Origin of the sequence: Enterobacter cloacae complex sp. P1B (genome assembly GCF_014982345.1) — a bacterium.
Taxonomy (GTDB): Bacteria; Pseudomonadota; Gammaproteobacteria; order Enterobacterales; family Enterobacteriaceae; genus Enterobacter; species Enterobacter bugandensis.
In genome coordinates, this window is record NZ_JADCLF010000007.1 from 1 (window position 1) to 57,671 (window position 57,671).

Consider the following 57,671-nt stretch of genomic DNA (forward strand, 5'->3'; position numbering starts at 1 on the left):
TTCAGAGTCAAGCGTTTATTTCGCTTTTCTCTGATGACCCGGCGGCGTGTGTGCCGTTATTCCGTGTCAGTGGAGGCGCATTATAGGGAGTTATTCTGAAGTGACAAGAGGAAATTCAAAAAAACTTTCTGACCGTGTTTTTTTTCACCAACAGAGGTGATATCAAGCTACAAATTGTTCTATTTGATGTATCTGCAACCACAATCACATTCGAGGTGGCATAATTAACAGCATGAAACATTAAGGAATAAAAGCGATGCCATTAAGCGCACAACAGCTGGCCGCCCAAAAAAATCTGTCCTATGTGCTGGCAGAAAAGCTGGCGCAGCGCATTTTAGCGGGTAAATATGCCCCGGGGAGCATCCTGCCGGGCGAATTGGAGCTGGGTGAGCAGTTTGGAGTAAGCCGTACCGCGGTTCGCGAGGCGGTGAAAACCCTGACGGCAAAAGGTATGGTGCTTCCACGCCCTCGTATTGGCACGCGCGTGATGCCACAGAATAACTGGAATTTTCTCGATCAGGAGCTGCTCTCCTGGTGGATGACCGAAGACAACTTTCATCAGGTCGTCGATCACTTTCTTGTAATGCGCAGCAGCCTTGAACCTCAGGCATGCCTGCTTGCCGCCACGCTCGGGACAGCAGAGCAGAAAGCGCAGCTTAACGCACTCATGGAAGAGATGGTGTTCCTGAAAAAACACTTCAACCGGGAACGATGGATTGAGGTCGATATGGCCTGGCATGAACATATCTATATGATGAGCGCCAATCCGTTCCTCACTTCCTTTGCTTCGTTATTCCATTCGGTGTACCACACCTACTTTACCTCTATTACACAAGACGAAGTGGTAAAGCTGGATTTGCATCAGGCGATAGTAGATGCCATTCAGGAGAGCGACGGGCAGCGAGCCCTGACTGCATGTCAGGCATTGCTGACCGCACCAACCCACCAGCAGGTAAATAAATGACAGAGAAAAAAGCGCGCAGCATGGCCGGATTGCCGTGGATTGCAGCCATGGCGTTCTTTATGCAGGCACTGGATGCCACCATCCTCAATACGGCGCTTCCCGCCATTGCGCAAAGCCTTAACCGCTCCCCGCTGGCAATGCAGTCCGCCATCATCAGCTACACCCTCACGGTGGCGATGTTGATCCCGGTAAGTGGCTGGCTGGCCGATCGCTTCGGTACCCGCAGAGTTTTCATGCTGGCCGTAACGCTCTTTACGCTCGGTTCACTGGCCTGCGCGCTCTCCACTTCATTAACGGAGCTGGTTATCTTTCGCGTACTGCAGGGAATAGGCGGCGCGATGATGATGCCGGTGGCGCGCCTCGCTTTGCTGCGTGCCTACCCACGCAGCGAACTGCTCCCCGTACTCAACTTTGTCACCATGCCGGGGCTGGTCGGCCCAATACTTGGCCCGGTCCTCGGGGGTGTGCTGGTTACCTGGGCAAGCTGGCACTGGATTTTCCTGATTAATATTCCGATTGGCGTGGCAGGGCTGATCTATGCCCGCAAATATATGCCGAACTTCACCACGCCAAGGCGCAGCTTCGATATGGGCGGCTTTTTCCTGTTTGGACTGAGCCTGGTGCTGTTCTCCAGTGGCATGGAGCTCATTGGCGAGAAGCTCGTTGAAACGTGGCTGGCGCTCGCCGTCATCCTCAGTGGTATTCTGCTGTTCCTTCTTTATATACGCCATGCGCGTCGTCACCCGACACCGCTTATCTCTTTATCTCTCTTTAACACCCGAACCTTTTCCGTCGGGATCGCGGGCAATATTGCCTCACGTCTGGGCACAGGCTGCGTACCGTTCCTGATGCCATTGATGCTGCAGGTGGGGTTCGGCTACCCGGCGCTGATTGCCGGCTGCATGATGGCGCCCACGGCAATGGGTTCCATTCTGGCGAAATCGACGGTCACACAGGTACTGCGCTGGTTTGGCTATCGTAAAACGCTGGTTGGCGTGACGGTCTTTATCGGTCTGATGATTGCGCAGTTCTCGCTGCAATCCGCGGCGTTACCGGTCTGGATGTTGATCCTGCCGCTGTTTGTGCTGGGAATGGCGATGTCAACGCAGTTCACGTCGATGAACACCATCACCCTTGCGGACCTGACCGACGAGAACGCGAGCAGCGGCAACAGCGTACTGGCGGTGACCCAACAGCTGTCGATCAGCCTCGGGGTAGCCGTGAGCGCGGCGGTGCTGCGGTTTTATGAAGGGTTTGACGGCACGAATACCGTTGAGCAGTTCCACTATACCTTTATCACCATGGGCGTGCTTACCGTGGTGTCGGCGCTGGTCTTTATGTTGTTAAAACCGAAAGATGGCCGGAACCTGATTAAAGAGCGTCACAAAGAGAAAGCTAAACCGAACCGCGTTCCATCAGAACAGGAGTAAGCTGCAAACGTTGCTGTTGCAGCGTGGGCTGCGCCATACGGTGGATCAACACGTCGATGGCCAGCTCACCCAGTTCATCCTTCGGCTGATGGATCGTGGTCAGCGGCGGCGTCATGTAGCGCGCCAGTTCGATATCATCGTAACCGACGATCGCCATATCGTCCGGAACGCGCAATCCCGCCTGATACAGCGCCTGATAGGCACCAAACGCCATCGCATCGTTGCCGATAAACACCGCCTGCGGGCGAGGCTCTTGCGCCAGCAGCGTCTGCATTGCCTCGAAACCGCCGTTAAACTCGAAATCGCCGGTGATGCGATAGCCATCAGGAATGGCAAGCCCTGCCCGCTCCATTGCCGAAAGATAGCCTTCCAGACGCAAGCGCGCCGGGGTTTTATCCAGCGGGCCGGTAATGCAGGCAATGCGGGTATAGCCTTTATCAATCAGGTGCTGCGTCGCCATATCGCCGCCCAGCAGCGAGTTATCCTGAATCAGATCGCTGGTCCCGTCGAACGGCGCCCAGTCCATCATTACCGTGGGAATAGAAGGATAGCGCTGAATGATCTCTTTTGAAGGTTGATGCGTTTCGGTACAGAGCAGCAGCAGCCCGTCGACGCGTTTTTGCATCAGCGTTTCCAGGTTGCGGTTCATGCGCTGCTCGTCGCCTTCGGTATTGCACAGCACCAGACTGTAGCCACGCTCGAAGCAGCTGCGCTCTACGCCACGAACAAGTTCAGAATAGAAAGGATTGGTACTGGCCGTGATCAGCATGCCGATGGTGCGCGTCTGGTTAAGCTTCAGACTGCGCGCCAGCGCCGACGGCGCATAGTTGAGGTCTTTTACTGCGGCTTCGACTTTCTCCCGAATCGCCTCGCTGACGAAGCGGTCGTTATTAATAACGTGAGAGACGGTCGAAGTAGAAACGCCCGCCATGCGGGCGACATCTTTCATCGTAGCCAAGCGTTACCCCTGCTGACTTAAGAATTCATCGATCTCTTTACGCCACGGAACGGAAGGCTGTGCGCCTTTGCGCGTCACCGCAATCGCGGCGGCGGCATGCGCAAAGCGGATCGCGTCATCCATCGCTTTTCCTTCCAGCAATGCCGTCACCAGCGCACCATTGAAGGTGTCTCCAGCGGCGATGGTATCAATGGCTTTGACCTTAAAGCCCGGCACGCGACGGCCTTCGCCATTGACGCTAGCCCACACCCCGCGGCTACCAAGAGTAATGATAACGGTCCCGATGCCTTTTGCATGCAGCACTTTCGCCGCACGCGCGGCATCATTGTCATTTTCAACGCGAATGCCCGTCAGCTTTTCCGCTTCGGTTTCGTTCGGCGTAATGATGTCCACCAGCGCCAGCAGTTCATCTGATAATACACGGGCAGGCGCAGGGTTAAGTACGACAGTGGTATGATTTTCATGCGCAATTTTCGCGGCGGTCAGCACGCTTTCAACCGGGGACTCCAGCTGCATCAGCAGGGCCTCGGCCCCGCCAATGATTGCACGTTGCGCTTCTACGCGCTCCGTTGTTAGCGCTGCGTTAGCGCCAGCATGAATACCGATGACATTCTCACCTTCAGCGTTAACGAAAATCAGCGCCACGCCGGTAGACTCTCCCGCGACAACGCTGACCGGTGCGATATCGATGTTGTCGCTCGCCAGCTGCTTGCGTACGCGCTCGCCGGTATCGTCATCACCCGTACAGGCGATAAACGCGATATTCGCCCCGCTGCGCCCGGCGGCAACTGCCTGGTTTGCGCCCTTACCGCCGAACGCGACCTGATACTGATTACCGGTGACGGTTTCGCCCGGAGTGGGGAACGTTTCAAGGTTAAGAATGTGATCGGCATTGATACTGCCAAGGACGACGAGGTTGCCTGCGGTTTTCATGTATTGAGGTGTCCATCTGAGAGCGCCACCGGTATTACCCGGTGGCGTATGCCACACTTTTCTTTTATTTGGTGTCCCTCAGGCAGCCAGCGACTGCCTGAATCGCCTTTACTGCTTAATGACCAGCTTCAGGTCAACAGGGTATTTGGCCTGAACTTTTTCGCCCTTCAGCACTTTGTCGGCAGTTTCAACGCCAGTCGCGCCAATCTGCTCAGGTAGCTGAGCGATGGTCGCAGCCAGTTTGCCATCATTTACTGCTTTTTCACCATCCGGCGTGCCGTCAAATCCGACAACCATCACATCTGATTTACCTGCGGTCTGCAGGGCACGCAGCGCGCCCAGCGCCATTTCATCGTTCTGTGCAAATACCGCCTGCACATCTGGATGCGCGGTCAGCAGGTTCTGCATGACGTTCAGACCCTTAGTACGGTCGAAGTCTGCCGGCTGGCTGGCCAGCACGTTGAATTTGTGTGCAGCCACGGCCTGCTGGAAGCCTTCACCACGCTCGCGGGCTGCAGAAGTCCCGGCAATGCCCTGCAGTTCGATAACTTTCGCGCCTTCACCGGCTTTCTTCGCGATGTAGTCACCAGCAATTTTACCGCCCAGCACGTTATCAGACGCAATGTGGCTCACAACTTCGCCTTTCGTTGCCTGACGGTCCAGAGTGATCACCGGAATTTTCGCCTGGTTTGCCATCTTCACGGCGTTGCCTACGGCATCAGAATCGGTTGGGTTGATCAGCAGAATTTTGGTGCCACGAACGGTTAAGTCCTGAACGTTAGCCAGCTCTTTCGCCGGGTTGTTCTGTGAATCCAGCACCACCAGGTTGTAGCCCAGTTTGTCCGCTTCTTTCTGCGCACCGTCCTTCAGGGAGACGAAGAACGGGTTGTTCAGGGTAGAGACAACCAGCGCGATGGTATCTTTCGCCATGGCGTTAGCACTTACGGTTGCGCTCAGCGCGACAGCGGAAACCAGGGTAGCCAGTTTTTTCATGTTCATATCTAAGATGTCCTGTAGTGTCGTCAGTTACTGTTTTTTGTTGTCTACCAGTACCGCCAGCAAAATCACCACTGCCTTAACGATCATCTGGTAATAGGAGGAAACACCTAACAAATTCAAACCATTATTCAGGAAACCGAGGATCAGTGCGCCGATCAATGTCCCAACAATGCGACCTTTACCGCCCGCAAGGCTCGTACCGCCCAGAACCACCGCCGCGATGGCATCCAGCTCGTACCCCGTCCCCGCCGTCGGCTGCGCGGAAGAGAGGCGCGCCACTTCGATGATGCCCGCCAGTGACGCCAGCAGGCCGCACAGGGAGTACACGATAATTTTGACTTTATTAACGCTGATACCGGACAGGCGCGTGGCCGCTTCGTTACCGCCCAGGGCATAGATATAACGTCCCAGACGGGTATGGTGCAGCATGTACCACGCCGCCAGGAAGACGATAGCCATGATCCAGACCGGGGTCGGGACACCCAGCGGGCGACCGATACCGAACCAGCCAAACAAATCCGCGTTATCCGTAAACCCGGTATTCACCGGGCTACCGTTGGTGTAAACCATGGTCACACCGCGCAGCAGCAGCATCATCACCAGCGTGGCGATAAACGCCTGAACGCGGCCTTTTGCCACAATCACGCCGGTAACGGCACCAATCGCCGCGCCAGCCGCCAGTGCAGCCGCAACGGCCACCAGCGCGTTGACCTCAATTCCCACAATTGAAGCGGCGATCGCACCGGTGAGCGCCAACAGGGAACCGACGGACAGATCGATACCCGAGGTCAAAATCACCAGCGTCATGCCGACCGCCATAATGGCGTTCACCGACGTCTGCTGCAGAATGTTGAACAGATTATTGACGGTAAAAAAGTTCGGGCTCATGGTCGAGACAATCGCGATCAGCACCAGCAGGGCAATCAGCGATTTTTGTTCCATCAGCCATGCCTTTGTGAAATAGCGGCGACCAGAAACAGCCTGGGTAGTCATCTTCTTACTCCTGATTCACGCGATTAAGCTTGCCCACAGCGGCAGCCATCAGAACTTCCTGGGTGGCCTGCTCGCGAGTGAATTCACCGCCGAGATGCCCTTCATGCATGACGATAATGCGATCGCTCATGCCTAATACCTCTGGCATCTCGGAAGAGACCAGAATGATGCTCAGACCGTCGGCCTTGAACTGGTTAATCAGCTGATAGATCTCTTTTTTCGCGCCCACGTCCACGCCGCGGGTTGGCTCGTCGAGGATCAACACCTTCGGGCGCGTCATCAGCCCGCGGGCAATCGCCACTTTCTGCTGATTCCCGCCGGACAGCAGGCCAATAGCCTGCTCCATCGACGGGGTTTTAACGTTGAAGAGACGGATAAAATCGCTGACCGCCTGCTGCTCATCTTTATGCTTCAGGCTGCCGCCGCTATGGCTGAAATAGCGCAGCGCGGTGAGGGACATATTCTCTTTCACCGACATGCCCAGCACTAAGCCGTCGCGCTTGCGGTCTTCGGAGATATAGACGATGCCGTTCGCCAGCCCGTCCTGAGGCGAGCGGGTCACCACTTCATGGCCGTCAAGGGTAACGTAACCGCTGGTGCGCGGCAGTGCGCCGTACAGCACTTTCATCAGCTCGGTACGGCCCGCGCCCATCAGGCCCGCCACGCCCAGGATCTCGCCCTGACGCAGGGTAAAGGTCACATCGTTTACGCCTGGGCCGCAGAGGTTATCTACCTTCAGGCGGATCTCGCCCGGCGCTTTGTCCAGATGCGGATATTGGTCTTCGAGCTTACGTCCCACCATCATTTCGATCAGCGTATCTTCGGTCAGCGTCGCCACTTCGCGCTCGGCGATAAACTGGCCGTCGCGGAAGACGGTAACGTCGTCGCAAATTTCGAAGATCTCTTTCATGCGGTGAGAGATATAGACAATGCCGCGCCCCTGCGCTTTCAGCTCGCGGATCACGCGGAACAGGGATTCGGTTTCGGTATCGGTCAGGGCATCGGTCGGTTCATCCATAATGATGACCTTCGACTCGAAGCTCAGCACCTTCGCGATTTCCACCATCTGCTGATCGCCGATGGAAAGGTCGCCCACCAGGCGGTCGCTCTTAAAGCGCAGGTTCAGCTTCGCCAGCAGCTTGTCCGCTTCGGCGTACATGGTTTTCCAGTCGATTTTGCCGAACCGGTTCACGAACTCGCGGCCCAGGAAGATGTTTTCCGCAATGGTCAGCTGCGGGATCAGGTTCAGCTCCTGGTGAATAATGCCGATGCCCGCTTCCTGAGAGGATTTCGGGCCGTTAAAGGTGGTTTCTTTACCCAGCCAAACGAGTGAACCGGCATCGCGCTGGTAGATCCCGGTCAGCACTTTCATCATGGTGGATTTGCCGGCACCGTTTTCGCCCACCAGCGCCATCACGCGTCCTGGGTAGACGTTAAGCGCCGCACCGGAGAGGGCTTTTACGCCCGGGAACGACTTATCGATCCCTTTGAGTTGCAGTAATGCGTCCATGATGGCCTCAGAAGGTGACGCCAGCACAGAGAATGATATTCGCATACGGGGAACACTCCCCGCTGCGAATCACCGCCTGACTGTCTGCGGTTTGTTGTTTGAACTGTTCGTGCGTTGTGTAACGAATTTCTATGGTGTTTCCCTGGTGTTGTTGCAGTTGCTCAATGTGGCTGAGCAACGTTTCGTGGAGTTGCGGATTATGTTGTTTGATTTCCGCCGCGAGAATGGCCGCCTCAACCTGCATCTCCGCCGTCACCACCTCCAGTACCTGCATAAACGAGGGCACGCCCTGCGTTAACGCCATATCGATACGGGTTGTGCTGCGCGGAACCGGTAAGCCTGCATCGCAAACCACCAGCGTATCGGTATGCCCAAGACGGGAAATAACCGATGAGATTTCTGAGTTGAGAACCGTGCCTTTCTTCATTTTCTTGCTCCACTAGCGAAACGTTTCGCTAAAAATAGTGTAGCCGCATAAATGTTCAGAAAACCATCATGACGTAACGGATTTGTGATCAACGTCGAAACGTTTCGCTAAGTGAAATGGAGGGGGAGGTAAATGCAAAACGGTAACCGTCAGGTTACCGTTTTAGATGTTTGCGCCCTCTCCCTGTGGGAGAGGGACGGGGTGAGGGCATCAGGCCGCACGGAGACTTAAATCTCAACCTGCGTCCCCAGCTCAATGACGCGGTTAGGCGGGATCTCAAACTGGTCAGGCGCGCGCAGGGCGTTACGCTGCAGGATCAGATACAGCTTGCCGCGCAGACGCAGGTACCATGGGCGCTTGCCGATGATCAGCGACTCGTGGGACATAAAGAACGACGTCTCCATCATCCGGCAGCTTAACCCTTCCAGACCGCAGCGGTGGAACACCTCTTCCACGTTCGGCGTTTCGCGCCAGCCGTAGCTCGCCACCACGCGCCAGAAGGTCGGGGACAGCTGCTCAATCTGTACGCGGCGCACGTTGTGAACGTACGGCGCATCTTCGGTGCGCAGCGTCAGCAGGATCACGCGCTCGTGCAGCACTTTGTTGTGCTTAAGGTTATGCATCAGCGCAAACGGGATCACATTCAGGGCACGAGACATGTAAACCGCGGTACCCGGCACGCGCACCGGCGGGGATTTCTCAAGCGACGCGATCATCGCCTCCAGAGAATTACCGTGCTCATGCATGCGGCGCAGCAGGCGGAAGCGCTCGCTTTTCCATGTGGTCATGACAATGAACATCAACAGGCCCAGCGTCAGCGGCAGCCAGCCACCGGAGACAATTTTGTCGAGGTTCGCAGAGAACAGCGGCACGTCAATGCACAGGAAGCCCACCAGAATCATCCCCACGAGGAACTTATTCCAGTGCCAGTTGCGGTACGCCACCGTAGTGGAGAGAAGCGACGTCAGCACCATCGTACCGGTCACGGCAATACCGTAGGCCGCCGCCAGATTACTGGAGTGTTCGAAGCTAACAATCACGATCACAACAGCAAAGTAGAGCAGCCAGTTAACGAACGGGATGTAGATCTGGCCCGACTCCATCTCTGAGGTATGGATGATGCGCATTGGCGAGAGATATCCCAGACGAACGGCCTGACGGGTCAGAGAGAACACCCCGGAAATCACCGCCTGAGAGGCTATCACGGTCGCCAGCGTTGCGAGGATCAGCATAGGCACCAGCGCCCAGTCAGGCGCCAGCAGGAAGAATGGGTTCTTAATCGCTTCCGGGTTCTTGAGCAACAGCGCGCCCTGACCGAAGTAGTTCAGCACCAGCGACGGGAGCACCACAATAAACCATGCCACGCGGATAGGCAGCTTCCCGAAATGCCCCATGTCAGCATAGAGCGCCTCCACACCGGTGATGGAGAGCACGACCGCACCCAGAGCCACGAAGGAAACCACTTTGTATTCAAGGAAGAAATGCACCGCCCAGTAAGGGTTCAGCGCATGCAGCACTTCCGGGTTCGCAATAATGCTGCGCAAACCGAGCGCCGCCAGGATTAGGAACCAGGCCAGCATAATCGGCGCAAACAGTTTGCCCACCAGCCCGGTACCGTGTTTCTGGATCATGAACAGCAGCGTCAACACGATGATTGCCAGCGGGACAACCCAGGCATCAAGCTGCGGGGCAATAATCTCCAGCCCTTCAATCGCCGAGAGCACCGAGATAGCCGGTGTTATCACCACTTCCCCGTAGAAGAAGCTGCCACCTATCAGGCCGATAATCACCAGCACAGACGTCATTCTGGCCGAGGTATTGCGACCGGCAAGGGACATCAGGGTCAGGATCCCGCCTTCGCCCGCATTATCTGCACGCATAACGAAGGAGAGATATTTAACGGAAACGACCAGAATCAGCAGCCAGAAGATGAGGGACAGGAAGCCAAACACGGCATCGCGCTCAACACCAAAGCCAAACTGGCCGGACAAACATTCACGAAGCGTATAAAGTGGGCTGGTGCCGATATCACCGTAGACAACCCCGATCGCCGCAAGCGTTATTGCGGGTAATGATTGCTTATTATCAGTGCTCATAGACTAGTCTTTTCGTTTAAATAACAAATGTGTTCCTGTCCCTTGGTCCACAAAAAGCGCACAGTATGCACGATTCATTGCAAAATCGTACCCCTAAATGCAACCGCATTAATGTAGCGCAAAGAAAATTGCGCCGCACTTCAGCCTATTACCAGCCCTGACTGAAACGTCTATACTCGCTTCAATTGGCCGCCACAACGGCGAAAGGATGCAAAACTATTATGGCTCACTCACATTTATTAGCAGAAAGAATTTCCCGCCTCAGCAGCGCGCTGGAGAAAGGCCTTTACGAGCGTAGCCACGCCATTCGCCTTTGCCTGCTGGCGGCATTGAGCGGTGAAAGCGTATTTCTGCTGGGACCGCCGGGCATTGCCAAAAGTTTGATTGCACGCCGCCTAAAGTTCGCTTTCCAGAACGCTCGCGCATTCGAGTATTTGATGACGCGCTTCTCCACGCCAGAAGAAGTTTTCGGCCCGCTTTCTATTCAGGCGCTAAAAGATGAAGGGCGCTATGAGCGTCTGACGGCGGGCTATCTCCCGGAAGCGGAAATCGTCTTTCTTGATGAGATCTGGAAAGCCGGCCCGGCCATTCTGAATACCCTGCTGACGGCAATCAACGAACGCCGCTTCCGCAACGGCGCGAGCGAAGAGAAGATCCCCATGCGCCTGCTGGTGGCCGCGTCAAACGAACTGCCCGAAGCCGACAGCAGCCTGGAAGCGCTGTATGACCGCATGCTGATCCGCCTGTGGCTGGATAAAGTCCAGGATAAATCAAACTTCCGTTCAATGCTGGTGAGCCAGCAGGACGAAAACGAAAACCCGGTCGCGCCTTCACTGCAGGTGACGGACGAGGAGTACCATCAGTGGCAGGACGAGATCGGTAAAATTAAGCTGCCCGACGCCGTCTTTGAGCTGATCTTCATGCTGCGCCAGCAGCTTGATTCCCTGCCTTCCGCCCCGTACGTCTCGGATCGTCGCTGGAAAAAAGCGATCCGTCTGCTCCAGGCCAGCGCGCTGTTCAGCGGTCGCGACGCGGTCGCCCCTATCGATCTGATCCTGCTAAAAGACTGCCTCTGGCACGACGCAGAAGGCATGAACCTGATGCAGCAGCAGCTGGACGTTTTGATGACCGGGCACGCCTGGGGGCAGCAGGCGATGCTCAACCAGCTGGGGGCGATTGCCCAACGGCGCATTCAGCTCCAGCAGCAGCAAAGCGATAAAACCGCGCTAAAAGTGAACCGACTGGGCGGCATGTTCGCCCGCAAACCGCATTACGAGCTACCCGCCGATCTGACCGGCACGACGCTGACACTGCTGCTCCAGCAGCCCCTCAAGCTGCATGATATGCAGGTGGTGCACATTACGATTGAACGCGAGCCGCTGGCGCAGTGGCTGGATAAGGGCGGGGAGATCCGCGGAAAGCTCAACGGCATCGGTTTCGCGCAGCCGCTGAATATGGAAGTGGACAGCAGTCAGCACCTGGTGATCCGCGACGTGAGCCTTCAGGGATCGCGTCTTGCGCTTCCCGGCACCGCCTCGGACAGCGTGCCGGAAGAGATTAAACAGCAGCTGGAAGCGCTGGATACCGAATGGCATCAGCAGCACACCCGCTTCAGCGAGCAGCAAAAATGCCTCTTTATTCATAGCGACTGGCTAGGTCGCATTGAAGCCAGCCTGCAGGACGTCAGCGCGCAGATCAAACAGGCGCGTCAATGCTAACGCTGGACACGCTCAATATGATGCTGGCCGTCAGCGAGGAAGGGTTGATCGAGGAGGTGGTGATTACCCTTCTGGCATCGCCGCAGCTGGCGGCCTTCTTTGAAAAATTCCCGAAGCTCAAAAAAGCGATGACGGACGATCTCCCGCGCTGGCGCGACAATCTGCGGCAGCGGTTTAAGGAGACAGAAGTCCCGCCCGAACTGACGGAGGAAGTCGCGGCCTATCAGCAGTGTCAGCGGCTATCGACGCCACAGTTTATCGTCCAGATCCCGCAAACCCTTACCCTGCTCGATAAAGTCCACTCTCCGTTTGCCGGCCAGGCCAGAACGCTGGTCACAGAAAACGTCACCTTTACCCCGGCGCTGCACACCCTCTTTTTACAGCGCTGGCGCCTGAGCCTGGTCGTCCAGGCTACCACGCTGAACCAACAGCTTCTGGATGAAGAGCGGGAACAGCTGCTCAGCGAAGTCCAGGAACGCATGACGCTGAGTGGCCAGCTCGAAGAGGTGCTGGTAGAAAATGAAAACGCCGCTGGTCGCCTCTGGGATATGAGCGCCGGGCAGCTGCGGCGCGGGGATTATCAACTGATCGTGAAGTACGGCGACTTTCTTACCCAGCAGCCGGAGCTGATGAAGCTCGCGGAACAGCTCGGCCGCTCGCGAGAGGCCAAATCGGTCCCAAAGAAGGATGCCCCGATGGAAACCTTCCGCACCCTTGTACGCGAACCGGCTACCGTGCCGGAGCAGGTCGACGGACTCCAGCAAAGCGATGACATCCTGCGCCTGCTGCCGACCGAGCTAAGCACGCTGGGGATGACCGAACTGGAGTATGAGTTTTACCGGCGGCTGGTGGAAAAACAGCTTCTCACCTATCGGCTGCACGGCGAAGCCTGGCGAGAGAAGCTCAGCCAGCGCCCGGTCGTGCATCAGGACTTTGATGAGCAGCCGCGCGGGCCGTTTATTGTCTGCGTGGATACGTCCGGCTCAATGGGCGGCTTTAACGAGCAGTGTGCGAAGGCGTTCTGTCTGGCGCTGATGCGCGTGGCGCTCGCTGACCGCCGTCGCTGCTTTATCATGCTCTTCTCCAGCGAAGTCGTGGGCTATGAGCTGACGAACCAGCAGGGCATTGAGCAGGCCATCCGCTTTTTAAGCCAGCGTTTTCGCGGCGGCACCGATCTGGCCAGCTGTTTTCGCAGCATTGTAGAACGGATGCAGGGCGGCGACTGGTACGACGCTGACGCGGTGGTGATTTCCGATTTCATTGCCCAGCGGCTGCCGGAAGATGTGGTAAATAAAGTGAAGGAGCTGCAACGCGTGCACCAGCACCGTTTTCATGCCGTGGCGATGTCCGCACATGGAAAACCCGGCATCATGCGCATCTTCGATCATATCTGGCGCTTTGATACCGGGTTGCGTAGCCGTCTGCTCAGACGCTGGCGGCGTTAATTAAAGAAGAGAATCGACGCTTTCACGTACCTGCTGCGGCCAGACCCCACACTGCACCTGGCCAATGTGAGACAGTTGCAGCAGCAGCATGGTCAGACGGGACTGCCCGATACCGCCGCCGATGGTCTGCGGCATTTCACCACGCAACAGCGCCTGATGCCACTCTAATTTAAGGCGATCTTCATCACCAGTCACCGCCAGCTGGCGCTTCAGCGCCTCTGCATCCACGCGGATCCCCATCGAAGAGAGCTCAAACGCATCTTCCAGAACCGGGTTCCAGACCAGAATATCGCCGTTCAGACCGGCATATTCGCTTTCGCCCGCGGTGCTCCAGTCATCATAATCCGGCGCACGAACGTCGTGACGTTTGCCATCAGACAGTTTGCCGCCGATGCCAATCAGAAATACCGCGCCCAGTTCTTTGGCGATCGCCCGCTCGCGGCCTTTGGCATCAAGATCCGGGAAGCGGCTCAGCAGTTCCTGGCTGTGGACAAAGTGGATCGTATCCGGCAGGAACGGTACCAGACCAAACTCTTTGCTCACGGCTGCTTCGGTCGCTTTGATCCCCGCGTAGATCGCCTCAACGGTGGATTTCAGCGTGCCGACGTGGCGTTCACCATCTCCCATTACTCGCTCCCAGTCCCACTGGTCAACGTAGACAGAGTGAATCGGGGAGAGGCGGTCTTCATCGGGGCGAAGGGCTTTCATGTGCGTGTAGAGCCCTTCGCCCGCGCTGAAGTCGTGTTGTCCCAGGGTTTGACGCTTCCACTTCGCCAGGGAATGCACCACTTCGAACTGGGCGTCTGGCAGTGTTTTCACTTTTACCTGTACCGCTTTTTCGCATCCAGACAGGTTATCCTGCGTCCCGTCACCCACGCGGCTCAGAATCGGCGCCTGAACTTCAATAAGACCAAGCTTCTCTTCCAGTTGGCGGGAAAAATGGGATTTTACGAAACTGATCTGGCGTTGTTTTGCGATGTAAGCGGTTTTCATTATTTATACTCCTGCGTCCTGTTGATAATGATTAAGCAACAGAATCGACACTTAATTCAATAACCCATCAACAAAAAGCCACCTTCACTTTTGATTCGTTAAAATAAGACGCTAGAATAGACGTATTCATTAATCTTCATAAGAAAAAGCTATGGAAAATTATCAGATCGACAATCTGGACCGCGGCATCCTTGAGGCCTTAATGGCCAATGCCCGTACAGCCTACGCCGAACTGGCGAAACAGTTTGGCGTCAGCCCGGGAACCATTCACGTTCGCGTAGAGAAGATGAAGCAGGCAGGGATCATTACCGGTGCGCGCATCGACGTCAGCCCGAAACAGCTGGGTTACGACGTCTGCTGCTTCATCGGCATTATTCTTAAAAGCGCAAAAGACTACCCCTCCGCGCTGGCAAAGCTGAACGCGCTCGATGAAGTCACCGAGGCGTACTACACCACCGGGCACTACAGCATCTTTATTAAGGTGATGTGCCGATCCATCGATGCCCTCCAGCAGGTACTTATCAACAAGATCCAAACAATCGATGAAATTCAGTCCACCGAGACACTGATCTCCCTGCAAAACCCGATCATGCGTACCATCCGCCCGTGATCGGGCAAATTCATTCCCACATTTTCCACAGGTAGATCCCAGCTCGTTCACAGCGTACAATGATCCCCTCTTTATCTGAGCGAGCGATCAATGGCGGACATTACCCTTATCAGCGGCAGCACTCTTGGCGGTGCGGAATACGTAGCGGAACATCTGGCTGAAAAGCTGGAAGATGCAGGCTTTTCTACACAAACGCTGCACGGGCCGCTGCTTGAAGATCTCCCGGCTGACGGGGTCTGGCTGCTGATCACCTCCACGCACGGCGCGGGCGATCTGCCGGATAACCTGCAACCTTTATATGACGAACTGCTGGAACAGCAGCCCGACCTGTCAAACGTCCGTTTTGGCGCAGTGGGGATCGGCAGTCGTGAATATGACACCTTTTGCGGGGCAATAGAGAAGGTCGAAGCCGCTGTTACCGCTTGCGGAGCAAAACAGCTGGGTGAAACGCTCAAGATCAACATCCTCGATCATGACATTCCGGAAGTTCCAGCCGAGATCTGGCTCGCGGAATGGAAAAATTTACTCAAAAACGATTAAAGATCGCGCGAACAGATGTGGATAACTCTGGTTAAAAGCTCGTATTAACCCGTAGTTATCCAAAGAACAACCCTAGCGTCGTTTTTGGCCTGTGTATAAAGTCGCGATCTGATCCCAGCTTATACGGTCCTGGATCACCGATCATTCACAGCAAACGATCCTTCCTAACTGCATGATCTTATTTGCAGGATCGGACTTATCCACACGTGTCCACGATCCTAATAAGAGATCACAATAGAACAGATCTCTAAATAAAAAGATCTTCTTTTTAATAGCCCAGGATCCCAATGCTTTCTCGAAAGACTAAAGTTGAGTAGAATCCACGGCCCGGGCTTCAATCCATTTTCATACCGCTTTACGCGAGGCAGACCACCATGTTTTATCAGGATCCTTTTGACGTCATCATCATTGGCGGGGGTCATGCAGGCACTGAGGCCGCAATGGCCGCAGCGCGAATGGGTCAGCAGACCCTGCTTTTGACACACAATATCGACACGCTGGGACAAATGTCCTGTAATCCGGCGATTGGCGGCATTGGGAAAGGACACCTGGTAAAAGAAGTGGATGCACTTGGCGGCTTGATGGCGAAAGCGATCGATCATGCGGGCATTCAGTTTAGGATACTAAACGCGAGTAAAGGCCCTGCTGTTCGCGCCACTCGTGCGCAGGCAGACCGCGTGCTTTACCGCCAGGCCGTGCGCACCGCGCTGGAGAACCAGCCGAACCTGATGATCTTCCAGCAGGCGGTAGAAGATCTTATCGTTGAGAACGATCGCGTCGTGGGCGCCGTGACCCAGATGGGCCTCAAGTTCCGCGCCAAAGCCGTGGTGCTTACGGTCGGGACATTCCTGGACGGCAAAATCCATATTGGTCTGGACAACTACAGCGGTGGCCGTGCTGGCGATCCGCCGTCCATTCCGCTGTCTCGTCGTCTGCGTGAACTGCCGCTGCGCGTCAGCCGTCTGAAAACCGGCACGCCGCCGCGTATCGATGCGCGCACCATTGATTTCAGCGTACTGGCCCAACAGCACGGCGATAACCCGATGCCGGTTTTCTCGTTCATGGGCAACGCGGCGCAACACCCGCAGCAGGTACCTTGCTACATCACGCATACCAACGAAAAAACCCATGACGTGATCCGCAATAACCTCGATCGCAGCCCAATGTACGCTGGCGTGATCGAAGGGATCGGCCCACGTTACTGCCCGTCGATCGAAGACAAAGTGATGCGCTTTGCCGATCGTAACCAGCACCAGATCTTCCTGGAGCCGGAAGGGCTGACCTCGAACGAAATTTACCCGAACGGCATCTCCACCAGCCTGCCATTCGACGTGCAGATGCAAATTGTTCGCTCAATGCAGGGGATGGAGAATGCGAAAATCGTTCGCCCTGGCTACGCTATTGAGTACGATTTCTTCGACCCGCGTGACCTGAAGCCGACGCTGGAGAGCAAATTCATCCACGGCCTGTTCTTCGCGGGGCAGATTAACGGCACCACCGGCTACGAAGAAGCCGCAGCGCAGGGGTTGCTTGCCGGTCTGAACGCTGCCCGCTTCTCTGCCGAGAAAGAGGGCTGGGCGCCGGCGCGTTCTCAGGCCTATCTGGGCGTTTTGGTCGACGATCTCTGCACGCTGGGCACCAAAGAACCGTACCGTATGTTTACCTCTCGCGCGGAATATCGTCTGATGCTGCGCGAGGACAACGCCGACCTGCGTCTGACCGAGATAGGCCGCGAGCTGGGTCTGGTGGATGACGAACGCTGGGCGCGCTTTAACGAGAAGCTGGAACGTATTGAACAGGAACGTCAGCGCCTGAAAACCACGTGGGTAAACCCACAGGCGGAAACCGCTGCCGAAGTGAACGCTCACTTAACAGCGCCGCTGTCGCGTGAAGCCAGCGGCGAAGATCTGCTGCGTCGTCCTGAAGTCACCTACGAGAATCTGGTCAAACTGACCGCGTTCGCACCGGGCCTTGAAGACGCTGAAGCTGCCGAGCAGGTCGAAATTCAGGTGAAGTACGAAGGCTACATCGCGCGTCAGCAGGATGAGATCGAAAAACAGCAGCGCAACGAAAACACGCTGCTGCCGGAAATGCTGGACTACCGTCAGGTGACGGGCCTTTCCAACGAAGTGATCGCTAAGCTGAACGATCACAAACCGGTATCGATTGGCCAGGCCTCCCGTATCTCGGGCGTTACGCCGGCGGCGATTTCGATCCTGCTGGTGTGGCTGAAAAAGCAGGGCATGCTGCGCCGTAGCGCGTAATTGACATTGCTTTTGGCGGGTAGCGCTTCGCTGACCCGCCCTACTTATTCGTAGGCCCGGTAAGCGGCAGCGCCACCGGGCAAAAAAACTCTCAACAGGTATTCACCGTGCTCAACAAACTCTCTCGTCTGCTGGATCAGGCAGGTATTTCGCTCACCGATCACCAGAAAAACCAGCTGGTGGCGTATGTCGATATGCTGAACAAATGGAATAAAGCGTACAACCTGACGTCTGTGCGCGATCCCAACGAGATGCTGGTTCGCCATATTCTCGATAGTATCGTGGTGGCGCCGTACCTGAAAGGTGGACGTTTTATCGACGTGGGGACGGGGCCGGGTTTGCCGGGCGTTCCGCTGTCGATTGTCCGACCCGAGAGCCATTTCACGCTGCTGGACAGCCTGGGCAAGCGCGTGCGCTTTTTACGCCAGGTTCAGCATGAACTGAAGCTCGATAACATCACGCCCGTACAGAGCAGGGTAGAGGAGTTTCCGGCAGAGCCGCCGTTTGACGGCGTTATCAGCCGTGCGTTTGCTTCGCTCAATGACATGGTGAGCTGGTGTAAGCATCTGCCGGCAGAAGATGGCCGTTTTTATGCGCTGAAAGGGCAGCTGCCCGGTGATGAAATTGAACAGATTCCGGAAGGTTTTAGCGTTGAAACCATCGAGAAATTAAACGTTCCGCAGCTCGACGGTGAACGTCATCTGGTGATAATTAAGCCAAACAATTTTTAAAAAAATAATAAAAAATGTGGAATTTGTGCTGTTCTGAGTATGTTAAAAAACAGCACAACTAACCGGGATTAACCAGAGAGCGTTTAACCGCTTTTTTACCAGGGATTTTCTTGCGGTTAACCTCACGTCGATTATTCATCGCGAAGATAGTCAACTATGAAAATATCAGCCTGCTAAAAGTGGAAGGCTGTAACCAGAACGCAATGTTAATTATTTATTAAGAATGTCAATAAAAGGTTTTTATTGTGTACGGGGCTGTTTTGAAAATAGTTGCGATATTTTGTGTTTAATTTCAGAAAGATAATCCTGGGCGATTTACGGCTTTGATAAATACAACCTTATCGCAAATGTGTGTTTTGTGATCTCGTGCACGCTTTGTAGTCAACGTTTTCGCGCTGTTTGCAGTTTTGCTCGAAGGTCGGTGCTTTCTACGAAAGTTAAAAAATAGCGCTGGGGAAAAATATTTAAACATTTATTCACCTTTTCGCTACTTAATGTTTGAAATCACGGGTACGCACCGTATAATTTGTCCGCTTTTTGATGCTTGACTCTGAGCCTTAAAGGACGTTTTATACGACACGCGGCATACCTCGAAGGGAGCAGGAGTAAAAACGTGATGTCTGTGTCGCTCTTGAGTAGAAACGTTGCTCGTAAGCTTCTGTTCATTCAGTTTCTGGCTGTGATAGCAAGTGGACTGCTGTTTAGCCTCAAAGACCCCTTCTGGGGCATCTCCGCCGTGTGCGGGGGTTTGGCGGTCGTGCTGCCAAACGTGTTGTTTATGATTTTTGCCTGGCGTCATCAGGCGCATACACCCGCCAAAGGCCGCGTGGCCTGGTCCTTCGCCCTCGGCGAAGTGTGTAAGGTGTTGCTGACCTTTGCTCTACTGGTGATGGCGCTGGCGGTTTTGAAAGTGGTATTCATGCCGCTGATAGCAACGTGGGTTTTGGTGCTGGTGGTACAAGTTCTGGCTCCAGCTGTAATCAATAACAAAGGGTAAAAGGCATCATGGCTTCAGAAAATATGACGCCGCAGGATTACATAGGTCACCATCTGAATAACCTTCAGCTGGACCTGCGTACATTCTCGCTGGTGGATCCACATAACCCCCCGGCCACCTTCTGGACGATCAACATCGACTCCATGTTCTTCTCGGTGGTTTTGGGTCTTCTGTTCCTGGCCATGTTCCGCAGCGTTGCTAAAAAAGCGACCAGCGGTGTTCCAGGGAAATTCCAGACGTTCGTTGAGATGATCATCGGCTTCGTCCATGGCAGCGTGAAAGACATGTACCATGGTAAGAGCAAGCTGATTGCTCCGCTGGCCCTGACCGTGTTCGTTTGGGTCTTCCTGATGAACCTGATGGACCTGCTGCCAATTGACCTGCTGCCGTTCATCGGCGAGCACATCTTCGGCCTGCCTGCGCTGCGTGTTGTACCGTCTGCGGACGTGAACATCACCCTGTCTATGGCGCTGGGCGTGTTCATCCTGATTCTTTTCTACAGCATCAAAATGAAAGGCGTAAGCGGCTTTGTGAAAGAGCTTACCTTGCAGCCGTTCAACCACTGGGCGTTTATTCCGGTCAACCTGATCCTGGAAGGCGTTAGCCTGCTGTCCAAACCTGTTTCACTGGGTCTGCGACTGTTCGGCAACATGTATGCGGGTGAGCTGATTTTCATTCTGATCGCGGGTCTTCTGCCGTGGTGGTCACAGTGGGTTCTGAATGTGCCATGGGCCATTTTCCACATCCTGATCATTACGCTGCAAGCCTTTATCTTCATGGTTCTGACGATCGTCTATCTGTCGATGGCGTCTGAAGAGCACTGATTTTTTACCAACACTACTACGTTTTAATTGAAACAAACTGGAGACTGTCATGGAAAACCTGAATATGGATCTGCTGTACATGGCTGCCGCTGTGATGATGGGTCTGGCGGCTATCGGTGCTGCGATCGGTATCGGCATCCTCGGAGGTAAATTCCTGGAAGGCGCAGCGCGTCAACCTGATCTGATTCCTCTGCTGCGTACTCAGTTCTTTATCGTTATGGGTCTGGTGGATGCTATCCCAATGATCGCTGTAGGTCTGGGTCTGTACGTGATGTTTGCTGTCGCGTAGTAGTTGTTTTAAAACCCCAAGCCACAGAAATTTAAGAGGTATTGTGCTGTGAACATGAACGCAACAATCCTCGGCCAGGCCATCGCGTTTATTCTCTTTGTCTGGTTCTGCATGAAGTATGTATGGCCGCCTTTAATGGCTGCCATCGAAAAACGTCAGAAAGAAATTGCTGACGGTCTGGCTTCCGCAGAACGCGCTAAGAAAGATTTGGACCTTGCACAGGCCAACGCGACAGACCAGCTGAAAAAAGCGAAAGCTGAAGCTCAGGTAATCATTGAACAGGCTAACAAGCGCCGTTCTCAGATCCTGGACGAAGCCAAAGCTGAAGCAGAACAGGAACGTACTAAGATCGTGACACAGGCTCAGGCTGAAATTGAAGCTGAGCGTAAACGTGCTCGTGAAGAACTGCGTAAGCAGGTTGCGATTCTGGCTGTTGCTGGCGCCGAGAAGATCATCGAACGTTCCGTGGATGAAGCTGCTAACAGCGACATCGTGGACAAACTTGTCGCTGAACTGTAAGGAGGGAGGGGCTGATGTCTGAATTTGTTACGGTAGCTCGCCCCTACGCCAAAGCAGCTTTTGACTTTGCTGTCGAACACCAAAATGTCGATCGCTGGCAGAATATGCTGGCGTTTGCCGCTGAGGTGACGAAAAACGAACAAATGGCCGAGTTGCTTTCCGGTGCGTTAGCGCCTGAAACCCTCGCCGCGTCGTTTATCGCCGTGTGCGGAGAGCAACTGGATGCCAACGGCCAGAACCTGATTAAGGTGATGGCAGAAAATGGTCGTCTCCGTGTGCTCCCGGATGTTCTCGAGCAGTTTGAGCACTTACGTGCCCTTAGTGAAGCAACTGCAGAAGTCGAAGTGACTTCCGCGACTGAACTGAGTGACGAACAGCTTGCGAAAATCACCGCCGCGATGGAAAAACGTCTGTCACGCAAAGTTAAGCTGAATTGCAAAATCGATAAGTCTGTAATGGCAGGCGTAATCATCCGCTCGGGTGATATGGTCATTGATGGCAGCGTACGCGGCCGTCTTGAGCGCCTTGCAGACGTCTTGCAGTCTTAAGGGGACTGGAGCATGCAACTGAATTCCACCGAAATCAGCGAACTGATCAAGCAGCGCATTGCTCAGTTCAATGTTGTGAGTGAAGCTCACAACGAAGGTACTATTGTTTCTGTAAGTGACGGTGTTATCCGCATCCACGGCCTGGCCGATTGTATGCAGGGTGAGATGATTTCCCTGCCGGGTAACCGTTACGCTATCGCACTGAACCTGGAGCGCGACTCCGTAGGTGCAGTTGTGATGGGTCCATACGCTGACCTCGCCGAAGGCATGAAGGTTAAGTGTACTGGCCGTATTCTGGAAGTGCCGGTTGGCCGTGGCCTGCTGGGTCGCGTTGTTAACACCCTGGGTGCGCCAATCGACGGTAAAGGTCCGGTTGAGCACGATGGCTTCTCCCCAATCGAAGTTATCGCACCAGGCGTTATCGACCGTCAGTCCGTTGATCAGCCAGTGCAGACTGGTTATAAGTCCGTTGACGCCATGATCCCAATCGGTCGTGGTCAGCGTGAACTGATCATCGGTGACCGTCAGACCGGTAAAACCGCGATGGCAATCGACGCCATCATCAACCAGCGTGACTCCGGCATCAAATGTGTGTACGTGGCTATCGGCCAGAAAGCGTCCACCATTTCTAACGTGGTTCGTAAACTGGAAGAGCACGGTGCGCTGTCTAACACCATCGTTGTGGTAGCAACCGCGTCTGAATCTGCTGCACTGCAATACCTGGCGCCATACGCCGGTTGCGCAATGGGCGAATACTTCCGTGACCGCGGTGAAGATGCGCTGATCGTATACGATGACCTGTCTAAACAGGCTGTTGCTTATCGTCAGGTTTCCCTGCTGCTCCGTCGTCCACCAGGACGTGAAGCATTCCCGGGCGACGTATTCTACCTCCACTCTCGTCTGCTGGAGCGTGCTTCCCGCGTTAACGCGGAATACGTCGAGAACTTCACCAAAGGTGAAGTGAAGGGTAAAACAGGTTCTCTGACCGCGCTGCCGATCATTGAAACCCAGGCGGGTGACGTTTCTGCGTTCGTTCCGACCAACGTAATCTCCATTACCGATGGTCAGATCTTCCTGGAAACCAACCTGTTTAACTCCGGTATTCGTCCGGCTGTTAACCCGGGTATCTCCGTATCCCGTGTGGGTGGTGCTGCTCAGACCAAGATCATCAAGAAACTGTCCGGTGGTATCCGTACCGCGCTGGCACAGTATCGTGAACTGGCTGCGTTCTCTCAGTTCGCATCCGATCTGGACGAAGCAACCCGTAAACAGCTGAGCCACGGTCAGAAAGTGACCGAGCTGCTGAAGCAGAAACAGTACGCTCCAATGTCTGTTGCTCAGCAGGGCCTGGTACTGTTCGCGGCTGAACGCGGTTACCTCGAAGATGTGGAACTGGCGAAAATCGGTAGCTTTGAAGCCGCTCTGCTGGCTTACGTCGACCGTGATCACGCTCCGCTGATGCAAGAGATCAACCAGACCGGTGGCTATAACGACGAAATCGAAGGCAAGCTGAAAGCTATCCTCGATTCCTTCAAAGCAACCCAATCCTGGTAATCGTCCGGCGGCTTGTCTCAGGGCAAGCCGCCTGGCATTGAGGAGAAGCTCATGGCCGGCGCAAAAGAGATACGTAGTAAGATCGCAAGCGTCCAGAACACGCAAAAGATCACTAAAGCGATGGAGATGGTCGCCGCTTCCAAAATGCGTAAATCGCAGGATCGCATGGCGGCCAGCCGTCCTTATGCAGAGACCATGCGCAAAGTGATTGGTCACCTTGCAAACGGTAATCTGGAATATAAGCACCCTTACCTGGAAGAACGCGACGTTAAGCGCGTGGGCTACCTGGTGGTGTCGACTGACCGTGGTCTGTGTGGCGGCTTGAACATTAACCTGTTCAAAAAACTGCTGGCGGATATGAAAGGCTGGTCTGATAAAGGCGTTCAGTGCGATCTGGCACTGATTGGCTCTAAAGGCGTCTCTTTCTTTAACTCCGTTGGTGGCAACATTGTCGCTCAGGTGACCGGTATGGGTGATAACCCGTCCCTGTCCGAACTGATCGGCCCGGTTAAAGTGATGTTGCAGGCCTACGATGAAGGCCGTCTGGACAGACTGTACGTTGTCAGCAACAAATTCATTAACACCATGTCTCAGGTTCCAACGCTCACTCAGATGCTGCCGTTACCGGCATCAGAAGATGACGAGCTGAAGCAGAAAGCCTGGGATTACCTGTATGAACCCGATCCGAAACCGCTGCTGGATACCCTGCTGCGTCGTTACGTTGAATCTCAGGTTTATCAGGGCGTTGTAGAAAACCTGGCCAGCGAGCAGGCCGCACGAATGGTGGCGATGAAAGCCGCGACCGATAATGGCGGCAGCCTGATTAAAGAGCTGCAGTTGGTTTACAACAAAGCTCGTCAGGCCAGCATTACTCAGGAACTCACCGAGATCGTCTCGGGGGCCGCCGCGGTTTAACCAGGTTTACGAATTACGTAGAGGATTCAAGATGGCTACTGGAAAGATTGTCCAGGTAATCGGCGCCGTGGTGGACGTCGAGTTCCCTCAGGACGCCGTACCACGCGTGTACGACGCGCTTGAGGTACAGAATGGTAACGAGAGCCTGGTGCTGGAAGTTCAGCAGCAGCTCGGCGGCGGTATCGTGCGTACCATCGCGATGGGTTCTTCCGACGGTCTGCGTCGTGGTCTGGAAGTTAAAGACCTTGAGCACCCGATCGAAGTCCCGGTAGGTAAAGCAACACTGGGTCGTATCATGAACGTATTGGGTCAGCCAATCGACATGAAAGGCGACATCGGTGAAGAAGAGCGTTGGGCTATCCACCGCGCGGCACCTTCCTACGAAGAGCTGTCCAGCTCTCAGGAACTGCTGGAAACCGGCATCAAAGTTATCGACCTGATGTGTCCGTTTGCGAAGGGCGGTAAAGTTGGTCTGTTCGGTGGTGCGGGTGTAGGTAAAACCGTAAACATGATGGAGCTGATCCGTAACATCGCGATCGAGCACTCCGGTTACTCCGTGTTTGCGGGCGTAGGTGAACGTACTCGTGAGGGTAACGACTTCTACCACGAAATGACCGACTCCAACGTTCTGGACAAAGTATCCCTGGTTTACGGCCAGATGAACGAGCCACCAGGAAACCGTCTGCGCGTTGCGCTGACTGGTCTGACGATGGCTGAGAAATTCCGTGACGAAGGCCGTGACGTTCTGCTGTTCGTTGATAACATCTATCGTTACACCCTGGCCGGTACCGAAGTATCTGCACTGCTGGGTCGTATGCCTTCAGCGGTAGGTTATCAGCCTACGCTTGCGGAAGAGATGGGTGTTCTTCAGGAACGTATCACCTCTACCAAAACCGGTTCTATCACCTCTGTTCAGGCGGTATACGTACCAGCGGATGACTTGACTGACCCATCTCCAGCAACCACCTTTGCGCACTTAGACGCAACCGTGGTACTGAGCCGTCAGATCGCGTCTCTGGGTATCTACCCGGCCGTTGACCCGCTGGACTCCACCAGCCGTCAGCTGGATCCACTGGTTGTTGGTCAGGAACACTACGACACCGCGCGTGGCGTACAGTCCCTGCTGCAGCGTTACCAGGAACTGAAAGACATCATCGCCATCCTGGGTATGGATGAACTGTCTGAAGAAGACAAACTGGTGGTAGCACGTGCGCGTAAGATCCAGCGCTTCCTGTCCCAGCCGTTCTTCGTTGCGGAAGTATTCACCGGTTCTCCGGGTAAATACGTTTCCCTGAAAGACACCATCCGTGGCTTTAAAGGCATCATGGAAGGCGAATACGATCACCTGCCAGAGCAGGCGTTCTACATGGTTGGTTCCATCGAAGAAGCCGTGGAAAAAGCCAAAAAACTTTAACGCCTTAATCGGAGGGTGATATGGCAATGACTTACCACCTGGACGTCGTCAGCGCAGAGCAACAAATGTTCTCTGGTCTGGTCGAGAAAATCCAGGTAACGGGCAGTGAAGGTGAACTGGGTATTTTCCCGGGTCACGCACCGCTGCTCACCGCCATTAAGCCTGGTATGATCCGCATCGTTAAACAGTTCGGTCACGAAGAGTTTATCTATCTGTCCGGCGGCATTCTTGAAGTGCAGCCTGGCAGTGTGACCGTTCTGGCCGATACCGCTATTCGTGGCCAGGATCTCGACGAAGCGCGAGCCCTGGAATCGAAGCGTAAGGCTGAAGAGCACATTAGCAGCTCTCATGGTGACGTGGATTACGCTCAGGCGTCTGCGGAGCTGGCCAAAGCGATCGCGAAACTGCGCGTTATCGAGTTGACCAAAAAAGCGATGTAACACCGGCTTGAAAAGCACAAAAGCCAGTCTGGATACCAGACTGGCTTTTTTTTTCATCCTTAATTCATGATGAAAAAGATGTAGAATTTTAGGCATCAAACGTTTTTACTTCTCACTCAAACTACCGTCAGGATGCGTATGTCAAACAGTGCGATGAGCGTGGTGATCCTTGCCGCTGGCAAAGGTACCCGCATGTATTCCGATCTGCCTAAAGTGCTCCACACGCTGGCAGGAAAGCCAATGGTGCAGCATGTTATTGATGCAGCGAATGAACTGGGTGCCCGTCAGGTTCACCTGGTCTACGGCCACGGCGGCGATCTGCTTAAAAAGACGCTGAGCGATGATGCGCTCAACTGGGTGCTTCAGGCTGAACAGCTGGGTACCGGTCATGCGATGCAGCAGGCTGCGCCGTTCTTTGCCGATGACGAAGATATTCTGATGCTTTACGGCGACGTTCCGCTGATTTCCGTTGAAACGCTGACTCGCCTGCGTGCAGCCAAGCCGCAGGGCGGCATCGGTTTATTGACCGTTGTGCTGGACGATCCAACGGGCTATGGCCGTATCACGCGTGAAAACGGCAACGTAACGGGTATCGTTGAACATAAAGATGCCAGTGATGAACAGCGCAAGATTCAGGAGATCAACACCGGCATCCTGATTGCCAATGGCGCGGACATGAAGCGCTGGCTCTCTCAGCTCGACAACAATAACGCGCAAGGTGAGTACTACATCACCGACATCATTGCGATGGCGTATCACGAAGGGCGTGAGATCGCCGCCGTTCATCCGGCGCGCATCAGCGAAACGGACGGCGTGAATAACCGCCTGCAGCTTTCCCGTCTTGAGCGTATTTATCAGTCCGAGCAGGCCGAAAAACTGCTGCTCGCGGGCGTGATGCTGCGCGATCCGGCGCGTTTCGATTTGCGCGGCACCGTGTCTCACGGGCGCGACGTTGAGATCGATACTAACGTTATTCTTGAAGGCAACGTCACGCTGGGCAACCGCGTCAAAATCGGCGCCGGCTGCGTGATTAAAAACAGCGTTATCGGCGACGACTGCGAAATCAGCCCGTACAGCGTGGTGGAAGACGCGCGTCTTGATGCGGCGTGTACCATCGGCCCGTTTGCGCGTCTGCGCCCGGGCGCTGAGCTGCTGGAAGGCGCGCACGTGGGCAACTTCGTGGAAATGAAAAAAGCGCGTCTGGGTAAAGGCTCCAAAGCGGGTCATTTAACCTATCTGGGCGACGCGGAGATTGGCGATAACGTGAATATTGGTGCAGGAACCATTACCTGTAACTATGACGGCGCCAATAAGTTTAAAACCATCATCGGCAATGACGTGTTCGTGGGCTCGGACACGCAGCTGGTGGCACCGGTTACCGTGGGTAACGGCGTGACCATTGCCGCCGGCACAACCGTCACGCGCGACGTAGCGGATAACGAGCTGGTGTTAAGCCGCGTGCCGCAGGTACACAAGCAGGGCTGGAAACGCCCGGTGAAGAAAAAGTAACAACAAGGCGGGTGGCGCTACGCTTACCCGCCCTACGATTGAGTAGGCCTGATAAGGCGTAGCCGTCATCAGGCAAACCCGGGAGAGGAGATAAATATATATCTCCCCCCACAAGCAGTACCCATAAAAATAACCCCACTCTCTACAAGGCTCGGGGCGCCCGGAAAGGGTAAATACAGGTCAGCGACAACGCAGGCATAATGCCTAAATTCGGAATCTAAAATATGTGTGGAATTGTTGGCGCAGTTGCGCAGCGTGATATTGCTGAAATCCTTCTCGAAGGTTTACGTCGTCTGGAATACCGTGGTTACGACTCTGCCGGTCTGGCTGTCGTCGATGCAGAAGGGCATATGACCCGTCTGCGTCGTCTCGGTAAAGTGCAGATGCTGGCCCAGGCCGCAGAAGAACACCCGCTGCACGGGGGTACCGGTATTGCGCACACCCGCTGGGCGACGCACGGCGAACCGTCTGAAGGTAACGCGCACCCGCATGTGTCTGAACACATCGTGGTGGTGCATAACGGCATTATCGAAAACCACGAACCGCTGCGCGAAGAACTGAAAGCGCGCGGCTATACCTTCGTCTCTGAAACCGACACCGAAGTGATTGCTCACCTGGTGCACTGGGAGCTGGCAAAGGGCGGTACGCTGCGTGATGCGGTGCTGCGCGCTATCCCTCAGCTGCGCGGTGCGTATGGTACGGTGATCATGGACTCCCGCGATCCATCTACCCTGCTGGCCGCGCGTTCCGGTAGCCCGATGGTTATCGGTCTGGGCATGGGTGAAAACTTTATCGCTTCCGATCAGCTGGCGCTCCTGCCGGTGACCCGTCGCTTTATCTTCCTGGAAGAGGGCGATATCGCGGAAGTGACTCGCCGCAGCGTGACCGTCTTCGACACCAAAGGCGAGCAGGTGAAGCGTCAGGAGATCGAATCTAACCTGCAGTACGACGCGGGCGACAAAGGCGCTTACCGTCACTACATGCAGAAAGAGATCTACGAGCAGCCGAACGCTATCAAAAACACTCTGACCGGGCGCATCAGCCACGGCGAGGTGGATCTGAGCGAGCTGGGGGCAAACGCCAACGAACTGCTCGGCAAGGTTGAACATATTCAGATCGTAGCCTGCGGTACTTCTTATAACTCCGGTATGGTCTCTCGCTACTGGTTTGAATCCCTTGCGGGCGTGCCGTGCGACGTGGAAATCGCGTCTGAGTTCCGCTATCGCAAGTCTGCAGTGCGTCGTAACAGCCTGATGATCACCCTTTCCCAGTCCGGCGAAACGGCGGATACGCTGGCAGCGCTGCGTCTGTCTAAGGAATTGGGTTATCTGGGCTCGCTGGCCATCTGTAACGTTCCGGGCTCATCCCTGGTGCGTGAGTCCGATCTGGCGCTGATGACCAAAGCGGGCACCGAAATCGGCGTGGCCTCCACCAAAGCGTTTACCACTCAGCTGACCGTTCTGCTGATGCTGGTGGCGAAGCTGGCGCGTCTGAAAGGCGAAGATGCTTCCGTTGAGCACGACATCGTTCACGGTCTCCAGGCGCTGCCGAGCCGTATTGAGCAGATGCTGTCTCAGGACAAACGCATTGAGGCGCTGGCGGAAGATTTCTCTGACAAACATCACGCCCTGTTCCTGGGTCGTGGCGATCAGTACCCGATTGCGCTGGAAGGCGCACTGAAGCTGAAAGAGATCTCCTACATCCACGCGGAAGCCTACGCGGCAGGCGAGCTCAAGCATGGCCCGCTGGCGCTGATTGACGCGGATATGCCGGTCATTGTTGTCGCACCGAACAACGAACTGCTGGAAAAACTGAAGTCTAATATCGAAGAGGTACGCGCCCGCGGCGGCGTGCTGTACGTCTTCGCTGATAAAGATGCCGGTTTCGCCAGCAGCGACAACATGCACATCATCGAGATGCCGCATGTGGAAGAGGTGATTGCACCGATCTTCTACACCGTTCCGCTGCAGCTGCTGGCTTACCACGTGGCGCTGATCAAAGGCACCGACGTTGACCAGCCGCGTAACCTGGCGAAATCGGTCACCGTAGAATAATCCCTTCTGTTAATGGCTACACGACGTGTAGCCATTTTTTCCTTACTTTTTCTCATCAGCTTTCTCTTTGCTATCAATCATCTTATTCTGACGCATTTCGTTACTTTATTGTGTGAATAATGAACGAGATTGCTTCTAAGCATTAGTATTTTCAATTTTGATCACTAAACGATCAGCTTTTATTAACGGAATCCTAAAAATGGTTTGTTTATAAAAGATGTGTCCTTTTTATGTGTATACTGAAAAGGAATTTTAATGATAAAGCAAAAATAATATTATATTTGTTTTTCTCTATTATTATTCCAGCTATGGTTCGTCATTATTCCATTAATTTAAACTCCCCCCTTGAAGATCATTCTTCCCGAAGAATATTATTTCATCGCATTTGGGATGGCGTTGTCTTTATGATAAACGCAATATTGATTTAATTAATGGAGTTATCATGAAAAATAATGGAATTACGGTGGCGATTGTACTCGCATCGGCGTTAATGGCAGGACAATCATTTGCTGCGGATGGTACGGTTCATTTCCGCGGAGAGGTTATTGATTCAACGTGTGAAGTGACGCCTGATACCGCCGATCAGACGGTGAATATCGGCCGCGTTGCCAAAACGACGTTCTCCGGCATTGACTCAACGGCGTCAGTAAAAGATTTCCATATTAAACTGGAGAAATGCCCTGCAACCTATACTCAGGCAGCAGTTCGTTTTGACGGAACAGAAGATAAAGACACCATCGGCAAAGGATATTTGTCTATTGGCACGCCTGTTAACGGTGAAGCGGATACTGACGGTATTTACACCGGCGAAGGTGAAGCCGTTACGGCTACCGGCGTTGCAATCAAGCTCTTCAACCTGAACGATGATACGGCGATCCCGCTGTATAACAATTCAAATTATGTTGCTATCACCGACGGCAAAGCGGACATGGGCTTTAAAGCGAAGTTTGTGCAGACGCTGGCTACGGTTACGCCGGGTACAGCGAACGCGGATTCCCAGTTCACCATTGAATACCTGAAATAATCTTCAGCTGTTCGCCAGGAGCCTGTTTTATCCTTTTGCAGGCTCCTCCACAGGATGTGAGGATAACTGATGTATTTACGGCGTTTGTTGACTCTGTTCATCATGCTCTCTTTTTCATTTTTAACACCCTTGTCGACGGCTGGCGTCATTATTGGCGGAACCCGCGTTGTTTATAGTAGCGATAAATCCGATGCGACAATTAGCATAAAAAATAACGAAGCGACCACGCCTTATCTCATACAGACGTGGGTCGATCCTTTTAAAGGCGATACAGCGTCGAATAAACCTCCTTTTACCGTTATTCCGCCGGTTTCAAGGCTGGAGGCCGGGCAGGAGAAAGTATTGCGCATCATGAAAGTGAAGGGCGAACTGCCTCACGATCGGGAATCGCTGTTCTGGCTCAACATCAAAAATATTCCGCCGTCCAGTTCAAACCCCAATTCGCTCGAAATTGCGATTAAGACGCGGATAAAACTTTTTTGGCGTCCGGCGACCCTGAATATCACGCCTGAACAGGCTGCGGCGAAGGTTAAATGGCATGTTCAAAACCGGCAGCTCGTGATTGAAAATCCGAGCCCGCTACATATTAACGTTATGAATGTCACCGTCGATAAAAAAGACGTTCCCTTAAACATCATTCCCCCTTTTGACACCGTGCGTTTGCCGCTTCCGGAAGGGATTAACGGCCACGCGCTGGTCTGGCGTTTCGTTAACGATTTTGGGGCAATCAGTCAGGAAATTCACGTCACGCTGTAAACATAGGGATGTTTGATATGGGGTGTTTCCGTTTTTTCATTGCGCTGGCCTCGGGGGTATCTCTCGGCTTTTCAGGCGTGACGCTGGCAAAAGATATCTTTAACCCTGCGCTTCTTGAAATTGACCATCCGGTGGATGTTGATATCCACCAGTTTAACCGCGCCAATACGTTACCTGCGGGCTCTTATAAGGTTGATATTCATGTTAACGATGAGTTTATCGATAGCCGGGAGGTCACTTTTATTGAAGATAAGGCTGGCGATAGGCTGCATCCCTGTTTTAAGCACGTCAGGACGGTGCTTGCGGAGCTCGGGGCTAAGGTAGCGGCGATCGGTTCGCTGGATCGCCTGGACGAAAACGCCTGTGTGGACCCTACCCCGCTGATCCCTGGCGCCACATGGACGTTCGATACCGATAAGCTGCTCCTCAACGTCACGCTGCCGCAGATTTACATTGATACCACCGCCCGCGGCACCATCAATCCTGCCCGCTGGGATGAAGGTATTAATGCGTTGATGATGAACTATGACTTTTCCGGCTCCAGCACGTTGCAGTCTGATGATGACGACAATAGCGATTTCTACTATCTGAACCTGCGAAACGGGGCGAACATTGGCGCGTGGCGTTTACGCAATTACAGCACGCTAAACATCATTGACGGTCATTCGGATTACCATTCCATCAGCACCTATGTGCAGCGAAACCTCGCGACGTTACGCAGCCAGATCATGCTGGGTGATACCTGGACCGCGAGCGATGTCTTCGACAGTACCCAGGTGCGCGGCGTGCGCCTGTATACCGATGATGAAATGCTTCCTTCCAGCCTGACGGGTTTTGCGCCGGTCGTTCGGGGCGTAGCGAAAAGCAATGCGACGGTGATTATTCGGCAGAACGGCTACATCATTTACCAATCTGCCGTGCCGCAGGGACCGTTTGCGCTAAAGGATCTAAACACCACCAGCTCCGGCGGCGACCTGGACGTGACCATCAAAGAAGAAGACGGCAGTGAGCAACACTTCACGCAGCCCTACGCCTCGCTGGCCATCCTCAAGCGTGAAGATCAGACCGACGTCGATATCAGCGCGGGTGAACTGCGCGATCAAAGCGAATTCCAGCCCAACGTTTTTCAGGCGCAGATTCTGCACGGCTTTCCTGCCGGGATAACGGTATACGGTGGCGTGCAGGCCGCGGAAGCGTATCGCTCGGTAGCGGTGGGGGTCGGCAAAGATATGGGGGCAGTTGGCGCGTTTTCCGTCGATATCACCCAGGCACGTGCGCAGTTTACGGACGAGGACTCAGAGGAGTCCGGCCAGTCCTGGCGTTTTCTCTATTCGAAACGGTTTGATGAAACGGATACCACGCTGAGGCTGGTGGGGTATCGCTACTCAACGCAGGGCTACTACACCCTCAATGAATGGGCGTCACGCCAGAACAGTCAGCGCGATTTCTGGGTAACGGGCAACCGACGCAGTCGGCTTGAAGGGTCCTGGACGCAGAATTTCGGCGATGGCATGGGGAACATTTATCTCACGCTGAGCCGCCAGCAGTACTGGAAAACCGACGAAGTTGAACGCCTGGTTCAGCTTGGCTACAGCAATGTCTGGCGGTCGCTTTCCTGGAACCTCTCCTGGAACTACAGCGATTCCATCACCACGGCGCAGAGCGCGGAGTATTCAGATAGCGACGATCGAGAAAGCGAACAGGTTTTTATGCTGTCGTTCTCCGTGCCGCTGTCAGCATTGCTGCCGGACAGCTATGTGAGCTACGGCCTCACACAGAACAACAGCGGAAAAGGAATGCACCAGCTTGGCCTGAACGGTACGGCGCTTGATAACCGTAATCTCTCCTGGAACCTCCAGCAGTCCTGGGATGCGGATGACAGTGTGTACAGCAGCAGCGCGGGGGTGGGATATGACGGAACCTATGGCTCGGTTAACGGCAGCTATGACTACAACCAGGACAGCCAGCGGCTCAACTACGGCGCGCGCGGCGGGATCCTGCTGCATGGCGATGGAGTGACGTTCTCGCAGGAGATGGGTGAAACCGTGGCGCTGATTAAAGCACCCGGTGCAGCCGGTCTGGCAATGGAAAACGGCACCGGTACGGCAACCGACTGGCGAGGCTACACCGTTCAAACGCAGCTTAACGCTTACGATGAAAACCGTGTGGAAATTGAGAGCGGCTATTTTGAAAAAGCGAACGTCGAGCTGGAGAACAGCGTGCTTAACGTCATCCCCACGCGAGGTGCGGTGGTGCGGGCGGAATTTATCACCCACGTTGGCTATCGCGTGCTCTTTGAGGTCACACAGGCCAACGGCAAACCTATTCCATTTGGCGCAGTGGCGTCTGCCGAACTGGCGACGGGCAGCGTGTCGGGCATTACCGGCGAGAATGGCGAACTGTATCTTTCGGGCATGCCGGAAGAGGGAACGTTCACGATGAAGTGGGGGAGTGAAAAGACAAAACCTTGCAAGGTCCATTATCAGTTCCCCAAACCAACGGGTGTTGAACTGGTTCAAACAGCGGTCGTGTGCCAATAGGGAAATGAGATGAAACGACGTATCACTTTTATAGCAGTCGCCATGCTGCTTTTTACCCCTTTTTCCCACGCTGCGACGACAGAAGGCGGGGTGTGTTTCGCCATCGGCGGCACCTATATTTTCAATCTGAATCTTAACGGGGCAGAAATACCGGCAGATAAAAACCAGGCGGGAACCGAGGTGCGCGATCTGACGACCCTGCAATCGCCTTCCCAGTATAAACTGGGATGTAACTGCCTGACCCATTTCACCACCACGTTTCGTAGCGTCTACTTCACCGCGCGTTCGCCCTTAAGCGTTAATACCGTTAAAAATGGATATACCTACTACAGGTTGAACGATCACCTCAGTATTGCGTCCTCTGTTCACGTGCTGGGACGTGACTATCTCGCCGTTCCCTTTGAGGCGGAGCCCAACCGGGTGACGTCCGGTATCTACTGTTATACCTCCAGTGTAGAGGGCTCAGAGGCAACGCTTGATACCGGCTCTCAGGTAAAAATATCGTTTTTGATCGACAAGCCCTTTATTGGAAAAATTACCGTCCCGGGTACGACGATTGCCACGCTCTATGGCGGTATCGATGAAGCGTCCTCTCTGGCAAGTACCGAGAAGCTCGCCGAAATAAAAATTGCCGGAGACATCGTGGTACCGCAAAACTGCGAGATTGCGCCGGGTCAGTCGCTGGAAATTGATTTTGGAAAAATTCCCGCCAGCGCGTTTTCCGCCACCAAAGGCGAGGCGGTCGGTAGCCGCAAAATCCGCAAGATGATACAGGTGAAATGTACCGGCATGCTGGATGAGAACATCGTCCGATCCGCTTTCCATGCCGATCCCGTTGACGCTGACGCCACGATGATGAAAGTGAACGGCAATGATGACGTAGGGATCGTTATTTATGATAAATGGGACCGCGTCGTCAACGTCAATGGGGGGAGCATGGAGATGGATATGGGAGCCAACCAGGGGGGCGCCGAAGTTAACTCGCTCACCTTCTCTGCTGCCCCGGCCAGCGCGACGGGGAGTATTCCGAAGCCCGGCGCCTTTGAAGCCTGGGCAACCGTGACCTTCGAAATTCAAAATTAATAACAACGGCTGTTTATGACAGCCGTTGTCATATTCACATCTTTGAACCAGGCTTAACGCATCTCAGTGTGACATTATCATGACAGGGATATGATTTTATTTGTATTAAAATCATTATCTTAACTCAAACACGTTGATTGTCATAAAACTGTCATATTTCGTACATTTATCTGTCACCTGTTTGTCCTATTTTGCTCATCGTAGCCACTTAAACAATGATTTACGAAATCCTTGCAGGAGACATTATGAAAGTTATGCGTACCACTGTCGCAACTGTTGTCGCCGCGACCTTATCTCTGAGCGCTTTCTCTGCTTTTGCAGCAGCAAGCCTGACTGGCGCTGGTGCAACCTTCCCTGCGCCGGTGTATGCCAAATGGGCGGATACCTACCAGAAAGAAACCGGTAACAAGGTTAACTATCAGGGTATCGGCTCCTCCGGTGGCGTAAAACAAATTACCGCGAATACCGTTGATTTCGGCGCATCCGACGCTCCGCTGTCTGATGAAAAACTGAATCAGGAAGGCCTGTTCCAGTTCCCGACCGTGATCGGCGGCGTTGTGCTGGCCGTTAACATCCCTGGCCTGAAATCAGGCGAGCTGGTGCTGGACGGCAAAACCCTGGGCGACATCTACCTGGGCAAAATCAAAAAATGGGATGACGAAGCCATCACTAAGCTGAACCCGGGCGTTAAGCTGCCTTCGCAGAACATCGCCGTGGTTCGCCGCGCTGACGGCTCTGGTACCTCCTTCGTGTTCACCAGCTACCTGGCAAAAGTGAACGAAGAGTGGAAATCGAAAGTCGGCTCCGGCTCTACCGTTAACTGGCCAACCGGTCTGGGCGGTAAAGGTAACGACGGCATCGCTGCCTTCGTACAGCGTCTGCCTGGCTCTATCGGTTACGTAGAATACGCTTACGCTAAGCAGAACAACCTGGCTTACACCAAACTGGTTTCTGCTGACGGCAAACCGGTTAGCCCAACTGAAGAGAACTTCGCTAACGCAGCGAAAGGCGCTGACTGGAGCAAATCCTTCGCACAGGATCTGACTAACCAGAAAGGCGACAACGCGTGGCCAATCACTTCTACAACGTTCATTCTGATTCACAAAGATCAGAAGAAACCAGAGCAAGGTACTGAAGTGCTGAAGTTCTTTGACTGGGCATATAAAAACGGCGGCAAACAGGCTAACGACCTGGATTACGCCAGCCTGCCAGACAGCGTGGTTGAGCAGATTCGTGCTGCATGGAAAACCAACGTGAAAGACAGCAGCGGTAAAGCATTGTATTAATTTAGCATTCTGACGAAAATGGCGGGTGGCGCTTGCGCTTACCCGCCGATTTCGTAAACGCGTTTAACAGAAGAGTGATTTATGGCTGCAACCAAGCCTGCATTTAACCCTCCGGGTAAAAAAGGTGACATGATTTTCGGCGCGCTGGTCAAACTGGCTGCGCTGATTGTGCTATTGCTGCTGGGCGGCATTATCGTGTCTCTGATTTTCTCCTCCTGGCCGAGCATTCAGAAATTCGGTTTCTCCTTCCTGTGGACCAAAGAGTGGGACGCGCCGAACGATATCTACGGTGCGCTGGTGCCGATTTACGGTACGCTGGTGACCTCGTTCATCGCCCTGCTGATTGCGGTTCCGGTAAGCTTCGGTATTGCGCTGTTCCTGACGGAACTCGCGCCGGGCTGGCTGCGTCGCCCGCTGGGTATTGCCATCGAACTGCTGGCGGCCATCCCAAGTATCGTATACGGCATGTGGGGCCTGTTTATCTTTGCGCCGCTGTTTGCCACGTACTTCCAGGAGCCGGTAGGTAATGTTCTCTCCGCCGTTCCGTTTGTGGGTGCCCTGTTCTCTGGCCCGGCATTCGGTATCGGTATTCTGGCGGCAGGTGTGATCCTCGCCATCATGATTATTCCGTACATTGCGGCGGTAATGCGCGATGTCTTCGAACAAACCCCGGTGATGATGAAAGAGTCGGCCTACGGCATCGGCTGTACCACCTGGGAAGTTATCTGGCGCATTGTCCTTCCGTTCACCAAAAATGGGGTGATCGGCGGCGTAATGCTGGGCTTAGGTCGCGCGCTGGGTGAAACTATGGCGGTCACCTTTATCATCGGTAACACCTACCAGCTCGACAGCGCTTCACTCTATATGCCGGGTAACAGTATTACCTCCGCGCTGGCAAACGAATTTGCCGAAGCGGAATCCGGGCTTCACGTCGCAGCGCTGATGGAACTGGGGCTGATTCTGTTCGTTATCACCTTCATTGTTCTGGCGATTTCCAAGCTGATGATCCTGCGTCTCGCGAAAAATGAGGGGGCACGCTGATGGCAACTCTCGAAATGCAAAGCACCGCTCAGCTTGCCGAATCCCGCCGCAAAATGCAGGCGAAGCGTCGTTTTAAAAACCGCATTGCGCTGACGCTTTCCATGGCAACGATGGCATTCGGCCTGTTCTGGCTGATCTGGATCCTGATGTCCACCATCACGCGTGGTATTGATGGAATGTCACTGGCGCTGTTCACCGAGATGACGCCGCCGCCAAATACGGCGGGTGGTGGTCTGGCGAACGCCCTGGCGGGCAGCGGCCTGCTGATTCTGTGGGCGACCGTTTTCGGTACGCCGCTGGGCATCATGGCCGGCATCTACCTGGCCGAGTACGGGCGTAAATCATGGCTGGCAGAGGTGATTCGCTTCATTAACGACATCCTGCTTTCCGCTCCGTCGATTGTCGTGGGCCTGTTTGTTTACACCATCGTAGTCGCGCAAATGGAACACTTCTCCGGCTGGGCGGGCGTAATTGCGCTGGCGCTGCTGCAGGTGCCTATCGTCATTCGTACCACCGAAAACATGCTGAAACTGGTGCCGGATAGCCTGCGTGAAGCAGCTTACGCGCTGGGTACGCCGAAATGGAAAATGATTTCTGCGATCACCCTCAAAGCGTCGGTTTCCGGGATCATGACCGGTATCCTGCTGGCTATCGCCCGTATTGCCGGTGAAACGGCACCGCTGCTGTTTACTGCCCTCTCCAACCAGTTCTGGAGCACGGACATGATGCAGCCGATCGCCAACCTGCCGGTGACGATCTTTAAATTTGCGATGAGTCCATTCGCGGAATGGCAGCAGCTGGCCTGGGCCGGGGTGCTGATCATCACCCTTTGCGTACTGTTGCTGAACATTCTGGCGCGCGTCATTTTCGCGAAGAAGAAACACGGTTAATTTTTTACGGCGCGGCAGCTCGCGGCGTCGAATGAGGAAATGAGTCAATGAGTATGGTTGATACTGCCCCGGGTAAGATTCAGGTTCGTGATTTGAACTTCTACTACGGCAAATTCCATGCCCTGAAGAACATCAACCTGGATATCGCGAAGAACCAGGTCACGGCATTCATCGGTCCGTCAGGCTGTGGCAAGTCCACGCTGTTGCGTACCTTTAACAAAATGTATTCGCTCTATCCGGAGCAGCGCGCTGAAGGTGAAATTATCCTGGATGGCGAAAACATTCTGACCCAGGCCCAGGATATCGCCCTGCTGCGTGCCAAAGTGGGCATGGTGTTCCAGAAACCGACGCCGTTCCCGATGTCCATCTATGACAATATCGCGTTTGGCGTTCGCCTGTTTGAGAAGCTCTCCCGTGCGGACATGGACGAGCGCGTGCAGTGGGCATTGACCAAGGCCGCATTATGGAACGAAACCAAAGATAAACTTCATCAGAGCGGGTACTCTCTCTCCGGTGGTCAACAGCAGCGTCTGTGCATTGCGCGCGGTATCGCCATTCGCCCGGAAGTCTTGCTGCTGGATGAACCATGTTCAGCGCTGGACCCGATCTCAACCGGCCGTATTGAAGAGCTGATCACCGAGCTGAAGCAGGATTACACCGTGGTTATCGTGACCCACAACATGCAGCAGGCTGCGCGTTGCTCAGATCACACGGCGTTTATGTACCTGGGCGAGTTGATTGAGTTCAGCGATACGGACGCGCTGTTCACCCGGCCCGCGAAGAAACAAACCGAAGATTATATTACTGGCCGCTACGGTTGATTTGCCTTAGTGCATGTGGAGAAACCATGGACAACCTCAATCTTAATAAACACATTTCAGGCCAGTTCAACGCAGAGCTGGAAAGTATTCGCACGCAGGTGATGACCATGGGTGGCATGGTCGAGCAGCAGCTTTCTGATGCGATTACGGCAATGCATAACCAGGACAGCGAGCTGGCGAAGCGCGTCATCGAAGGCGACCATAACGTCAACATGATGGAAGTGGCGATCGACGAAGCCTGCGTGCGTATTATCGCCAAGCGTCAGCCGACCGCGAGCGACCTGCGTCTGGTAATGGCGATCATTAAAACCATCGCCGAGCTGGAACGTATTGGTGACGTGGCGGATAAAATCTGCCGCACCGCGCTGGAGAAGTTTTCCCAGCAGCATCAGCCGCTGCTGGTGAGCCTGGAGTCGCTGGGCCGCCACACTGTGCAGATGCTGCACGACGTGCTGGATGCCTTTGCGCGTATGGATCTGGACGAAGCGGTGCGTATCTACCGTGAAGACAAGAAAGTCGACCAGGAGTATGAAGGCATTGTGCGTCAGCTGATGACCTACATGATGGAAGATTCCCGTACCATCCCAAGCGTGCTGACCGCGCTGTTCTGCGCGCGCTCTATCGAGCGTATCGGCGACCGCTGCCAGAACATTTGCGAATATATTTTCTACTTCGTGAAGGGACAGGACTTCCGTCACGTGGGCGGCGACGAGCTGGACAAGCTGCTGGCGGGTAAAGATCCGAAAGAGTGATGTTTGTGGCGGGTGGCGCTGGCGCTTACCCGCCCTACGTTAGCTTAACGCGTAATATCCCACCCGCGTGCCTTCCACAACTCTGGTAATTGCGTCAGATCGGTAAAGGTCGTCACTTTTGGATGATCGATCGGCTTGTTGTGCGGATCGGCACAGAAGTAAAACACCTCCATCCCCGCATCAATCCCCGACTGGGCGCCCGCAGGCGAGTCATCCACCAGAATGCAGTTCTCCACGTTGACGTTCATCGCTTTCGCCGCGTGGAACATCAGCGCCGGATCGGGCTTCCAGCGCTGGATATCGTAGCCGCTGAACAGTTTTTCCGGAAAGTGGTGCAGCATTTCAAGCTTGCCCAGTGAATGCTGCATTTTGCTGACCGGACCGTTGGAAACTACGCAGATTGGCACCGTCATCGCATCCAGCAGCGCGTTAGCCCCGGCAATAACGTCCAGTTCTGAGTCAAAGAGGCGTGCGACCTCGGCGCGGTACACTGGTTCCAGCTCCGCTTTCGCCAGATCCACCCCGTGCTCTTCGTTAATGATGTCGATGATCTCGTACAGCTTCACGCCCTTAAAGCGTTTGAACACCTCTTCGAGATCGAGCGTAATGCCAAATTCCTGGAACATGGCGACATACGCGCGGGAACAAATGACCTCACTGTCTACCAGCGTACCGTCACAGTCGAAAAATACCGCTTCAATTCCGGACATGCCCTTCCCTTTTAACAAGTTTAACGTTTACGTACGACAGATTTACGAGACGCAATCGTTGCCGTATAAGCATAATCAATGAAAAAAGTATCCCGTAACCGCCACTATTGTCGCATTTTGGTATAGGATAGCGACGAATTTTCCCTCCTTGTTCGGAAATTGATGATGAGTCAACAACACACAACCCAGACATCTGGTCAGGGTCTGCTTGAGCGCGTATTCAAACTGCGCGAGCACGGCACAACGGCACGCACCGAAGTGATCGCCGGTTTCACCACCTTCCTGACGATGGTCTATATCGTTTTTGTGAACCCGCAAATTCTGGGCGTGGCTGGCATGGACACCAGCGCCGTCTTTGTTACCACCTGTCTGATCGCGGCCCTTGGCAGCATCCTGATGGGCGTTTTCGCTAACCTGCCTGTGGCGCTGGCACCCGCAATGGGCCTGAATGCGTTCTTCGCGTTCGTGGTGGTTCAGGCGATGGGCCTGCCGTGGCAGGTTGGTATGGGCGCTATCTTCTGGGGTGCGGTCGGCCTGCTGCTGCTGACCATCTTCCGCGTCCGTTACTGGATGATTGCCAATATCCCGGTGAGCCTGCGCGTGGGTATCACCAGCGGTATCGGTCTGTTCATCGGCATGATGGGGCTGAAAAACGCCGGTGTGATCGTGGCGAACCCGGAAACGCTGGTGAGCATCGGTAACCTGACCTCGCACAGCGTGCTGCTGGGCGTGCTGGGCTTCTTCATCATCGCGATCCTGGCGTCGCGCAACATCCACGCTGCGGTGCTGGTCTCTATCATCGTGACCACGCTGCTGGGCTGGATGCTGGGTGACGTGCATTACAGCGGTATTGTCTCTGCGCCGCCGAGCGTCTCTACCGTGATTGGTCACGTTGACCTGGCGGGTTCCCTGAACCTGGGCCTGGCGGGCGTGATCTTCTCCTTCATGCTGGTCAACCTGTTTGACTCCTCCGGTACGCTGATTGGCGTGACGGACAAAGCGGGTCTGGCTGACGAGAAAGGCAAATTCCCGCGCATGAAGCAGGCGCTGTATGTGGACAGCATCTCGTCCGTCGCCGGCTCTTTCATCGGCACCTCATCTGTTACCGCTTACATTGAATCCTCTTCCGGCGTGTCCGTGGGTGGCCGTACCGGCCTGACGGCGGTGGTGGTGGGTATCCTGTTCCTGCTGGTGATCTTCCTCTCTCCGCTGGCGGGTATGGTTCCACCGTATGCGGCTGCCGGCGCGCTGATTTACGTGGGCGTGCTGATGACCTCGAGCCTGGCGCGCGTGAAGTGGGAAGATTTAACCGAAGCGGTGCCGGCCTTTATTACCGCCGTGATGATGCCGTTCAGCTTCTCGATCACCGAAGGTATCGCGCTGGGCTTTATCTCTTACTGCGTAATGAAGATCGGTACCGGCCGCTTCCGCGAACTCAGCCCGTGCGTGATTATCGTTGCGCTGCTGTTTGTGTTGAAGATTGTGTTTATTGACGCGAAATAAACAGGTTTATTCCCTCTCCACGTGGGAGAGGGCCAGGGTGAGGGCATCGGGCCGCTCCGGCTTACGCCTTCACCCGCTTAATATAATCCCCAAACGCGGTCAGCTGGCCAGAGAGATGGTCACGCGTGCTCTCATCCACCACTTCACCCGTCTGCGGGTCGACCTTGTTTTGAATCACACCGCCCATAAATTCCGGCTTGTTCATCACCATCGCATCCAGGAACACCAGGATCTGACGCAGGTGATACTGGCAGCGTGCGCCACCAATCGCGCCCATTGAGCTGGTCTGGATCAGCACCGGTTTGCCAGACAGCGGCTGCTCCGGTAAACGGGATAACCAGTCAATAGCGTTCTTCAGGCCACCCGGCACCGAGTAGTTATACTCCGGCGTGACAATGACCACACCGTCGGCCTGGCGGATTTGCTCGGCTATCGCCTCCACGCTCTGCGGGAACCCCTCTTCCTGCTGGACATCTGCATCATACAGCGGGATATCGCCAATAGATGGCAGGGCACTAATTTCCATACCTGCCGGGGCCAGCTGCGGCAGCGTGCGGGCAACCATTCCGTTAAATGAACCTTTGCGCAGGCTTCCCAGTAACGTAACTACTTTCAACGTATCAGACATGATTACTCCTGTTTCATCATGATGACCCTGATTGGATCAGCTATGGGTAAATGCTTTTTCTGCCGGTAAACTGGTTAAACGCATCAGGCGTGCGGCGGGCTCGTTGGCGCGCTCGGGCACATCCGGAAGGCTACTCCATCCCTCTTTACTGTCAAATTCCCAAATCTTTAGCCGTTCGATGGCTGGGCTAACTGCAACAGACCATATCAACACATCTTCTGCATCGCTGAGCGCCTCTACAAGCGTAGCTTTAGCAGCACGCAGGCGTCCGGAGCCGGGCAACAATTGCAACAGGCTGGCGTCGTCTGAAGCGCATCCGCAGAGCTTGCGAATACTCTGGCGCAGGGTGATGAGCTGGGCTCTGGCCTCGACGGAGTCGTTCTGGTTGCGTACCCACAGCTTCTCATTACTGGAGAGCGGGTAGTCATCGTGCGGGCTTGCGCCGTGGAAGCTCCGCGTTGCACGCTGAAGCTCCATATCCAGCCCGCAATCCCCTTCGGTGGTCAGCGCCACGCCAATGATATTGCCCGTATAGGCAATGGAAAAACGGGGGAGTTCCGGGTCAGCAAAGACCGGGCGGCCTTCTGGTTGCGTGACGATCTCCGGGAGTTCGCTGGTGCCGTACAGCATGAACAGCAGTTCTGCGAGAAGTGCTCTCGAGGCTAAAAACCGCGTCCTGCGGTGTTCGGGGAGTTTGAGCGCCTCACTGTGACAGGCTGAAGAGAGTCTGGCCGATACGAGACGTCCTTCTGTAAGTATCCCTCTTGCAAAGTGCGTTGCCATTTTTCGCTCCTTGATAATGGTCGTAATCGGTTAAACGGTTACATGATTATCGCTTAACTTGACTCCTGTTTTAATCAGTAAATCGGAGTAAGAGAAGCCTGAAGGCCGAACTTTACATTTTCTTAGGCAAAAATTGGATCGCTGCCACCGTACAACGCCTTGATGGTCTCCCGCAGCCAGAGGATTTTCGGATTATGGCTGTTCCGTTTATGCCAGATCAGCGTGAAGGGAACGGTCAGCTTTTCGGCCTGCGCTTCGTCAATGGGAATAGGAAGCGCGATCAGCTTCCGCTGGTGGAGTTCATTGTAGTGGCGACAGTAGTGGGGAGCCGTGGCGATATAGTTATGACCGGGCTGCGCCGCCATAAACATCGACTGCTCAAAGCCCGGCAAACACATGGCAATGTTTCTCTCCCGCCCCATCTCTTTTAGCACCTCATCCAGCGCCCACGTGTCGCTCCGTTCCCAGAAGATACTGATATGGGGATAGCGCAGGAAGGTCTCCAGATTCCACTCCTCCTGCAGAGCGGGGTGGTCCTCACGCAAATAGACGTATGGACGGTCGCTAAACAGGATTTCGTAGTCGATAAACCACGGCATCAGCTTCAGCAGTTCACGCGAGCGCGGGTGGGTTTCGCGACCGGTGAAGCCAACGTCCACTTCCCCGCGCGTAATGGCGTCCAGCGAGTCGTAATCCCAGTGACGCATCTTCACCGTGGCCTGCGGATAACGCTGGTTCACCTGCTCAAGCAGGGCGTTAAAGCGGATGAGCATCAGCGGCGTTTCGGCGGCCAGCACAAACGTCAGCCCGCCAGGCGAATCATGGTGAGATTTATCGAGGATCTGGTTGCCAATCTGCATCCAGTCGGCCAAATCCTGCTCCAGGCTGACCGTCAGCGGCGTAGGCAGCAGCCCTAACGGCGTTTTGACAAACAGCGGGTCGTCAAACCAGTCGCGCAGCCTGGCCAGCGATTTACTCACCGCCGACGGCGTCACGTTCATCCGCTTCGCGGCTTTGGTGACGCTGCGCTCCTGCAGCAAAAGCTGCAGGCAAAGCAACAGGTTAAGATCGAGACTGCTGATGGGCTTCTTCATACTGTGCCGCGGGCTGGATGACCATAAGTAAGGTGATGCAGACTATGCTACAGCCAATCAGAATCCCGATCAGCATATTGAGCGCGTTAAGTCCGATGACCGCCGCCAGCCATATCCACAGAGACGAGCCGCAGACCTGCGCGATCCCCAGCACCGAGCTTGCCACGCCTGCCCGCAGCGAGAAAGGGCCGAGCGCCTGACTCATCGCCACGCCAAAGCCAACCGAGAACCCGGCACAGATGAGCGTAATGCCCACCAGCATCACCGCATGCGAGCTGGTGGTTGCCAGAACCACACCTGCGGCGAGAAACAGTACCTGCGAGGTCAGCATCAGCGTGCGCTGGCGGAAGAGATTCAGCGCGAAGGGGGTAGAAAATGAGACGGCCATACTGACCATGGCGGTTAATGCCATCACCGTTGAATACTCACCGCGATCGAAACCCATGGTCTCCATCAGCAACACCGGGGAAACGTTTACATACGTCAGGATCACCGCCACGCTTAACGTTGTTACGGCCAGACGGCTGAGGAAGAAGCGATTGAGAAGTTTCTCTGCCGGATGAATGGTCGCGGTATGGCTGGGATTCTGCGAGCCCGGGTGGGTCTCTTTCAGTACGGCGATCGACAGCACAAAGACCAGGGCGCCCATGGCAGCCATGGTCCAGAACAGGCTCTGCCACGGGAATTTCAGCATGATCAGATAGCCTACAACCGGTGCCAGCACCGGAATGATGCAGGTTATCCCGTTCAGCATGGAGAGCACTTTAGCACGGCGCTGGGCGCTTAAGGTGTCGCGCAAAATAGCAAACGCCACCACGTAACAGCCGCCGGCACCAATGCCCTGGATGAACCGTCCTGCCAGGAACAAGGTGCTGTTCTGTGCCTGTGAGCAGAGAAGAGAGGCCAGGGCAAAGATGATGGCTCCGGTTATTGCGACGGGCTGACGGCCAGCTTTATCCGCGATCTTCCCGGCAAAGACCATCGACGACGCCATTCCTGCGAGATAGGCCGAAAACGCAATGTGCAGCTGCGCTTCGCTGGCACCCAGATCGCGGGCGATGTGCGGTAATCCCACCAGATACATATCAATACCCGACGGATAAAGCAGAACTAATGCGAAACTACAAAACAGAAAACGCGCCATAAACCCCCCATAAATGCAGGCATGCAGAATAGGGGGTGAAAAGGGTTTAGGCGAGTTGCCATTTGGACAATGGTGATTTCCCAGGAGGAAATCACCATTGATTAGCGGGAATTACTTACCAATACAGAAGCTCGAAAAGATCCGTCCCAGCAGATCGTCCGACGTAAACTCCCCGGTGATCTCGCTCAGATTCTGCTGCGCCAGACGCAGCTCTTCCGCCAGCAGTTCACCCGCCCACGCACCAATCAGCTGCGCTTTGCCCTGGTCAAGATGGCGTGCCGCCTCTTCCAGCGCCTGCAGGTGACGGCGACGCGCCAGGAAGCCGCCTTCCATGCTGGTATCAAAGCCCATGCTCTGCTTGAGATGGTTACGCAGTGCTTCCACGCCTTCACCGGTCCGCGCCGACAGGCGAATAAGTGAGTGACCATTCACATCGCTGATGCCCAGCGTTTCGCCGGTCACGTCTGCCTTGTTGCGCACTACGGTGATTGGCAGTTTGGCCGGCAGACGGGCGATAAAGTCCGGCCAGATCTCCGCCGGGTCAACGGCGTCGGTCGTGGTGCCATCTACCATAAACAGCACGCGATCGGCCTGCTCAATCTCCTGCCAGGCGCGTTCAATACCGATACGCTCGACTTCATCGCTGGCATCGCGCAGGCCCGCGGTGTCGATAATGTGCAGCGGCATCCCGTCGATATGGATATGCTCGCGCAGCACGTCGCGGGTGGTCCCGGCTATGTCGGTTACGATTGCCGCTTCACGGCCCGCCAGGGCGTTCAGCAGGCTCGATTTCCCGGCGTTAGGGCGACCAGCAATGACGACCTTCATCCCTTCACGCAGCAGGCTGCCCTGACGCGCTTCGGCGCGGACGGCATCCAGATCGCTCATCACCTGGTTCAGCTGTGCTTCGATTTTACCGTCAGAGAGGAAGTCGATTTCCTCGTCCGGGAAGTCGATAGCCGCTTCGACATAGATTCGCAGGTGAGTAAGTGCTTCCACAAGGTGATTCACACGTGCGGAAAACGCGCCCTGCAGCGAGTTCAGGGCGGAGCGGGCCGCCTGTTCAGAGCTGGCGTCGATCAGGTCTGCAATCGCCTCGGCCTGCGCCAGGTCGAGCTTGTCGTTCAGGAAGGCACGCTCGGAGAATTCGCCCGGCTTCGCAATGCGCAGGCCAGGTAGGGTCAGAATACGTTTTAACAGCAGGTCGAGGATAACCGGGCCGCCGTGGCCCTGAAGTTCCAGCACGTCTTCGCCGGTAAAGGAGTTCGGGCCGGGGAACCACAGCGCAATGCCCTGGTCCAGCGGCGTGCCGTCGGCATCTTTAAACGGCAGGTAATCAGCGTAGCGCGGCTTTGGCAGTTTACCCAGCACCGCTTCAGCCACCTCGCGCGCCTTCAGGCCGGAGATACGCAGAATGCCTACACCACCGCGTCCCGGTGGGGTTGCCTGGGCGACGATAGTGTCGTTATGGCTCATGGTTGCTCTCGTTCAATACAAATAAAAAAGGCGGTCAATCGACCGCCCTTATTTTAGCGTTATCTTACCGAATCAGGACTTTTTCTTTTCGCGGCTATGCAGGCCACGTTTTTCCAGACCACGGTAAATCAGCTGCTGCTGGATGATGGTCACCAGGTTGCTGACGATATAGTACAGCACCAGACCTGACGGGAACCACAGGAAGAACACGGTGAAGATGACCGGCATAAAGGTCATGATCTTCTGCTGCATCGGGTCGGTCACGGTGGTTGGCGACATCTTCTGGATGAAGAACATCGTCACGCCCATCAGGATCGGCAGGATGTAGTACGGGTCCTGTGCGGACAGGTCATGGATCCACAGGGCGAACGGCGCGTGGCGCAGCTCAACGGAACCCATCAGCATGTAGTACAGCGCAAGGAAGATTGGCATCTGAATCAGCAGCGGGAAGCAACCACCCAGTGGGTTCACTTTCTCTGCCTTATACAGGGCCATCATCTCCTGGCTCTGACGCTGTTTATCATCGCCCAGACGCTCACGCATCGCCTGAATCTTCGGCTGCAGCATGCGCATCTTCGCCATGGAGGTGTACTGCGCTTTGGTCAGCGGGTACATGATGCCACGCACGATGAAGGTGATAACGATGATGGAGAAGCCCCAGTTACCCAGGAAGCTGTGGATGAACTTCAGCAGCTTAAACAGCGGCTGAGAGATGAACCACAACCAACCGTAATCCACGGTCAGATCCAGGTGCGGCGCAACAGCGGCCATTTTGTCCTGGATTTCCGGGCCGACCCACAGGGTGCTTGCCAGCTTACCGGTTTGACCCGGCTGAACCAGAACAGGCTGTGATTTGTAGCCGATGGCTGCAATACCGTTGCCCAGGTTAGCGGTGTAGAAGTTATTCGTACCGTCGTTATTCGGGATCCACGCGGTCGCGAAATACTGCTGCAGCATTGCGACCCAACCGCCTTTGGAGCTGACGTTCAGGTTTTCGTTATCGGCAATGGTGTCGAATTTGTATTTCTCGTACTTCGCATCAGGCGTGGAGTACGCCGCGCCACGGAAGGTATGCAGCGCAAAGTTGCTGCTTCCGGTGTCACGGTGTGACGGCAGATTGATGGACTGCTTCAGCTGACCGAAGGTAGACAGTTCCAGCGGTTTCGCACCGGCGTTCTGTACGCTGTAGCCCACGTTCACCGCATACTCACCGCGTTTCAGGGTGAAGGTTTTGGTGAAGGTGTTGCCTGCCGCGTCGGTGTAGGTCATCGGGATAACGAGTTCGTTCTGGCCATCAGCCAGTACAAAGGTGTCGTTCTCGACGTTATACAGTGGACGCGCACCGTTAGCCGGGTTATCCGGGCCATCACGACCGGTCAGGCCGCTCTGCGCCTGATACAGGAACTCCGGTGTGGTTTCCAGTAACTGGAACGGTTCGTTAGACTTCAGCTCTTTCGGGTAGGTCAACAGCAGCGCCTGCTCAACATCACCACCACGGGTGTTGATAGTCAGCTCAAGCACATCGGTCTTAACCGTAATCTGTTTCCCCTGGCCACTGGCCGGTACGCCCTGGTCGGCGGCGCTACCCGCTGCGGTGGTCGTGGTCTGCGTGGTCTGCTGCTGGGGTTGAGGATTTTTATCCTGCTCCCATGCCTGCCAGATCATGAAAGACACGAACAACAAAGCGATGATAAGAAGATTGCGTTGCGAATCCATCGTTAGTGTTCTCTGGTATCAAAAGGTCCTGGGGGGACGGGGTCGTCTCCACCGGGGTGTAAAGGGTGGCATTTTAATACGCGTTTCACCGTCAACCAACTGCCTTTTATCACTCCAAACCTGCGCAATGCCTCAATTCCGTAGCTTGAGCATGTTGGTGTGAAACGGCAGTGCGGCCCGAGTAGCGGACTAATCAGGCGTTGATAGACCCGAATGAGGGCTATCAGGACCCGTGAGCCAGGCGACAGTGGCGGCGCCATAATTTTTCCAACGCTTCCGAGAGAGCACGGTTATCGAGGTCGGCAACCCCTTTTTTAGCCACCACCACGAAATCCATAGAAGGCAGTTCGTGCTGACGTAAACGGAAGCTTTCACGCGTCAGACGTTTAATCCGGTTGCGTTCATGCGCACGCTTAACGTTTTTCTTAGCGACTGTGAGACCGATGCGGGGATGCCCCAGCGAATTTTGGCGGCCGAGGATGGTGATTTGCGGCGTGCCAGCCCGTTGTGGCTGCTGGAAGACGAAAGTGAAATGAGTGGGAGTTAACAAACGTAACTCCCTGGGAAATGCTAGCTTAACCACTCAGGGGTTAGCTTTATTACTTGGAAACGGTCAGACGAGCGCGGCCTTTAGCACGACGACGTGCCAGAACCTGACGACCATTTTTAGTAGCCATACGAGCACGGAAGCCGTGAGAACGGTTGCGCTTCAGTACAGACGGTTGAAAAGTGCGTTTCATGGCGATTTCTACCTAAACTTGAAAAAATTCATGACTTTTGCGGATGCCCGACCGAGTTTCGAATGACGGACGCCGAAGCCGTGGGTGATTAAAGAGGCCGGATTGTAATAATTGTACACTCCGGAGTCAATTCTCTTTCCTTATTTCCCGCGTATTTCCGCACGATTTCGCGTGGAAAATGAGCAACGGACGACGCAGGAAGATGAGCATCACGCGCCGGGTCGAGGATTATACGGCCTCGCCAACAAAGCGCAAGGATCGTCCCGGATCTTCGTTAGATCATTTAAGCAATAAATTGTCGCTGCTCATTAAATTTTCCAATATGCGGGCTAAATCGCGGGGCACTCGCGCCAGGATCGTTTACACTTACCCGGTTTCGGATCTTCCTGTGGATAAATCGGGAAGAATCTGTGAGAAACAGAAGATCTCTGGCTCAGTTTACGCTATGATCCGCGGTCCCGATCGGGATCCCAGGATCCTGGTCAGGATAAATTGCAGATAGCAATTCGCACGTCCCCCTTTACACAGGGTCATGTCGATGTGCGCCAACAATCATGAATATTCAATAGTTTTCTTTTATTGTTCGAGTGGAGTCCGCCGTGTCACTTTCGCTTTGGCAGCAGTGTCTTGCCCGATTGCAGGATGAGTTACCAGCCACAGAATTCAGTATGTGGATCCGCCCGTTGCAGGCGGAGCTGAGCGATAACACGCTGGCTTTGTATGCGCCAAACCGTTTTGTGCTCGATTGGGTAAGAGACAAGTACCTTAATAACATCAATGGCCTGCTGAACGATTTTTGCGGGTCAGATGTCCCACAGCTGCGTTTTGAAGTGGGCACAAAGCCGGTCACCCAAACCGTTCGTGAAACCGTAAATGTAGCCGCGCCCGCTCAGGCTGTTCCGGCTCCGGCGCCTCGCGTTGCACCTGCTCGTCAGGGCTGGGATAACGTCCCTGCCCCCGCAGAGCCAACCTACCGCTCTAACGTTAACGTGAAACACACGTTCGATAACTTCGTTGAAGGTAAGTCGAACCAGCTGGCGCGCGCGGCAGCCCGTCAGGTTGCCGATAACCCCGGCGGTGCTTACAACCCGCTGTTCCTGTATGGCGGCACGGGTCTCGGTAAAACCCACCTGCTGCATGCTGTGGGTAACGGCATTATGGCGCGCAAGCCCAACGCGAAAGTGGTGTATATGCACTCCGAGCGCTTCGTTCAGGACATGGTAAAAGCCCTGCAAAACAATGCGATCGAAGAGTTTAAACGCTACTACCGTTCCGTTGACGCGCTGCTGATCGATGACATCCAGTTCTTTGCCAATAAAGAACGATCGCAGGAAGAGTTTTTCCACACCTTTAACGCCCTGCTGGAAGGTAATCAGCAGATCATTTTGACCTCGGATCGTTATCCTAAAGAGATCAACGGCGTTGAAGATCGTCTCAAATCCCGCTTCGGCTGGGGCCTCACCGTGGCGATCGAGCCACCGGAGCTGGAAACCCGCGTCGCGATCCTGATGAAGAAAGCCGATGAGAACGACATCCGCCTGCCGGGTGAAGTGGCGTTCTTCATCGCCAAGCGCCTGCGCTCCAACGTGCGTGAGCTGGAAGGGGCGCTGAACCGCGTTATCGCCAATGCCAACTTCACCGGTCGTGCGATCACCATCGATTTTGTGCGTGAAGCACTGCGCGATTTGTTGGCATTGCAGGAAAAACTGGTCACCATCGACAATATTCAAAAGACGGTGGCTGAGTACTACAAGATCAAAGTGGCAGATTTACTGTCTAAACGTCGTTCCCGCTCGGTGGCGCGTCCGCGTCAGATGGCGATGGCGCTGGCAAAGGAGTTAACCAACCACAGTCTACCGGAAATCGGGGATGCGTTTGGTGGCCGTGACCATACGACCGTGCTGCACGCGTGTCGCAAGATTGAGCAGTTACGCGAAGAAAGCCACGACATAAAAGAAGATTTTTCCAATCTAATCAGAACATTATCATCGTGACGCTATGAAATTTACCGTTGAACGTGAACATTTATTAAAACCGCTGCAACAGGTGAGTGGCCCATTAGGCGGCCGCCCAACGCTGCCTATTCTCGGAAACCTGCTGCTTCAGGTCGCGGACGGTACGCTGTCGCTGACCGGTACAGATCTGGAAATGGAAATGATCGCGCGCGTTACGTTGACGCAGCCGCACGACGCGGGCGCGACCACGGTTCCGGCACGTAAATTCTTTGATATCTGCCGCGGGTTGCCGGAAGGCGCTGAAATCGCCGTGCAGCTGGAGGGCGACCGCATGCTGGTGCGCTCTGGCCGCAGCCGTTTCTCCCTTTCCACGCTACCCGCTGCGGACTTCCCGAACCTGGACGACTGGCAGAGTGAAGTTGAATTCACTCTTCCGCAGGCGACGATGAAGCGTCTGATTGAAGCCACGCAGTTCTCCATGGCGCATCAGGACGTTCGTTACTACTTAAACGGCATGCTGTTCGAAACCGAAGGTGAAGAGCTGCGTACCGTCGCCACAGACGGCCACCGTCTGGCGGTCTGTTCCATGCCGATTGGCGACTCGCTGCCGAACCATTCGGTGATCGTGCCGCGTAAAGGCGTGATTGAACTGATGCGTATGCTCGACGGCGGTGACACGCCGCTGCGGGTGCAGATTGGCAGCAATAATATCCGTGCCCACGTGGGCGATTTTGTCTTCACTTCGAAGCTGGTTGATGGCCGTTTCCCGGATTATCGCCGCGTATTGCCGAAGAACCCGGACAAAACGCTGGAAGCGGGCTGCGATAGCCTCAAGCAGGCGTTTGCCCGCGCGGCCATTCTCTCGAACGAGAAATTCCGCGGCGTGCGCCTGTACGTGAGTGAAAACCAGATCAAAATCACCGCCAACAACCCGGAGCAGGAAGAGGCAGAAGAGATTCTGGACGTCACCTACGCCGGGGCTGAGATGGAAATCGGCTTCAACGTCAGCTACGTGCTGGATGTGCTCAATGCACTGAAATGCGAGAATGTGCGCATTCTGCTGACCGACTCCGTTTCGAGCGTACAGATTGAAGATGCGGCCAGCCAAAGCGCGGCTTATGTTGTCATGCCAATGAGACTGTAATGTCGCTCACCCGTCTGTTGATCCGCGACTTTCGCAATATCGAAAGCGCGGATCTCGCATTATCCCCCGGCTTTAACTTTCTGGTTGGCGCGAACGGCAGCGGCAAAACCAGCGTGCTGGAAGCCATCTATACGCTCGGCCATGGCCGGGCGTTTCGCAGTTTGCAAATTGGTCGCGTCATTCGCCACGAGCAGGAATCCTTTGTTCTGCACGGGCGTTTGCAGTGCGCAGAGCGGGAAACCGCCATCGGCCTGACCAAAGACAAGCAGGGCGATAGCAAGGTGCGCATCGACGGCACCGACGGCCATAAGGTGGCGGAGCTGGCGTTGCTGATGCCAATGCAGCTGATTACGCCCGAGGGGTTTACTTTACTCAACGGCGGCCCCAAATACAGAAGAGCGTTCCTCGACTGGGGATGCTTTCACAATGAAGCCGGTTTCTTTAACGCCTGGAGCAACCTGAAGCGTCTGCTTAAACAGCGTAACGCCGCGTTGCGCCAGGTCACGCGCTACGCCCAGCTGCGTCCGTGGGACATGGAACTCATCCCTCTTGCGGAACAGATAAGCCGCTGGCGTGCCGAATACAGCGCGGGTATCGCCGAAGATATGGCCGACACCTGCAAACAGTTTTTACCCGAGTTCTCTCTCACCTTCTCCTTTCAGCGTGGCTGGGAGAAAGAGACGGATTATGCCGAGGTGTTAGAGAGAAGCTTCGAGCGCGATCGGATGTTGACCTACACCGCGCACGGCCCGCACAAGGCGGATTTTCGCATTCGTGCCGACGGTGCGCCGGTGGAAGACACGCTGTCGCGCGGGCAGCTCAAGCTCCTGATGTGCGCGCTACGCCTGGCGCAGGGGGAGTTCCTCACCCGCGAGAGCGGACGACGCTGCCTGTACCTGATAGATGATTTTGCCTCGGAACTTGACGACGCGCGGCGCGGGCTGCTTGCCAGCCGCTTAAAAGCCACGCAGTCGCAGGTTTTCGTCAGCGCCATTAGCGCTGAACACGTTATGGACATGTCGGACGAAAATTCGAAGATGTTTACCGTGGAAAAGGGTAAAATAACGGATTAACCCAAGTTGAAATGAGCGAGAAACGTTGATGTCGAATTCTTATGACTCCTCCAGTATCAAAGTCCTGAAAGGGCTGGATGCGGTGCGTAAGCGCCCGGGTATGTATATCGGCGACACGGATGACGGCACCGGTCTGCACCACATGGTATTCGAGGTGGTAGATAACGCTATCGACGAAGCGCTCGCGGGTCACTGTAAAGACATCGTGGTCACCATCCATGCGGACAACTCCGTCTCCGTTACCGATGACGGCCGTGGCATCCCGACCGGTATTCACCCGGAAGAGGGCGTCTCTGCTGCGGAAGTGATCATGACCGTACTGCACGCAGGCGGTAAGTTCGACGATAACTCCTATAAGGTTTCCGGCGGCCTGCACGGCGTAGGCGTTTCCGTAGTAAACGCCCTGTCGCAAAAGCTGGAGCTGGTTATTCAGCGCGAAGGCAAAATTCACCGTCAGATCTATCAGCACGGCGTGCCTGAAGCCCCGCTGGCCGTTACCGGTGATACCGATAAAACCGGTACCATGGTGCGTTTCTGGCCGAGCCTTGAAACCTTCACCAACGTCACTGAATTCGAGTACGACATCCTGGCGAAGCGCCTGCGTGAACTGTCGTTCCTGAACTCCGGCGTCTCTATTCGCCTGCGCGACAAACGCGACAACAAAGAAGACCACTTCCACTACGAAGGCGGTATCAAGGCGTTTGTTGAGTATCTGAACAAGAACAAAACGCCAATTCACCCGAATATCTTCTATTTCTCCACCGAAAAAGACGGTATCGGCGTGGAAGTGGCGCTGCAGTGGAACGACGGTTTCCAGGAAAACATCTACTGCTTCACCAACAACATTCCGCAGCGCGACGGCGGTACTCACCTTGCGGGCTTCCGCGCGGCGATGACCCGTACCCTGAACGCCTACATGGACAAAGAAGGCTACAGCAAGAAAGCGAAAGTCAGCGCCACCGGTGACGATGCCCGTGAAGGCCTGATTGCCGTGGTTTCCGTGAAGGTGCCGGATCCGAAGTTCTCCTCACAGACCAAAGACAAGCTGGTCTCTTCCGAGGTGAAATCGGCGGTTGAGCAGCAGATGAACGAACTGCTGAGCGAATACCTGCTGGAAAACCCGAACGACGCGAAAATCGTGGTGGGCAAAATTATCGATGCGGCACGTGCTCGTGAAGCAGCGCGTAAAGCCCGTGAAATGACCCGTCGTAAAGGCGCGCTGGACCTGGCAGGCCTGCCGGGCAAGCTGGCTGACTGTCAGGAACGTGACCCGGCGCTGTCCGAACTGTACCTCGTGGAAGGGGACTCCGCGGGCGGTTCTGCGAAGCAGGGCCGTAACCGTAAGAACCAGGCGATCCTGCCGCTGAAGGGTAAAATCCTCAACGTTGAGAAAGCGCGCTTCGACAAGATGCTCTCTTCTCAGGAAGTGGCGACGCTCATCACCGCGCTCGGCTGCGGCATTGGCCGCGACGAGTACAACCCGGACAAGCTGCGCTATCACAGCATCATCATCATGACCGATGCGGACGTCGACGGCTCGCACATCCGTACGCTGCTGTTGACCTTCTTCTATCGTCAGATGCCTGAAATCGTTGAGCGCGGCCACGTCTACATTGCGCAGCCGCCGCTGTACAAGGTGAAGAAAGGCAAGCAGGAACAGTACATTAAAGATGACGACGCGATGGATCAGTACCAAATCGCGATCGCCCTTGATGGCGCGACCCTGCATGCGAACTCCAGCGCGCCAGCGCTGGCCGGCGAGCCGCTGGAGCGTCTGGTCTCCGAGTTCAACGCCACGCAGAAAATGATTGGCCGTATGGAACGCCGCTATCCAAAAGCGCTGCTGAAGGAGCTGGTCTATCAGCCAACCCTGACCGAAGCCGATCTGAGCAACGAGCAGGCCGTGACCCGCTGGGTGAATACCCTGGTGAGCGAGCTGAACGAGAAAGAGCAGCACGGCAGCCAGTGGAAGTTCGACGTTCAACAGAATGCGGCACAGCAGTTTGAGCCGATTGTTCGCGTGCGTACTCACGGCGTCGACACCGACTACCCGCTGGAGCACGAATTCGTGACCGGCCCGGAATACCGCCGCATCTGCACCCTCGGCGAGAAGCTGCGCGGCCTGATCGAAGACGATGCCTTCATCGAACGTGGCGAGCGTCGTCAGCCGGTAGCAAGCTTCGAGCAGGCGCTGGACTGGCTGGTGAAAGAATCCCGTCGCGGTCTGTCTATCCAGCGTTATAAAGGTCTGGGCGAAATGAACCCGGATCAGCTGTGGGAAACCACCATGGATCCGGAAAGCCGTCGCATGCTGCGCGTCACCGTTAAAGACGCGATTGCAGCGGATCAGCTGTTCACGACCCTGATGGGCGATGCGGTAGAACCACGTCGTGCGTTCATTGAAGAGAACGCACTGAAAGCGGCGAATATCGATATTTAACAGTCGCTATCCCGCATGAAAACTGGCCGCGCTTTTAGCGCGGCTTTTTTATGGGCGCAGGAATGTCCAGCGACATCGCCGCCGGTAAACGGCTCGCCAGCGCATCTATGGCCATTCTTACCCTCAGGGGCAGGTACGGCGTCTGTTGCCAGACGGCATGGACGTCAAAATGGACATCCGGCGCCTGCTTAAAGAGCGGGACAAGCTTTCCCTGATGAATTTCTTTGATGGCCATCCAGCAGGGGAGCCAGGCAATGCCGTGCCCGGTCACCGCCGCGTCGCAGATGGCCTGCAAATCATCCATATTGAGTGATGACCGCGGCGTAAACGTGCGCGGCGTTCCGTCGCTGTCCATAAGCTGCCAGGATAGCACGCGGCCTGCGCGCAGATAGTTAATGGCCGCGTGCCGGGATAAATCATCCACAGCGTCTGGATGACCTCTTTTTTGCAGATAGTCGGGCGAGGCGCACAGGACCATGCGGTGTTCTCCCAGCTTTCTGGCCACCAGCACGCTGCTGTCCTGCAGCGTGCCGTTACGTACCGCCATATCGAAGCCTTCCTCGACCAGATCCACCACGCGGTCGCTGAACGACATTTCAAGCTCAAGCCCAGGGTGTTCCTGCGCCAGTTCAATCAGCAGCGGCGCGACGCACTGGCGTCCAAACAGCACCGGCATGGCAACACGAAGCCGACCGTTGATCTGATGTTTCCCCGTTTCCAGCAGGGATTCCGCGCTCCTGATCTCCTCCAGCGCGCGCAGGCAGCGCTCGTAGAACAGGGCGCCGTTATCGGTGAGCCGCTGGCTGCGGGTAGTGCGCTGAAACAGCCGCACTCCCAGACGTTCCTCAAGTCGAGCAATGCTTTTACCCACCGCAGAGCGCGACAGGTGCAGGCGAACTGCGGCCTGCGCAAAGCTCCCTGCCTCCACGGCAGCGACAAAAACAGGAATATCTTTCAGCGTATCGGTCACGGTTTGTATCCATTCAGGCGTCAATGAAGAGAAAACTTATCGCCACTGGTGACGAGGAGTCAACGGTAGACTGTCATGACTGAAGCTTATCTGATGGCAGGAGAAAAAAATGACAGAGACAATGCAGCGCTGGTCAATGAACGCCCTCGGGCGCGAGAATCTCAAACTCATTCATGAATCGGTTCCACAGCCAGGCCCCGGTGAGGTTCGCGTACGGGTAAATGCCGTTGCGCTCAACTATCGCGATAAAATGGTTATCGAAGGCACGATGCCGATTCCGCTTTCCTTCCCGTTCACCCCGGCGTCTGACATGGCGGGCGTGGTGGACAGCGTAGGTGAAGGTGTCACGCGTTTCAAACCCGGTGCTCGCGTCATTTCAACCTTCTTCCCGGAGTGGATCGACGGCAAGCCGCAGGCAGACGCGCGTG

Annotated in this window: 53 protein-coding genes (1 of these 53 running past the window's edge); 34 read left to right on the forward strand and 19 right to left on the reverse strand. The window is 55.0% G+C overall.

Annotation, left to right across the window (positions count from 1 at the left end; all coding sequences use genetic code 11):
- The first annotated feature begins 256 nt into the window (after positions 1 to 256).
- On the forward strand, positions 257 to 964 hold the full coding sequence (locus INF77_RS07215; RefSeq protein WP_028014903.1) for a FadR/GntR family transcriptional regulator: 708 nt from the start codon (positions 257 to 259) through the stop codon (positions 962 to 964).
- The gene (gene mdtD, locus INF77_RS07220; protein ID WP_193532917.1) at positions 961 to 2,394 is read left to right on the forward strand and encodes a multidrug transporter subunit MdtD; all 1,434 of its coding nucleotides are present in this window, start codon (positions 961 to 963) and stop codon (positions 2,392 to 2,394) included. The genes INF77_RS07215 and mdtD overlap by 4 nt, the downstream gene beginning before the upstream one ends.
- Here mdtD and rbsR read toward each other — a convergent pair.
- From rbsR to kup, 7 genes are all read right to left on the reverse strand, one after another.
- A complete protein-coding gene (gene rbsR / locus INF77_RS07225; protein WP_072252026.1) occupies positions 2,360 to 3,352 on the reverse strand; it encodes a ribose operon transcriptional repressor RbsR in 993 nt (330 codons plus the stop codon). The two genes, mdtD and rbsR, sit on opposite strands and share 35 nt — an antisense overlap.
- Before the next feature lie 3 nt (positions 3,353 to 3,355).
- On the reverse strand, positions 3,356 to 4,285 hold the full coding sequence (rbsK, locus tag INF77_RS07230; protein ID WP_063155251.1) for a ribokinase: 930 nt from the start codon (positions 4,283 to 4,285) through the stop codon (positions 3,356 to 3,358).
- Between the two features lie 108 nt (positions 4,286 to 4,393).
- Positions 4,394 to 5,284, reverse strand: a complete 891-nt coding sequence (gene rbsB / locus INF77_RS07235) for a ribose ABC transporter substrate-binding protein RbsB (RefSeq protein WP_010426610.1) — start codon at positions 5,282 to 5,284, stop codon at positions 4,394 to 4,396.
- Between the two features lie 27 nt (positions 5,285 to 5,311).
- Entirely contained in the window at positions 5,312 to 6,277 is a 966-nt protein-coding gene (gene rbsC, locus INF77_RS07240; RefSeq protein WP_006808742.1) for a ribose ABC transporter permease, read from the reverse strand.
- A gap of 4 nt (positions 6,278 to 6,281) precedes the next feature.
- Positions 6,282 to 7,787 carry a ribose ABC transporter ATP-binding protein RbsA gene (gene rbsA, locus INF77_RS07245; protein ID WP_041911754.1) on the reverse strand — a complete coding sequence of 502 codons (1,506 nt, stop codon included), beginning with the start codon at positions 7,785 to 7,787 and terminating at the stop codon, positions 6,282 to 6,284.
- 7 nt (positions 7,788 to 7,794) lie between these two features.
- On the reverse strand, positions 7,795 to 8,214 hold the full coding sequence (gene rbsD / locus INF77_RS07250; protein WP_003862392.1) for a D-ribose pyranase: 420 nt from the start codon (positions 8,212 to 8,214) through the stop codon (positions 7,795 to 7,797).
- A gap of 227 nt (positions 8,215 to 8,441) precedes the next feature.
- Positions 8,442 to 10,310, reverse strand: coding sequence for a low affinity potassium transporter Kup (gene kup / locus INF77_RS07255; RefSeq protein ID WP_045261172.1), 1,869 nt, complete (start codon positions 10,308 to 10,310; stop codon positions 8,442 to 8,444).
- A 221-nt stretch (positions 10,311 to 10,531) separates the two neighbouring features.
- Between kup and ravA the strand changes: the two genes are divergently transcribed.
- Together ravA and viaA are read left to right on the forward strand one after the other, a co-directional pair.
- Positions 10,532 to 12,028 carry an ATPase RavA gene (gene ravA / locus INF77_RS07260; RefSeq protein WP_045631286.1) on the forward strand — a complete coding sequence of 499 codons (1,497 nt, stop codon included), beginning with the start codon at positions 10,532 to 10,534 and terminating at the stop codon, positions 12,026 to 12,028.
- The gene (gene viaA / locus INF77_RS07265) at positions 12,022 to 13,473 is read left to right on the forward strand and encodes an ATPase RavA stimulator ViaA (RefSeq protein WP_150145080.1); all 1,452 of its coding nucleotides are present in this window, start codon (positions 12,022 to 12,024) and stop codon (positions 13,471 to 13,473) included. The genes ravA and viaA overlap by 7 nt, the downstream gene beginning before the upstream one ends.
- On the opposite strand, the gene asnA is transcribed toward viaA, so the two are convergent.
- Complete coding sequence (asnA, locus tag INF77_RS07270; protein ID WP_041911750.1) at positions 13,474 to 14,466, reverse strand: aspartate--ammonia ligase; 993 nt, start codon at positions 14,464 to 14,466, stop codon at positions 13,474 to 13,476.
- 151 nt (positions 14,467 to 14,617) lie between these two features.
- Here asnA and asnC point away from each other — a divergent pair, with 151 nt between their 5' ends.
- The 24 genes from asnC (at position 14,618) to phoU (ending at position 39,867) form a co-directional block, all read left to right on the forward strand.
- On the forward strand, positions 14,618 to 15,076 hold the full coding sequence (gene asnC / locus INF77_RS07275; protein ID WP_008500198.1) for a transcriptional regulator AsnC: 459 nt from the start codon (positions 14,618 to 14,620) through the stop codon (positions 15,074 to 15,076).
- A 90-nt stretch (positions 15,077 to 15,166) separates the two neighbouring features.
- Positions 15,167 to 15,616: an FMN-binding protein MioC gene (gene mioC / locus INF77_RS07280; RefSeq protein ID WP_193532916.1), complete on the forward strand. Its 450-nt coding sequence runs from the start codon at positions 15,167 to 15,169 to the stop codon at positions 15,614 to 15,616.
- Positions 15,617 to 15,990: 374 nt separating this feature from the next.
- Entirely contained in the window at positions 15,991 to 17,880 is a 1,890-nt protein-coding gene (gene mnmG / locus INF77_RS07285; RefSeq protein ID WP_045261176.1) for a tRNA uridine-5-carboxymethylaminomethyl(34) synthesis enzyme MnmG, read from the forward strand.
- Between the two features lie 107 nt (positions 17,881 to 17,987).
- Positions 17,988 to 18,611, forward strand: coding sequence for a 16S rRNA (guanine(527)-N(7))-methyltransferase RsmG (gene rsmG / locus INF77_RS07290; protein WP_193532915.1), 624 nt, complete (start codon positions 17,988 to 17,990; stop codon positions 18,609 to 18,611).
- Positions 18,612 to 19,227: 616 nt separating this feature from the next.
- Entirely contained in the window at positions 19,228 to 19,608 is a 381-nt protein-coding gene (atpI, locus tag INF77_RS07295; protein WP_008500194.1) for a F0F1 ATP synthase subunit I, read from the forward strand.
- A gap of 8 nt (positions 19,609 to 19,616) precedes the next feature.
- Positions 19,617 to 20,432: a F0F1 ATP synthase subunit A gene (gene atpB / locus INF77_RS07300; RefSeq protein ID WP_028014916.1), complete on the forward strand. Its 816-nt coding sequence runs from the start codon at positions 19,617 to 19,619 to the stop codon at positions 20,430 to 20,432.
- Positions 20,433 to 20,481: 49 nt separating this feature from the next.
- A complete protein-coding gene (gene atpE, locus INF77_RS07305) occupies positions 20,482 to 20,721 on the forward strand; it encodes a F0F1 ATP synthase subunit C (protein WP_000429386.1) in 240 nt (79 codons plus the stop codon).
- 48 nt (positions 20,722 to 20,769) lie between these two features.
- Positions 20,770 to 21,240: a F0F1 ATP synthase subunit B gene (atpF, locus tag INF77_RS07310; protein ID WP_003862370.1), complete on the forward strand. Its 471-nt coding sequence runs from the start codon at positions 20,770 to 20,772 to the stop codon at positions 21,238 to 21,240.
- 14 nt (positions 21,241 to 21,254) lie between these two features.
- Positions 21,255 to 21,788 carry a F0F1 ATP synthase subunit delta gene (gene atpH, locus INF77_RS07315; RefSeq protein ID WP_003862369.1) on the forward strand — a complete coding sequence of 178 codons (534 nt, stop codon included), beginning with the start codon at positions 21,255 to 21,257 and terminating at the stop codon, positions 21,786 to 21,788.
- 12 nt (positions 21,789 to 21,800) lie between these two features.
- Positions 21,801 to 23,342 (forward strand): F0F1 ATP synthase subunit alpha, encoded by a 1,542-nt coding sequence (gene atpA, locus INF77_RS07320; protein WP_003862367.1) that lies wholly within the window; start codon positions 21,801 to 21,803, stop codon positions 23,340 to 23,342.
- Between the two features lie 51 nt (positions 23,343 to 23,393).
- Positions 23,394 to 24,257, forward strand: a complete 864-nt coding sequence (gene atpG / locus INF77_RS07325) for a F0F1 ATP synthase subunit gamma (protein WP_003862364.1) — start codon at positions 23,394 to 23,396, stop codon at positions 24,255 to 24,257.
- 31 nt (positions 24,258 to 24,288) lie between these two features.
- The gene (atpD, locus tag INF77_RS07330; RefSeq protein ID WP_003862362.1) at positions 24,289 to 25,671 is read left to right on the forward strand and encodes a F0F1 ATP synthase subunit beta; all 1,383 of its coding nucleotides are present in this window, start codon (positions 24,289 to 24,291) and stop codon (positions 25,669 to 25,671) included.
- A gap of 20 nt (positions 25,672 to 25,691) precedes the next feature.
- Positions 25,692 to 26,111 (forward strand): F0F1 ATP synthase subunit epsilon, encoded by a 420-nt coding sequence (locus INF77_RS07335; RefSeq protein ID WP_006177560.1) that lies wholly within the window; start codon positions 25,692 to 25,694, stop codon positions 26,109 to 26,111.
- A gap of 138 nt (positions 26,112 to 26,249) precedes the next feature.
- The gene (gene glmU, locus INF77_RS07340) at positions 26,250 to 27,620 is read left to right on the forward strand and encodes a bifunctional UDP-N-acetylglucosamine diphosphorylase/glucosamine-1-phosphate N-acetyltransferase GlmU (RefSeq protein WP_049137078.1); all 1,371 of its coding nucleotides are present in this window, start codon (positions 26,250 to 26,252) and stop codon (positions 27,618 to 27,620) included.
- Between the two features lie 224 nt (positions 27,621 to 27,844).
- The gene (gene glmS / locus INF77_RS07345) at positions 27,845 to 29,674 is read left to right on the forward strand and encodes a glutamine--fructose-6-phosphate transaminase (isomerizing) (RefSeq protein ID WP_047366743.1); all 1,830 of its coding nucleotides are present in this window, start codon (positions 27,845 to 27,847) and stop codon (positions 29,672 to 29,674) included.
- A gap of 442 nt (positions 29,675 to 30,116) precedes the next feature.
- Positions 30,117 to 30,698, forward strand: a complete 582-nt coding sequence (locus tag INF77_RS07350) for a chaperone-usher fimbrial major subunit (RefSeq protein ID WP_193531924.1) — start codon at positions 30,117 to 30,119, stop codon at positions 30,696 to 30,698.
- 69 nt (positions 30,699 to 30,767) lie between these two features.
- The gene (locus INF77_RS07355; protein WP_193531925.1) at positions 30,768 to 31,454 is read left to right on the forward strand and encodes a fimbrial chaperone; all 687 of its coding nucleotides are present in this window, start codon (positions 30,768 to 30,770) and stop codon (positions 31,452 to 31,454) included.
- Positions 31,455 to 31,471: 17 nt separating this feature from the next.
- On the forward strand, positions 31,472 to 33,994 hold the full coding sequence (locus tag INF77_RS07360; protein WP_193531926.1) for a fimbria/pilus outer membrane usher protein: 2,523 nt from the start codon (positions 31,472 to 31,474) through the stop codon (positions 33,992 to 33,994).
- A gap of 9 nt (positions 33,995 to 34,003) precedes the next feature.
- Positions 34,004 to 35,077 (forward strand): fimbrial protein StgD, encoded by a 1,074-nt coding sequence (gene stgD / locus INF77_RS07365; protein ID WP_193531927.1) that lies wholly within the window; start codon positions 34,004 to 34,006, stop codon positions 35,075 to 35,077.
- Between the two features lie 245 nt (positions 35,078 to 35,322).
- Complete coding sequence (gene pstS, locus INF77_RS07370) at positions 35,323 to 36,363, forward strand: phosphate ABC transporter substrate-binding protein PstS (protein ID WP_028014923.1); 1,041 nt, start codon at positions 35,323 to 35,325, stop codon at positions 36,361 to 36,363.
- A gap of 81 nt (positions 36,364 to 36,444) precedes the next feature.
- Complete coding sequence (gene pstC, locus INF77_RS07375; protein WP_028014924.1) at positions 36,445 to 37,404, forward strand: phosphate ABC transporter permease PstC; 960 nt, start codon at positions 36,445 to 36,447, stop codon at positions 37,402 to 37,404.
- Positions 37,404 to 38,294, forward strand: coding sequence for a phosphate ABC transporter permease PstA (pstA, locus tag INF77_RS07380; RefSeq protein ID WP_014881893.1), 891 nt, complete (start codon positions 37,404 to 37,406; stop codon positions 38,292 to 38,294). Before pstC ends, pstA begins: the two co-directional genes overlap by 1 nt.
- 47 nt (positions 38,295 to 38,341) lie before the next feature.
- Positions 38,342 to 39,115, forward strand: a complete 774-nt coding sequence (gene pstB / locus INF77_RS07385) for a phosphate ABC transporter ATP-binding protein PstB (protein ID WP_010426574.1) — start codon at positions 38,342 to 38,344, stop codon at positions 39,113 to 39,115.
- A 26-nt stretch (positions 39,116 to 39,141) separates the two neighbouring features.
- Positions 39,142 to 39,867 (forward strand): phosphate signaling complex protein PhoU, encoded by a 726-nt coding sequence (phoU, locus tag INF77_RS07390; RefSeq protein ID WP_003861153.1) that lies wholly within the window; start codon positions 39,142 to 39,144, stop codon positions 39,865 to 39,867.
- Between the two features lie 44 nt (positions 39,868 to 39,911).
- On the opposite strand, the gene yieH is transcribed toward phoU, so the two are convergent.
- The gene (gene yieH, locus INF77_RS07395) at positions 39,912 to 40,577 is read right to left on the reverse strand and encodes a 6-phosphogluconate phosphatase (protein WP_049137080.1); all 666 of its coding nucleotides are present in this window, start codon (positions 40,575 to 40,577) and stop codon (positions 39,912 to 39,914) included.
- 165 nt (positions 40,578 to 40,742) lie between these two features.
- Between yieH and adeP the strand changes: the two genes are divergently transcribed.
- Complete coding sequence (gene adeP, locus INF77_RS07400; RefSeq protein ID WP_145965165.1) at positions 40,743 to 42,080, forward strand: adenine permease AdeP; 1,338 nt, start codon at positions 40,743 to 40,745, stop codon at positions 42,078 to 42,080.
- A 61-nt stretch (positions 42,081 to 42,141) separates the two neighbouring features.
- Here adeP and INF77_RS07405 read toward each other — a convergent pair whose 3' ends face one another.
- The 9 genes from INF77_RS07405 to rpmH all read right to left on the reverse strand — a co-directional run bounded on the left by INF77_RS07405 (position 42,142) and on the right by rpmH (position 49,661).
- On the reverse strand, positions 42,142 to 42,708 hold the full coding sequence (locus tag INF77_RS07405; RefSeq protein ID WP_193531928.1) for an NADPH-dependent FMN reductase: 567 nt from the start codon (positions 42,706 to 42,708) through the stop codon (positions 42,142 to 42,144).
- 36 nt (positions 42,709 to 42,744) lie between these two features.
- A complete protein-coding gene (locus INF77_RS07410; protein ID WP_047366738.1) occupies positions 42,745 to 43,491 on the reverse strand; it encodes a 4'-phosphopantetheinyl transferase superfamily protein in 747 nt (248 codons plus the stop codon).
- 122 nt (positions 43,492 to 43,613) lie between these two features.
- Positions 43,614 to 44,585 carry an HTH-type transcriptional regulator YidZ gene (gene yidZ, locus INF77_RS07415; RefSeq protein ID WP_028014928.1) on the reverse strand — a complete coding sequence of 324 codons (972 nt, stop codon included), beginning with the start codon at positions 44,583 to 44,585 and terminating at the stop codon, positions 43,614 to 43,616.
- Positions 44,554 to 45,729: an MFS transporter gene (locus INF77_RS07420; RefSeq protein ID WP_193531929.1), complete on the reverse strand. Its 1,176-nt coding sequence runs from the start codon at positions 45,727 to 45,729 to the stop codon at positions 44,554 to 44,556. Before INF77_RS07420 ends, yidZ begins: the two co-directional genes overlap by 32 nt.
- Positions 45,730 to 45,840: 111 nt before the next feature.
- Entirely contained in the window at positions 45,841 to 47,205 is a 1,365-nt protein-coding gene (gene mnmE / locus INF77_RS07425; RefSeq protein WP_028014930.1) for a tRNA uridine-5-carboxymethylaminomethyl(34) synthesis GTPase MnmE, read from the reverse strand.
- A gap of 72 nt (positions 47,206 to 47,277) precedes the next feature.
- Positions 47,278 to 48,921 carry a membrane protein insertase YidC gene (gene yidC / locus INF77_RS07430; RefSeq protein ID WP_028014931.1) on the reverse strand — a complete coding sequence of 548 codons (1,644 nt, stop codon included), beginning with the start codon at positions 48,919 to 48,921 and terminating at the stop codon, positions 47,278 to 47,280.
- A 2-nt stretch (positions 48,922 to 48,923) separates the two neighbouring features.
- Positions 48,924 to 49,181 (reverse strand): membrane protein insertion efficiency factor YidD, encoded by a 258-nt coding sequence (gene yidD, locus INF77_RS07435; protein WP_001307474.1) that lies wholly within the window; start codon positions 49,179 to 49,181, stop codon positions 48,924 to 48,926.
- Positions 49,145 to 49,504, reverse strand: coding sequence for a ribonuclease P protein component (rnpA, locus tag INF77_RS07440; RefSeq protein ID WP_014072458.1), 360 nt, complete (start codon positions 49,502 to 49,504; stop codon positions 49,145 to 49,147). The genes yidD and rnpA overlap by 37 nt, the downstream gene beginning before the upstream one ends.
- Positions 49,505 to 49,520: 16 nt before the next feature.
- Positions 49,521 to 49,661 (reverse strand): 50S ribosomal protein L34, encoded by a 141-nt coding sequence (gene rpmH, locus INF77_RS07445; RefSeq protein ID WP_000831330.1) that lies wholly within the window; start codon positions 49,659 to 49,661, stop codon positions 49,521 to 49,523.
- A 599-nt stretch (positions 49,662 to 50,260) separates the two neighbouring features.
- Between rpmH and dnaA the strand changes: the two genes are divergently transcribed.
- The 4 genes from dnaA to gyrB are packed head-to-tail and all read left to right on the forward strand — an operon-like array spanning position 50,261 to position 56,273.
- Positions 50,261 to 51,655 carry a chromosomal replication initiator protein DnaA gene (gene dnaA, locus INF77_RS07450; RefSeq protein ID WP_032644944.1) on the forward strand — a complete coding sequence of 465 codons (1,395 nt, stop codon included), beginning with the start codon at positions 50,261 to 50,263 and terminating at the stop codon, positions 51,653 to 51,655.
- Positions 51,656 to 51,659: 4 nt separating this feature from the next.
- Positions 51,660 to 52,760: a DNA polymerase III subunit beta gene (dnaN, locus tag INF77_RS07455; protein ID WP_008500170.1), complete on the forward strand. Its 1,101-nt coding sequence runs from the start codon at positions 51,660 to 51,662 to the stop codon at positions 52,758 to 52,760.
- Complete coding sequence (gene recF / locus INF77_RS07460) at positions 52,760 to 53,833, forward strand: DNA replication/repair protein RecF (protein WP_063437521.1); 1,074 nt, start codon at positions 52,760 to 52,762, stop codon at positions 53,831 to 53,833. The genes dnaN and recF overlap by 1 nt, the downstream gene beginning before the upstream one ends.
- A gap of 28 nt (positions 53,834 to 53,861) precedes the next feature.
- A complete protein-coding gene (gyrB, locus tag INF77_RS07465) occupies positions 53,862 to 56,273 on the forward strand; it encodes a DNA topoisomerase (ATP-hydrolyzing) subunit B (protein ID WP_028014934.1) in 2,412 nt (803 codons plus the stop codon).
- A gap of 34 nt (positions 56,274 to 56,307) precedes the next feature.
- Here gyrB and INF77_RS07470 read toward each other — a convergent pair whose 3' ends face one another.
- Positions 56,308 to 57,243, reverse strand: coding sequence for a LysR family transcriptional regulator (locus INF77_RS07470; protein WP_045630889.1), 936 nt, complete (start codon positions 57,241 to 57,243; stop codon positions 56,308 to 56,310).
- Positions 57,244 to 57,352: 109 nt separating this feature from the next.
- Here INF77_RS07470 and INF77_RS07475 point away from each other — a divergent pair, with 109 nt between their 5' ends.
- Positions 57,353 to 57,671, forward strand: partial view of an NAD(P)-dependent alcohol dehydrogenase gene (locus INF77_RS07475; protein ID WP_193531930.1) — the 5' end (the start) only. It continues 707 nt past the right edge of the window; the window shows 319 of its 1,026 coding nt (coding positions 1–319); its start codon is at positions 57,353 to 57,355; the stop codon falls past the right edge of the window.

Coding starts and splice junctions, on each gene's coding strand:
- pstS (WP_028014923.1), top strand. CDS start 35,323: ATGAAAGTTATGCGTACCACTGTCGCAACTGTTGTCGCCGCGACCTTA.
- kup (WP_045261172.1), bottom strand. CDS start 10,310: ATGAGCACTGATAATAAGCAATCATTACCCGCAATAACGCTTGCGGCG.
- yieH (WP_049137080.1), bottom strand. CDS start 40,577: ATGTCCGGAATTGAAGCGGTATTTTTCGACTGTGACGGTACGCTGGTA.
- dnaN (WP_008500170.1), top strand. CDS start 51,660: ATGAAATTTACCGTTGAACGTGAACATTTATTAAAACCGCTGCAACAG.
- mnmG (WP_045261176.1), top strand. CDS start 15,991: ATGTTTTATCAGGATCCTTTTGACGTCATCATCATTGGCGGGGGTCAT.
- rpmH (WP_000831330.1), bottom strand. CDS start 49,661: ATGAAACGCACTTTTCAACCGTCTGTACTGAAGCGCAACCGTTCTCAC.
- pstB (WP_010426574.1), top strand. CDS start 38,342: ATGAGTATGGTTGATACTGCCCCGGGTAAGATTCAGGTTCGTGATTTG.
- gyrB (WP_028014934.1), top strand. CDS start 53,862: ATGTCGAATTCTTATGACTCCTCCAGTATCAAAGTCCTGAAAGGGCTG.
- viaA (WP_150145080.1), top strand. CDS start 12,022: ATGCTAACGCTGGACACGCTCAATATGATGCTGGCCGTCAGCGAGGAA.
- INF77_RS07350 (WP_193531924.1), top strand. CDS start 30,117: ATGAAAAATAATGGAATTACGGTGGCGATTGTACTCGCATCGGCGTTA.
- phoU (WP_003861153.1), top strand. CDS start 39,142: ATGGACAACCTCAATCTTAATAAACACATTTCAGGCCAGTTCAACGCA.
- pstA (WP_014881893.1), top strand. CDS start 37,404: ATGGCAACTCTCGAAATGCAAAGCACCGCTCAGCTTGCCGAATCCCGC.
- asnC (WP_008500198.1), top strand. CDS start 14,618: ATGGAAAATTATCAGATCGACAATCTGGACCGCGGCATCCTTGAGGCC.
- rbsA (WP_041911754.1), bottom strand. CDS start 7,787: ATGGACGCATTACTGCAACTCAAAGGGATCGATAAGTCGTTCCCGGGC.
- glmU (WP_049137078.1), top strand. CDS start 26,250: ATGTCAAACAGTGCGATGAGCGTGGTGATCCTTGCCGCTGGCAAAGGT.
- INF77_RS07420 (WP_193531929.1), bottom strand. CDS start 45,729: ATGGCGCGTTTTCTGTTTTGTAGTTTCGCATTAGTTCTGCTTTATCCG.
- rbsK (WP_063155251.1), bottom strand. CDS start 4,285: ATGAAAACCGCAGGCAACCTCGTCGTCCTTGGCAGTATCAATGCCGAT.
- glmS (WP_047366743.1), top strand. CDS start 27,845: ATGTGTGGAATTGTTGGCGCAGTTGCGCAGCGTGATATTGCTGAAATC.
- rbsC (WP_006808742.1), bottom strand. CDS start 6,277: ATGACTACCCAGGCTGTTTCTGGTCGCCGCTATTTCACAAAGGCATGG.
- mioC (WP_193532916.1), top strand. CDS start 15,167: ATGGCGGACATTACCCTTATCAGCGGCAGCACTCTTGGCGGTGCGGAA.
- ravA (WP_045631286.1), top strand. CDS start 10,532: ATGGCTCACTCACATTTATTAGCAGAAAGAATTTCCCGCCTCAGCAGC.
- atpA (WP_003862367.1), top strand. CDS start 21,801: ATGCAACTGAATTCCACCGAAATCAGCGAACTGATCAAGCAGCGCATT.
- yidC (WP_028014931.1), bottom strand. CDS start 48,921: ATGGATTCGCAACGCAATCTTCTTATCATCGCTTTGTTGTTCGTGTCT.
- yidD (WP_001307474.1), bottom strand. CDS start 49,181: ATGGCGCCGCCACTGTCGCCTGGCTCACGGGTCCTGATAGCCCTCATT.
- atpH (WP_003862369.1), top strand. CDS start 21,255: ATGTCTGAATTTGTTACGGTAGCTCGCCCCTACGCCAAAGCAGCTTTT.
- INF77_RS07335 (WP_006177560.1), top strand. CDS start 25,692: ATGGCAATGACTTACCACCTGGACGTCGTCAGCGCAGAGCAACAAATG.
- INF77_RS07410 (WP_047366738.1), bottom strand. CDS start 43,491: ATGGCAACGCACTTTGCAAGAGGGATACTTACAGAAGGACGTCTCGTA.
- INF77_RS07215 (WP_028014903.1), top strand. CDS start 257: ATGCCATTAAGCGCACAACAGCTGGCCGCCCAAAAAAATCTGTCCTAT.
- pstC (WP_028014924.1), top strand. CDS start 36,445: ATGGCTGCAACCAAGCCTGCATTTAACCCTCCGGGTAAAAAAGGTGAC.
- atpD (WP_003862362.1), top strand. CDS start 24,289: ATGGCTACTGGAAAGATTGTCCAGGTAATCGGCGCCGTGGTGGACGTC.
- atpI (WP_008500194.1), top strand. CDS start 19,228: ATGTCTGTGTCGCTCTTGAGTAGAAACGTTGCTCGTAAGCTTCTGTTC.
- INF77_RS07405 (WP_193531928.1), bottom strand. CDS start 42,708: ATGTCTGATACGTTGAAAGTAGTTACGTTACTGGGAAGCCTGCGCAAA.
- mnmE (WP_028014930.1), bottom strand. CDS start 47,205: ATGAGCCATAACGACACTATCGTCGCCCAGGCAACCCCACCGGGACGC.
- atpG (WP_003862364.1), top strand. CDS start 23,394: ATGGCCGGCGCAAAAGAGATACGTAGTAAGATCGCAAGCGTCCAGAAC.
- yidZ (WP_028014928.1), bottom strand. CDS start 44,585: ATGAAGAAGCCCATCAGCAGTCTCGATCTTAACCTGTTGCTTTGCCTG.
- adeP (WP_145965165.1), top strand. CDS start 40,743: ATGAGTCAACAACACACAACCCAGACATCTGGTCAGGGTCTGCTTGAG.
- rbsD (WP_003862392.1), bottom strand. CDS start 8,214: ATGAAGAAAGGCACGGTTCTCAACTCAGAAATCTCATCGGTTATTTCC.
- asnA (WP_041911750.1), bottom strand. CDS start 14,466: ATGAAAACCGCTTACATCGCAAAACAACGCCAGATCAGTTTCGTAAAA.
- INF77_RS07355 (WP_193531925.1), top strand. CDS start 30,768: ATGTATTTACGGCGTTTGTTGACTCTGTTCATCATGCTCTCTTTTTCA.
- INF77_RS07360 (WP_193531926.1), top strand. CDS start 31,472: ATGGGGTGTTTCCGTTTTTTCATTGCGCTGGCCTCGGGGGTATCTCTC.
- rbsB (WP_010426610.1), bottom strand. CDS start 5,284: ATGAACATGAAAAAACTGGCTACCCTGGTTTCCGCTGTCGCGCTGAGC.
- mdtD (WP_193532917.1), top strand. CDS start 961: ATGACAGAGAAAAAAGCGCGCAGCATGGCCGGATTGCCGTGGATTGCA.
- atpE (WP_000429386.1), top strand. CDS start 20,482: ATGGAAAACCTGAATATGGATCTGCTGTACATGGCTGCCGCTGTGATG.
- atpB (WP_028014916.1), top strand. CDS start 19,617: ATGGCTTCAGAAAATATGACGCCGCAGGATTACATAGGTCACCATCTG.
- recF (WP_063437521.1), top strand. CDS start 52,760: ATGTCGCTCACCCGTCTGTTGATCCGCGACTTTCGCAATATCGAAAGC.
- stgD (WP_193531927.1), top strand. CDS start 34,004: ATGAAACGACGTATCACTTTTATAGCAGTCGCCATGCTGCTTTTTACC.